This window comes from Rubellimicrobium aerolatum, from assembly GCF_017872975.1.
GTDB lineage: Bacteria > Pseudomonadota > Alphaproteobacteria > Rhodobacterales > Rhodobacteraceae > Rubellimicrobium > Rubellimicrobium aerolatum.
In genome coordinates, this window is record NZ_JAGGJP010000015.1 from 1 (window position 1) to 57,187 (window position 57,187).

General features: G+C 72.4%; 46 protein-coding genes and 1 pseudogene (1 of these 47 cut by a window edge). 26 read left to right on the top strand and 21 right to left on the bottom strand.

Annotation, left to right across the window (positions count from 1 at the left end):
• Positions 1 to 217: 217 nt before the first annotated feature.
• The 5 genes from J2Z33_RS14310 to ilvD form a co-directional block, all read right to left on the bottom strand.
• Positions 218 to 991: an L-iditol 2-dehydrogenase gene (locus tag J2Z33_RS14310; RefSeq protein ID WP_209842246.1), complete on the bottom strand. Its 774-nt coding sequence runs from the start codon at positions 989 to 991 to the stop codon at positions 218 to 220.
• Between the two features lie 95 nt (positions 992 to 1,086).
• Entirely contained in the window at positions 1,087 to 1,305 is a 219-nt protein-coding gene (locus J2Z33_RS14315; RefSeq protein ID WP_209842248.1) for a DUF1127 domain-containing protein, read from the bottom strand.
• 265 nt (positions 1,306 to 1,570) lie between these two features.
• Positions 1,571 to 2,317 carry an SDR family NAD(P)-dependent oxidoreductase gene (locus J2Z33_RS14320; protein ID WP_209842250.1) on the bottom strand — a complete coding sequence of 249 codons (747 nt, stop codon included), beginning with the start codon at positions 2,315 to 2,317 and terminating at the stop codon, positions 1,571 to 1,573.
• Positions 2,318 to 2,366: 49 nt separating this feature from the next.
• On the bottom strand, positions 2,367 to 3,665 hold the full coding sequence (locus J2Z33_RS14325; protein ID WP_209842252.1) for a DUF3422 family protein: 1,299 nt from the start codon (positions 3,663 to 3,665) through the stop codon (positions 2,367 to 2,369).
• Between the two features lie 206 nt (positions 3,666 to 3,871).
• The gene (gene ilvD, locus J2Z33_RS14330) at positions 3,872 to 5,710 is read right to left on the bottom strand and encodes a dihydroxy-acid dehydratase (RefSeq protein WP_209842254.1); all 1,839 of its coding nucleotides are present in this window, start codon (positions 5,708 to 5,710) and stop codon (positions 3,872 to 3,874) included.
• A 127-nt stretch (positions 5,711 to 5,837) separates the two neighbouring features.
• On the opposite strand from ilvD, the gene J2Z33_RS14335 reads away from it, so the two are divergent.
• The 6 genes from J2Z33_RS14335 to J2Z33_RS14360 all read left to right on the top strand — a co-directional run bounded on the left by J2Z33_RS14335 (position 5,838) and on the right by J2Z33_RS14360 (position 15,309).
• Positions 5,838 to 6,986 carry a zinc-dependent alcohol dehydrogenase gene (locus J2Z33_RS14335; protein ID WP_209842256.1) on the top strand — a complete coding sequence of 383 codons (1,149 nt, stop codon included), beginning with the start codon at positions 5,838 to 5,840 and terminating at the stop codon, positions 6,984 to 6,986.
• Positions 6,987 to 6,997: 11 nt separating this feature from the next.
• A complete protein-coding gene (locus J2Z33_RS14340; protein ID WP_209842258.1) occupies positions 6,998 to 7,522 on the top strand; it encodes a hypothetical protein in 525 nt (174 codons plus the stop codon).
• A 59-nt stretch (positions 7,523 to 7,581) separates the two neighbouring features.
• Complete coding sequence (locus J2Z33_RS14345; RefSeq protein WP_209842261.1) at positions 7,582 to 8,700, top strand: THUMP domain-containing class I SAM-dependent RNA methyltransferase; 1,119 nt, start codon at positions 7,582 to 7,584, stop codon at positions 8,698 to 8,700.
• A 220-nt stretch (positions 8,701 to 8,920) separates the two neighbouring features.
• Positions 8,921 to 10,606 carry a putative bifunctional diguanylate cyclase/phosphodiesterase gene (locus tag J2Z33_RS14350; protein WP_209842262.1) on the top strand — a complete coding sequence of 562 codons (1,686 nt, stop codon included), beginning with the start codon at positions 8,921 to 8,923 and terminating at the stop codon, positions 10,604 to 10,606.
• A complete protein-coding gene (locus J2Z33_RS14355) occupies positions 10,603 to 11,043 on the top strand; it encodes a BLUF domain-containing protein (protein ID WP_209842264.1) in 441 nt (146 codons plus the stop codon). Before J2Z33_RS14350 ends, J2Z33_RS14355 begins: the two co-directional genes overlap by 4 nt.
• Before the next feature lie 339 nt (positions 11,044 to 11,382).
• Positions 11,383 to 15,309, top strand: coding sequence for a PAS domain S-box protein (locus J2Z33_RS14360; RefSeq protein WP_209842266.1), 3,927 nt, complete (start codon positions 11,383 to 11,385; stop codon positions 15,307 to 15,309).
• A 43-nt stretch (positions 15,310 to 15,352) separates the two neighbouring features.
• Here J2Z33_RS14360 and J2Z33_RS14365 read toward each other — a convergent pair whose 3' ends face one another.
• From J2Z33_RS14365 to J2Z33_RS14380, 4 genes are read right to left on the bottom strand one after another with little or no spacing between them, the layout of a single operon-like run.
• Positions 15,353 to 15,760, bottom strand: a complete 408-nt coding sequence (locus J2Z33_RS14365; protein ID WP_209842268.1) for a (R)-mandelonitrile lyase — start codon at positions 15,758 to 15,760, stop codon at positions 15,353 to 15,355.
• Positions 15,761 to 15,818: 58 nt separating this feature from the next.
• Positions 15,819 to 16,853 (bottom strand): zinc-dependent alcohol dehydrogenase family protein, encoded by a 1,035-nt coding sequence (locus J2Z33_RS14370; RefSeq protein WP_209842270.1) that lies wholly within the window; start codon positions 16,851 to 16,853, stop codon positions 15,819 to 15,821.
• Positions 16,854 to 16,900: 47 nt separating this feature from the next.
• Positions 16,901 to 18,112: an MFS transporter gene (locus J2Z33_RS14375; protein ID WP_209842272.1), complete on the bottom strand. Its 1,212-nt coding sequence runs from the start codon at positions 18,110 to 18,112 to the stop codon at positions 16,901 to 16,903.
• Entirely contained in the window at positions 18,109 to 18,483 is a 375-nt protein-coding gene (locus J2Z33_RS14380) for a cyclophilin-like fold protein (RefSeq protein WP_209842274.1), read from the bottom strand. The genes J2Z33_RS14375 and J2Z33_RS14380 overlap by 4 nt, the downstream gene beginning before the upstream one ends.
• 118 nt (positions 18,484 to 18,601) lie before the next feature.
• Here J2Z33_RS14380 and J2Z33_RS14385 point away from each other — a divergent pair, with 118 nt between their 5' ends.
• The 7 genes and pseudogenes from J2Z33_RS14385 (at position 18,602) to J2Z33_RS18755 (ending at position 25,345) form a co-directional block, all read left to right on the top strand.
• Entirely contained in the window at positions 18,602 to 19,492 is an 891-nt protein-coding gene (locus J2Z33_RS14385) for a LysR family transcriptional regulator (RefSeq protein WP_209842293.1), read from the top strand.
• A 385-nt stretch (positions 19,493 to 19,877) separates the two neighbouring features.
• Positions 19,878 to 20,123 (top strand): annotated as a pseudogene (locus J2Z33_RS18500) (PAS domain-containing protein); the annotation flags it as partial.
• Between the two features lie 266 nt (positions 20,124 to 20,389).
• Entirely contained in the window at positions 20,390 to 21,133 is a 744-nt protein-coding gene (locus tag J2Z33_RS14390) for a response regulator (RefSeq protein WP_209842295.1), read from the top strand.
• A gap of 98 nt (positions 21,134 to 21,231) precedes the next feature.
• The gene (locus J2Z33_RS14395) at positions 21,232 to 23,049 is read left to right on the top strand and encodes a methyl-accepting chemotaxis protein (RefSeq protein ID WP_209842297.1); all 1,818 of its coding nucleotides are present in this window, start codon (positions 21,232 to 21,234) and stop codon (positions 23,047 to 23,049) included.
• A 202-nt stretch (positions 23,050 to 23,251) separates the two neighbouring features.
• On the top strand, positions 23,252 to 23,524 hold the full coding sequence (locus J2Z33_RS14400; RefSeq protein WP_209842301.1) for a hypothetical protein: 273 nt from the start codon (positions 23,252 to 23,254) through the stop codon (positions 23,522 to 23,524).
• A gap of 93 nt (positions 23,525 to 23,617) precedes the next feature.
• Positions 23,618 to 24,679, top strand: a complete 1,062-nt coding sequence (locus J2Z33_RS14405) for an ABC transporter ATP-binding protein (RefSeq protein WP_209842303.1) — start codon at positions 23,618 to 23,620, stop codon at positions 24,677 to 24,679.
• On the top strand, positions 24,680 to 25,345 hold the full coding sequence (locus tag J2Z33_RS18755) for a hypothetical protein (RefSeq protein ID WP_280922921.1): 666 nt from the start codon (positions 24,680 to 24,682) through the stop codon (positions 25,343 to 25,345). It begins immediately after the preceding gene.
• Here J2Z33_RS18755 and J2Z33_RS14415 read toward each other — a convergent pair.
• The 6 genes from J2Z33_RS14415 to J2Z33_RS14440 all read right to left on the bottom strand — a co-directional run bounded on the left by J2Z33_RS14415 (position 25,323) and on the right by J2Z33_RS14440 (position 32,469).
• Entirely contained in the window at positions 25,323 to 26,030 is a 708-nt protein-coding gene (locus J2Z33_RS14415; protein WP_209842305.1) for a polysaccharide deacetylase family protein, read from the bottom strand. The genes J2Z33_RS18755 and J2Z33_RS14415 overlap by 23 nt on opposite strands.
• Positions 26,030 to 26,386: a hypothetical protein gene (locus J2Z33_RS14420; RefSeq protein ID WP_209842307.1), complete on the bottom strand. Its 357-nt coding sequence runs from the start codon at positions 26,384 to 26,386 to the stop codon at positions 26,030 to 26,032. The genes J2Z33_RS14415 and J2Z33_RS14420 overlap by 1 nt, the downstream gene beginning before the upstream one ends.
• A 6-nt stretch (positions 26,387 to 26,392) precedes the next feature.
• Positions 26,393 to 27,349: a carbohydrate ABC transporter permease gene (locus J2Z33_RS14425; protein ID WP_245218882.1), complete on the bottom strand. Its 957-nt coding sequence runs from the start codon at positions 27,347 to 27,349 to the stop codon at positions 26,393 to 26,395.
• Positions 27,346 to 28,239, bottom strand: coding sequence for a carbohydrate ABC transporter permease (locus J2Z33_RS14430; protein ID WP_209842309.1), 894 nt, complete (start codon positions 28,237 to 28,239; stop codon positions 27,346 to 27,348). Before J2Z33_RS14430 ends, J2Z33_RS14425 begins: the two co-directional genes overlap by 4 nt.
• A 7-nt stretch (positions 28,240 to 28,246) precedes the next feature.
• Positions 28,247 to 29,503 carry an ABC transporter substrate-binding protein gene (locus tag J2Z33_RS14435; RefSeq protein ID WP_209842311.1) on the bottom strand — a complete coding sequence of 419 codons (1,257 nt, stop codon included), beginning with the start codon at positions 29,501 to 29,503 and terminating at the stop codon, positions 28,247 to 28,249.
• A gap of 74 nt (positions 29,504 to 29,577) precedes the next feature.
• The gene (locus J2Z33_RS14440) at positions 29,578 to 32,469 is read right to left on the bottom strand and encodes a PAS domain-containing protein (RefSeq protein ID WP_209842312.1); all 2,892 of its coding nucleotides are present in this window, start codon (positions 32,467 to 32,469) and stop codon (positions 29,578 to 29,580) included.
• Between the two features lie 259 nt (positions 32,470 to 32,728).
• On the opposite strand from J2Z33_RS14440, the gene J2Z33_RS14445 reads away from it, so the two are divergent.
• Entirely contained in the window at positions 32,729 to 33,664 is a 936-nt protein-coding gene (locus J2Z33_RS14445; RefSeq protein WP_209842313.1) for an NAD-dependent epimerase/dehydratase family protein, read from the top strand.
• On the opposite strand, the gene J2Z33_RS14450 is transcribed toward J2Z33_RS14445, so the two are convergent.
• A complete protein-coding gene (locus J2Z33_RS14450; protein WP_209842314.1) occupies positions 33,646 to 34,623 on the bottom strand; it encodes an NAD-dependent epimerase/dehydratase family protein in 978 nt (325 codons plus the stop codon). The genes J2Z33_RS14445 and J2Z33_RS14450 overlap by 19 nt on opposite strands.
• Positions 34,624 to 34,850: 227 nt before the next feature.
• On the opposite strand from J2Z33_RS14450, the gene J2Z33_RS14455 reads away from it, so the two are divergent.
• Positions 34,851 to 36,056, top strand: coding sequence for a PQQ-dependent sugar dehydrogenase (locus J2Z33_RS14455; protein ID WP_209842315.1), 1,206 nt, complete (start codon positions 34,851 to 34,853; stop codon positions 36,054 to 36,056).
• A gap of 4 nt (positions 36,057 to 36,060) precedes the next feature.
• Entirely contained in the window at positions 36,061 to 38,337 is a 2,277-nt protein-coding gene (locus J2Z33_RS14460) for an FdhF/YdeP family oxidoreductase (protein ID WP_209842316.1), read from the top strand.
• A gap of 79 nt (positions 38,338 to 38,416) precedes the next feature.
• On the opposite strand, the gene J2Z33_RS14465 is transcribed toward J2Z33_RS14460, so the two are convergent.
• Complete coding sequence (locus J2Z33_RS14465; RefSeq protein WP_209842317.1) at positions 38,417 to 39,406, bottom strand: serine hydrolase domain-containing protein; 990 nt, start codon at positions 39,404 to 39,406, stop codon at positions 38,417 to 38,419.
• Positions 39,407 to 39,628: 222 nt separating this feature from the next.
• Here J2Z33_RS14465 and J2Z33_RS14470 point away from each other — a divergent pair, with 222 nt between their 5' ends.
• Entirely contained in the window at positions 39,629 to 40,507 is an 879-nt protein-coding gene (locus J2Z33_RS14470) for an urea carboxylase-associated family protein (RefSeq protein WP_209842318.1), read from the top strand.
• Between the two features lie 181 nt (positions 40,508 to 40,688).
• Here the strand turns inward: J2Z33_RS14470 and J2Z33_RS14475 are convergent, their stop codons facing one another.
• Positions 40,689 to 41,651: a sugar-binding transcriptional regulator gene (locus J2Z33_RS14475; RefSeq protein ID WP_209842319.1), complete on the bottom strand. Its 963-nt coding sequence runs from the start codon at positions 41,649 to 41,651 to the stop codon at positions 40,689 to 40,691.
• A gap of 216 nt (positions 41,652 to 41,867) precedes the next feature.
• On the opposite strand from J2Z33_RS14475, the gene J2Z33_RS14480 reads away from it, so the two are divergent.
• The 9 genes from J2Z33_RS14480 to J2Z33_RS14520 all read left to right on the top strand — a co-directional run bounded on the left by J2Z33_RS14480 (position 41,868) and on the right by J2Z33_RS14520 (position 51,876).
• Positions 41,868 to 43,295: an extracellular solute-binding protein gene (locus J2Z33_RS14480; protein WP_209842321.1), complete on the top strand. Its 1,428-nt coding sequence runs from the start codon at positions 41,868 to 41,870 to the stop codon at positions 43,293 to 43,295.
• A 72-nt stretch (positions 43,296 to 43,367) separates the two neighbouring features.
• Complete coding sequence (locus J2Z33_RS14485; RefSeq protein ID WP_245218883.1) at positions 43,368 to 44,246, top strand: carbohydrate ABC transporter permease; 879 nt, start codon at positions 43,368 to 43,370, stop codon at positions 44,244 to 44,246.
• Positions 44,243 to 45,088, top strand: coding sequence for a carbohydrate ABC transporter permease (locus J2Z33_RS14490; protein ID WP_209842323.1), 846 nt, complete (start codon positions 44,243 to 44,245; stop codon positions 45,086 to 45,088). Before J2Z33_RS14485 ends, J2Z33_RS14490 begins: the two co-directional genes overlap by 4 nt.
• Positions 45,089 to 45,093: 5 nt before the next feature.
• Positions 45,094 to 45,276 (top strand): DUF2160 family membrane protein, encoded by a 183-nt coding sequence (locus J2Z33_RS14495; RefSeq protein ID WP_209842326.1) that lies wholly within the window; start codon positions 45,094 to 45,096, stop codon positions 45,274 to 45,276.
• Between the two features lie 4 nt (positions 45,277 to 45,280).
• Positions 45,281 to 46,354: an ABC transporter ATP-binding protein gene (locus J2Z33_RS18760; protein ID WP_209842328.1), complete on the top strand. Its 1,074-nt coding sequence runs from the start codon at positions 45,281 to 45,283 to the stop codon at positions 46,352 to 46,354.
• Positions 46,351 to 47,466 (top strand): alcohol dehydrogenase catalytic domain-containing protein, encoded by a 1,116-nt coding sequence (locus tag J2Z33_RS14505; protein WP_209842330.1) that lies wholly within the window; start codon positions 46,351 to 46,353, stop codon positions 47,464 to 47,466. Before J2Z33_RS18760 ends, J2Z33_RS14505 begins: the two co-directional genes overlap by 4 nt.
• Positions 47,467 to 47,493: 27 nt before the next feature.
• The gene (locus J2Z33_RS14510; RefSeq protein WP_209842332.1) at positions 47,494 to 48,255 is read left to right on the top strand and encodes an SDR family NAD(P)-dependent oxidoreductase; all 762 of its coding nucleotides are present in this window, start codon (positions 47,494 to 47,496) and stop codon (positions 48,253 to 48,255) included.
• Positions 48,256 to 48,393: 138 nt separating this feature from the next.
• A complete protein-coding gene (locus J2Z33_RS14515; protein WP_209842334.1) occupies positions 48,394 to 49,896 on the top strand; it encodes an ATPase domain-containing protein in 1,503 nt (500 codons plus the stop codon).
• On the top strand, positions 49,897 to 51,876 hold the full coding sequence (locus tag J2Z33_RS14520) for a hybrid sensor histidine kinase/response regulator (RefSeq protein ID WP_209842336.1): 1,980 nt from the start codon (positions 49,897 to 49,899) through the stop codon (positions 51,874 to 51,876).
• 8 nt (positions 51,877 to 51,884) lie between these two features.
• Here J2Z33_RS14520 and J2Z33_RS14525 read toward each other — a convergent pair whose 3' ends face one another.
• From J2Z33_RS14525 to J2Z33_RS14535, 3 genes are all read right to left on the bottom strand, one after another.
• The gene (locus J2Z33_RS14525; protein WP_209842338.1) at positions 51,885 to 54,644 is read right to left on the bottom strand and encodes a glycoside hydrolase family 2 protein; all 2,760 of its coding nucleotides are present in this window, start codon (positions 54,642 to 54,644) and stop codon (positions 51,885 to 51,887) included.
• Between the two features lie 224 nt (positions 54,645 to 54,868).
• Positions 54,869 to 56,389 carry an arabinosylfuranosidase ArfA gene (arfA, locus tag J2Z33_RS14530; protein ID WP_209842339.1) on the bottom strand — a complete coding sequence of 507 codons (1,521 nt, stop codon included), beginning with the start codon at positions 56,387 to 56,389 and terminating at the stop codon, positions 54,869 to 54,871.
• 91 nt (positions 56,390 to 56,480) lie between these two features.
• A protein-coding gene (locus J2Z33_RS14535) for an ArsR/SmtB family transcription factor (RefSeq protein ID WP_209842341.1) crosses the window boundary here: on the bottom strand, positions 56,481 to 57,187 show its 3' portion. Its footprint extends 220 nt past the window's final position; only the last 707 of its 927 coding nucleotides appear in the window; the start codon falls outside the window, past its right edge; its stop codon occupies positions 56,481 to 56,483.

A 57,187-nucleotide genomic window follows, 5' to 3' on the forward strand; every position in this document is an offset into this window, starting at 1 on the left:
CACCCCCACCGGGCGCTCGGATACAGATCACCCCGCGAGTTCATCGCGGATCAGACAACAACCTGATCCTGTCCGGTCATTCAGGGGCAACAACACCGAACGCCCGGACAGGCACGCGGGGCGTGCCTGTCCGTGAGGAAGGCCGCGAGCGCCTGCGAGCGGCAGGGCGCATAGGAAACGGGGGCAGCGCCCCCACCCGACGGCGGTCGCGAGAGCCTCAGCTCATCCAGTTGCCGCCATCGACGTTGAAGGTCTGGGCGACGATGTAGTCCGACTCGGGGGAGGCGAGCAGGACCGCCATGCCGGTCATGTCCTCGGGCACGCCCATCCGGCCCAGGGGGACCGCCGCGCCGACCTGGCGCTTCTTCTCGCCCGGGGCCAGCCCCTCGTGCCGGGCGAAGAGCGCGTCCACGTGGTCCCACATCTCGCTTTCCACCACGCCGGGGGCGATGGCGTTGACGTTGATGCGATGGCGGATGAGATCGAGCCCCGCCGACTGGGTCAGGCTGATGACGGCGGCCTTGGTGGCGCAGTAGACGGGGGACAGCGCCTCGCCCCGCCGGCCCGCCTGCGAGGCCATGTTGACGATCTTGCCGCCGCGCCCCTGCGCGATCATCGCGCGGGCGGCGGCCTGGAGGGTGAACAGCGTGCCGGCGACGTTGACCGCGAACAGGCGGTCGAAGCTGGCGCGCGTCATGGAGGGCACGGGGTCCATGTCGTAGACGCCCGCGTTGTTCACCAGGATGTCGATGCCGCCCGCCCGCTCGACCACCGTCGCCAGCGCGGCGTCGATGCTGTCCTGCCGCGTCACGTCGATGACGATGGGATAGGCAGCGGGGCCGATGCCCTCGGCGGTGGCGCGGCAGGCGTCGAGGCTCAGGTCGGCGACGGCGACCGTCGCGCCCTCGCGCGCGTAGGCCCGCGCGATGGCCGCCCCGATGCCGCGCGCCGCCCCCGTGACCAGGGCGGACCTGCCCTCCAGCCGTGCCATGCGTCCTGCCCCCCGAATGCGTTCGCGCCGGACAGGCCCCCGGGGGCCGGTCCGGCGCGACGATTGGAACGGCGCGGCAGGGCCGTCAAGCCGGTTCAGGCGCGGTAGGCGGACTCGGTCGCGATGTCGACGATCTGGCTGCGGTGGATGCCGAGGTCGGCGAGGTCGCGGTCGCTGAGCGACCCGAGCTCGTCCAGGGTCTGCCGGTAGAGGCGATACCGGGCGAGGCGCTGCGCCAGGGCGGCGCGAAGGCCGCCGAGGACCGGGCGGGCGGCATGATCGACGAAGCGGGCGTCTTGGGTGGTGGTGGCCATGGTGGGTCTCTCTCGGGCTGCGGCCCGCCGGGGCGGGCGATGTGGGGACGCGCGATGTTAGCGCTCTCGGGACCAGAGATAGACGTTCGCTGCACCTGCACAATGCACGGATGGGCAATGCTGCCATGCAGCGAGCTCATGCGCCCGTTCATGGATTCTTCATTATTTTGCCCAGATCGACGGCCCCGCCGCCCCGTCCGGGGCAGGGCGCCGCCGGCGTGGGCGGCCCGCCCGGACCTTGGGCGTCGGGCGGACGGATCGGGCCTCAGTAGGTCGCCCGGCCCCCCGACAGGTCGAAGACCGCGCCGGTGGTGAAGCTGTTCTCGGCGGTGCAGAGCCAGGTGACGAGGCTCGCGGCCTCCTCCAGCTCCAGGAAGCGGGCGCGGGGGATGCGGCTCAGCATGTAGTCGATGAACTGGGGCGTCAGGGTGTCGAGGATGCGGGTCTTGGCGGTGGCGGGGGTGACGCAGTTCACGGCGATGTCCTGGGCCGCGTGCTCCTTGCCGAGCGACTTCGTCAGGGCGATGACGCCGCCCTTGGAGGCCGAGTAGGCCCCGGCGCTGGGGTTGCCCTCCTTGCCGGCGATGGAGGCGATGGTGACGACGCGGCCGTAGCCCGTCTCGACCATCTGCGGCAGCACGGCGCGGCAGCAGTGGAAGGTGCCGGTGAGGTTCACGTCGAGGATGCGGTCCCATTCGGCGGGGTCGGTGTCCACCACCTTGGCGTTCGACCCGGCGATGCCCGCGCTGGTGACGAGGATGGCGATGGGGCCGAGGTCCGCGCGGGTGCGGGCGGCGGCGGCGATCACCCCCTCCCCGTCCGTCACGTCCAGCCCGTAGGCGCGGGCGGCGGGGCCGAGGTCGCGCGCCGCCCCCTGCGCCAGCACCTCGTCGCGGTCCCAGAGGGCGACGGTCGCGCCCGAGGCGACCATGCGCCGCGCCACCGCGAGGCCGATCCCCTGCGCGCCGCCGGTGACGACCGCGACGCGGCCCTGAAGGTCGTAGTGGTTCATCGCCGTCCCCCCTTGCGGGACAGGTGTAGGACGGAACGCCCCGAGGCTTCTAGTGGAGCGAGCGGCGGATGCGGCGCAGGCCCCACCAGACCGCCAGGATCACCACGGGGGCGACCAGCGCGGCGAGGAGCGGCTTGCCGATGGGCAGCGCGCCCTCCAGCGGCCCGAGCAGGTAGAGCGCGAGGCCCACGGCGTAGTAGCTGACGGCGACGACGCTCAGGCCCTCCACCGTATGCTGGAGCCGGAGCGCGAGGTCGGCGCGGCGGTCCATGCTTTCGAGGAGGCGCTGGTTCTGCGCCGACCGCTCCACGTCCACGCGGGTCCGCAGGAGGTTCCCGGCCCGCAGCGCGCGCGCGGACATGGAGCCGAGCCGCCGGTCGGTGCTGCCCGCCGTCCGCATGGCGGGGTCGAAGCGGCGCTGCATGAACTCCCCCAGCGTGGGCCGCCCGCCGAAGCGCAGCTCGCGCAGGGCGGCGACGCGCTGGAGCACGATGGTCTCGTAGGCGACGGTGGCGGAGAGGCGGTAGCCGGAGCGGGCGGAGAGGTGCTCCAGCTCCGCGGAGATGCCGAGGAGGTCGTGCAGCGTCTCGGCGTGGCGGGCCGCGTCCGAGGCCATGGATTCGATCAGCGCCGACAGGCGGCGGTCGAGGTCGGCCATGGCGGGGGCGAGGTCGCGGGCGGTCGCGAAGCCCAGCATCGCCATGGCGCGGTAGGTCTCGATCTCGCAGAGCTGCTGGACGACGCGGCCGGTGCGGCGGTCGCCCAGGCCCTCGCGGGCGAAGACGGCGAAGCGCATGTGCCCGGCGGCGTCGAGGCGGAAGTCGCCGGCGACCACCGCCTTGTCGTCGAGCACGCGGGACAGGGTCAGGCTCTCGGGGACGAACCACTCGGCGGCGCGGGCGACGATCGTCTCGTCGGCGGGCGCGGGCTCCACGCGGATCAGGGCGGAGGCGATGCGGGCGCCGGGCGCGGCGGCGAGCCAGTCGGCGGGGAACTTGCGCAGCAGGTCGGGGTGGAAGGCGGGGCCGGTCGCGCCCTCCTCCCAGAGGAGGTAGGTCACGAACTCGGTGTGGCTTTCCCACTTGAGCTCGCAGCGGCCCAGGCGGCCGGACCAGTGGGTGGCCCCCGGCGGCGGGTGCGCCGCGCCATGGCGGTCGAGAAGGTCGAGGAGATGCGCCCGCTCGGCCTCGCGGTCGCGGGCGGCGTCGTCGAGCGGCTTGAGCGCGAGGTGGATCGCGTCGCCGGGCGCGCGCAGCGAGGGGAAGGGCCGCGCGTGCAGCTCGTTGGCGAGGGGGACGCGCTGGGGATGGTCGGGCAGCGCGACGGCGACGGGCTGGGCGAAGGTCATGGGGCGGGGCCTTCAGCGGAGGCGAGGGGGCTGCTCGCCCCGCCAGCATAGCCGCGATCCCGCGCCGGCCGGAAGCCGGATCGCGCCGGCGCGGCCGGGACCTTGGTCGGACCCGGCGCCCTTCCCCCTGGACGTGCGCCGCCAGCGGCGGAGCCCGCGCGGAGGCCGTCACGGCATCGCGCCGCGCCTGGCCCCGCCGGAGGTCGTCAGGCCTCGGGCAGCTTCCGCACCGCGCCGGTCGCGGCGGAGGTGGCGAAGAGCGCATAGGCCTTGAGGGCCGTGCTGACCTTGCGGGCGCGGGGGGCAGCGGGTTTCCAGCCCTTCGCGTCCTGCTCGGCGCGGCGGCTCGCCAGCTCCGCCTCGGGGACGGCGAGGGTGATGCTGCGGGACGGAATGTCGATCTCCACCCGGTCGCCCTCGCGCACGAGGCCGATGGTGCCGCCCGAGGCCGCCTCGGGCGAGACGTGGCCGATGGACAGCCCCGAGGTGCCGCCCGAGAAGCGTCCATCGGTGATGAGGGCGCAGGATTTGCCCAGGCCCTTCGACTTCAGGTAGCTCGTGGGATACAGCATCTCCTGCATCCCCGGGCCGCCCTTGGGGCCTTCGTAGCGGATCACCAGCACGTCGCCGGCCTTGATGCGGTTGGACAGGATCGCCTCGACGGCGGCGTTCTGGGACTCGAAGACGCGGGCGGGGCCGGAGAAGACGAGGATCGACTCGTCCACCCCCGCCGTTTTCACGATGCAGCCCTCGGGCGCGAGGTTCCCCGCGAGGACCGCGAGGCCGCCGTCCTGGCTGAAGGCATGGGCGGCGTCGCGGATCGCCCCCGTCTCGCGGTCGAGGTCGAGCTCGGTCCAGCGGCGGTCCTGGCTGAAGGCGGTCTGCGTCGGCACGCCGCCGGGCGCGGCGCGGAAGAAGGTGCGGACCGAGTCCTGGTTGGTGCGGGAGATGTCCCACTGGTCGATCGCCGCGCCCAAGGTCCGCGCGTGGACCGTCGGCACCTCGCGGTGCAGGAGCCCCGCCGCGTCGAGCCGGCCGAGGATCGCCGGGATGCCGCCGGCGCGGTGCACGTCCTCCATGTGCACGTCGGCCTTGGCGGGCGCGACCTTGCAGAGGCAGGGGACGCGGCGGGACAGCCGGTCGATGTCCTCCATGCCGAAGTCCACGCCGCCCTCGTGCGCCGCCGCCAGGATGTGCAGCACGGTGTTCGTGGAACCGCCCATGGCGATGTCGAGCGCCATGGCGTTCTCGAACGCCTCCTTGGTCGCGATGGAGCGGGGCAGCACCGTCTCGTCGTCCTGCTCGTAATGGCGCCGCGCGAGGTCCACGACGAGGTGCCCCGCCTCCACGAACAGCCGCTTGCGGTCGGCGTGGGTGGCGAGCGTGGAGCCGTTCCCCGGCAGCGACAGGCCCAGCGCCTCGGTCAGGCAGTTCATCGAGTTCGCCGTGAACATCCCCGAGCACGACCCGCAGGTCGGGCAGGCCGCCTGCTCGATCTGCTTCACTTCTTCGTCCGTCACCGCGTCGTCGGCGGCGGCGACCATGGCGTCCACGAGGTCGAGCGCGACCTCCTTGCCCCGCAGGACGACCTTCCCGGCCTCCATCGGCCCGCCCGACACGAAGACGGCGGGGATGTTCAGGCGCATCGCCGCCATCAGCATCCCCGGCGTGATCTTGTCGCAGTTGGAGATGCACACCATCGCGTCGGCGCAATGGGCGTTCACCATGTATTCGACCGAATCCGCGATCAGCTCGCGCGAGGGGAGCGAGTAGAGCATCCCGTCGTGGCCCATGGCGATGCCGTCGTCCACGGCGATGGTGTTGAACTCCTTGGCGACGCCGCCCGCCGCCTCGATCTCGCGCGCGACCAGTTGCCCGAGGTCCTTGAGGTGGACGTGGCCGGGGACGAACTGCGTGAAGGAGTTGACGACGGCGATGATCGGCTTGCCGAAGTCCGAGTCCTTCATCCCCGTCGCGCGCCACAGGCCGCGCGCGCCCGCCATGTTGCGGCCGTGGGTGGTGGTGCGGGAACGGTAGGCGGGCATGGCGGGGCCTTTGGGCTTGCGTCAGGGGAATCGCCCTGTCCCTTGGACCGGGACGCGGGCGCATGCAAGGGCCGGAACCGGGACGGGCCGAGGCGGGTTGCACCCGGCCAACCGCCGGAGGAGCCCCATGCTTGCCGCCGACTACCGAGGCCCGCGCCGCATCCGGGCCGACCAGAAGCCCCCGCCCCGCATCTTGCACCCCCGCGACGCCATCGTGCGCGTCACGCGGTCCTGCATCTGCGGGTCGGACCTGCACCTCTACAACGGCCTCGTCCCCGACACCCGCGTCGGCATGACCTTCGGGCACGAGTTCACCGGCATCGTCGAGGAGGTCGGCCCCGCCGTCGAGAACCTGCGGCCCGGCGACCACGTGATCGTGCCCTTCAACATCGCCTGCGGGCAATGCCACTTCTGCAAGCAGGGCCTTTACGGCAACTGCCACGAATCCAACGCCCAAGCGACGGCGGTGGGCGGCATCTTCGGGTATTCCCACACGGCGGGCGGCTATGACGGCGGGCAGGCGCAATACGTCCGCGTGCCCTACGCCGACGTGGGGCCGACGCCGATCCCCGAGGGGATGGACGTGGAGGACGCCGTTCTCCTGACCGACGTGGTGCCCACCGGCTACCAGGCGGCCGAGATGGCGGGCATCCAGAAGGGCGACACCGTGGTCGTCTTCGGCGCCGGTCCCGTCGGCATCATGGCGGCGCGCTGCGCCTGGCTCTTTGGCGCGGGCCGGGTCATCGTCATCGACTGGGTGCACTACCGGCTGGAGTTCGCCCGCGACTACGCCCCCGCCGAGGTCCACGACTTCCGCGAGATCGACGACATGGCGGTGTTCATCAAGAAGCAGACGGACTCGCTCGGCGCGGACGTGTGCATCGACGCCGTGGGCGCGGACGCCTCGGGCAACATCCTCCACACCCTCTTCGGCAAGAAGATCCCGCTGGAGGCCGGGTCGGCCCTGCCGCTCCACTGGGCGATCAACTCGGTCAAGAAGGGCGGGATCGTGTCGGTCGTGGGGGTCTACGGCCCCACCGGCAACATGATCCCCATCGGCAACGTCGTGAACAAGGGCATCACGATCCGGGCCAACCAGGCGTCCGTGAAGCGGCTGCTGCCCCGGATGATCGAGCACGTGCAGGCCGGGCGGATCGACCCCAAGGCGCTCATCACCCACCGGGTGCCCCTGGAGGATATCTCGGACGCCTACCACCTGTTCTCGAACAAGCTCGACGGCTGCATCAAGCCGGTCCTGCTGCCCAACGGCTACTGAGGAGGACGGACATGACCTCGACGGCCCTTTCGACGCCCCGGAGGATCGACCCCGCCACGGTGAACGGCTGGGGCGTGGACGCCGATCCCCGCAACGATCCGACCTATCCGTTGCGCGAGCGCGACGGCGACTCCGGCCCCGCCAAGACCTGGGAGCGCCCGGTCCAGCAGCGCCCGGACGTGGAGGTGCTCATGTCCATCGAGCACAACCGCCTGCCGGCCGTCGTCGGCACCTCCACCCCGCCCAGCGGCCTGAGCGGCGCGATGCGGCGCGCGGCCTTCCGCTACAGCGAATCCGACTGGACGCACTGGCTGATCCTGCTCGGGGCCGACCGGGTGAACATGGTCGAGGGGGTGCTGTCGGACCTCGCGCAGGGGCGGGTGCCGAACATCCCGGCCGAGATGGGCGTCCGCGCGGCGTGGCGGCACGACCGGGCCGGGCTGGTGACGCGCACGGCGGCGGCCGTCGCGGTCGGGGCCGTGGCCTATGCGCTCCTGCGGCGGCGGCGCGACGACGACCGGCCCCGCCGCGCCTAGGCCGGCGCTTCGGGATTTAGCGGTCGCGGGCGGCGCGGGCTTGCGCTATCGGGCGGTCCATGCCCGATCACGCCCCCTTCGACATCTACCTCGTCGCCCCGCCGGGGCTGGAGCCCGCCCTCGCCGCCGAGGCGGCCGAGAAGGGCTTCGCCGATCCCGTCCCGTCCATGGGCGGCGTGACGCTGCGCGGCGGCTGGCCCGAGGTCTGGCGCGCGAACCTGGAGTTGCGCGGCGCGACGAAGGTGCTGGCACGGATCGGGTCCTTTCGCGCCCTGCACCTCGCCCAGCTCGACAAGCGCGCCCGCAAGTTCCCCTGGGGGGACATCCTGCGCCCCGACCAGCCGGTGAAGGTCGAGGCGACGTGCAAGGGCTCGCGCATCTACCACGCCGGCGCGGCGGCGCAGCGGATCGAGACGGCCCTGCGCGAGGAGCTGGGCGTGCCCATCGCGGACGACGCCGGGATCCGCCTCCTCGCGCGGATCGAGGACGACCTCTGCACCTTCAGCGTCGATGCCTCGGGCGAGCTTCTCCACAAGCGCGGCCACAAGGAGGCTGTGAACAAGGCCCCGATGCGCGAGACGCTGGCCGCGCTGGTCCTGCGCGAATGCGGCTACACGGGCGCGGAGCCGGTGCTCGACCCGATGTGCGGCTCGGGCACCTTCGTCATCGAGGCGGCCGAGATCGCCCTGGGCCTGCCGCCCGGCCGCTCGCGGTCCTTCGCCTTCGAGAGGCTGGCGACCTTCGACCCCGCCGCCTGGGACCGCCTGCGCCGGCCCCCCGCCCCGCGCCCCGTGCCCTTCCGCTTCCTGGGCTCCGACCGCGATTCGGGCGCGGTCGCCATGAGCCGCGCCAACGCCGGGCGCGCGGGCGTGGCCGGCGTGGCCGAGTTCCTCTGCCAGCCCATCTCGGACCTGCGACGGCCCGAGGGGCCGCCGGGCCTCGTGATCGTGAATCCGCCCTACGGGACGCGGATCGGCAACAAGAAGCCGCTCTTCGGCCTCTACGCGGCCTTGGGCGAGGTGCTGCGCGAGAGGTTCGCCGGCTGGCGCGTGGGCCTCGTGACGAGCGAGCCGTCGCTCGCCCGCGCCACGGGCCTGCCCTTCGCGCCGCTCGGCCCGGCGGTGGCGCATGGCGGGCTGTCGGTCCACCTCCACCGCACGCCCGGCCCGCTGCGCTAGGCCCGGCACGCGAGGCCCGGCACGCGAGGCCCGTTGCGCTGAACCCGCCGCGCCACGCCTGGCACCCTCAACCTGCCGCGCCAGACCCGCCGCGCCAGACCTGCCGCGCCAGACCCGCCGTGCGGGCCTCGCGCGAAATCCGTCGAAATCGACCGGCTGTTCATCATTTGTTTGCTTCTCTCTGGCAGACTGGCCCCGAGTCAGACAGGGAGGGTTCCGCGTGCTTCATTCCACGCCCCAGATGGCGACGCCTCCCGACCTCGCGGAGGTGCTCGACCACGTGTCCGGCGGCGTGATCGTCGTCGATGCGCGGGGCGAGGTCGCCCACGCCAACGCCGAGGCGCGGACCCTGCTCGCGCCCGGTCGGCCGGACGCCGCCGCCGTGCGGGATCTTCTCGCCCGGCTCGATGCGCGGGCGCGCCAGGGACGCGCCGCCTCCCAGTCCGACCCCCGATCCGGCCCCCAATTCGGCCCCCGATCCGGCCCCGATTCCCCCACCCTGGTCGAGCTGGCCTCGGGCCGCGTCGTGGGCGGCGCCTGGAAGGCCCGGGCCACGGGCGGCGGCGTCCTCACCCTGGTCGAGATGGGCGCGCACCTCCGCACGCTGGAGCTGGCGCACACAGACCCGCTCACCGGCCTGTCCAACCGGGCCGAGCTTCGCCGGCGGCTGGGGGACCTGCTGGCCCCCCCGCAGCCCCGGGCGCTGAGCGTGCTGTTCATCGACCTCGACCGCTTCAAGGCGGTGAACGACACGCTGGGCCACCCGATGGGCGACGCCCTGCTCGGCAAGGTGGCCGACCGCCTGCGGAGCGTGACGCGCCAGGACGACGTGGTGGCGCGCATGGGCGGCGACGAGTTCGCGATCATCCAGCCCGGCAGCTCCGGCCCCGAGGCGAGCGAGGCCCTGGCCCAGAGGCTCGTGGAGGTCGCGGGCCGCGCCTACGCCATCGAGGGGCACGTCCTCAACATCGGCGCCAGCATCGGCATCAGCATGGCCCCCGCCGACGGCACCGATCCCGACGACCTCCTCAAGAAGGCCGACCTCGCGCTCTACGGGGCCAAGGCGGCGGGGCGGAACACCTTCCGCTTCTTCGACGCCGGCATGGAGGCGCGGCTCCAGGCCCGCCGCGCGCTGGAGCTGGAGCTGCGGAAGGCCCTGGCGCTGCGGCAGTTCCGGCTGATGTACCAGCCGCAGGTGAACCTCGCGACCGGGCAGGTCAGCGGCTTCGAGGCGCTGCTGCGCTGGGTCCACCCCGAGCGCGGCGTGGTCCCGCCCGCCGACTTCGTGCCCTTGGCCGAGGAGCTGGGCGTCATCGTGCCCGTGGGTGAATGGGTCCTGCGCGAAGCCTGCCGCGAGGCCGCCTCCTGGCCCGAGGGGATCGGCGTCGCCGTCAACATCTCACCCGTGCAGTTCCGCAGCCCGCGCCTCTTCGACAGCGTGGCGGCCGCGCTCACCCAGTCGCGGATCGACCCCGCCCGGCTGGAGCTGGAGATCACCGAGGGCGCGCTCCTCCACGACACGGACGTGGTGCTCGAGGTGCTGAACCGCGTCCGCTCGCTGGGCGTGCGGGTGTCGATGGACGACTTCGGCACGGGTTATTCGTCCCTCAGCTATCTCCAGCGATTCCCCTTCGACAGGATCAAGATCGACCAGTCCTTCGTGCGCGGCCCCGGCGCGCTCGACGACAAGACGGCCATCGTCCGCGCCATCGCGTCGCTGGGCGCCAGCATGGGGATGCGGACCACCGCCGAGGGCGTCGAGACCGCCGAGCAGATGGAGCGGATGCGCGCCGAGGGCTGCACCGAGGTCCAGGGCTACCTGACGGGCCGTCCCCTCTCGCCCGAGGACGTGGCCCGGCGGCTGGCCCAGCCCCCCCTTCCCCCCGGCACCGGAACGATCCCATGAGCGACCCCCTCTCCCGCCTGGTCTATGTCAGCCGCAACCTGATGGGCGGCCCGCCGGAACGGACGCGGGACGGCCTCCGCGACATCCTGGAGGTCAGCCGCCGCAACAACGCCGCGCAGGGCGTGACCGGGGCGCTCCTGTTCAACCGGGGCTGCTTCGCGCAGGTGCTCGAAGGCCCCCGCGCCGCCGTGGAGCGCACCTTCGAGCGGATCCAGCGCGACCTCCGCCACGGCGACATGGCGCTCCTGAGCTTCGGCCCCGTCGCGGAGAGGGGGTTCCCGGCCTGGTCCATGGGCTTCGTCGGCACCGATGCCGGGGATCGCCGGCACTGGGACGGCCTGACGGCGGAAAGCGGCTTCGACCCGGCCCTGCTGCGGGCCGAGGAGATCTACGGCACGCTGCTCCGGGGGATGGTCGAGGACGAGGCGATCCCCTGATCGCCCCGCGCCCGCCGGACCAGGGGCCGCCGCGCCGCCCGGCCCCGGTCCGGGCAGGGCAACCCTGCCAGGCCCGGCTCCGCGCGCCGTCCCTTGAGGAGGCTTCGGGCCCCTGGTCCGCGTCGGGGCCGTCCGCCGCCCCCCTGGGCGACGCCCCCGCCCGCGGGCCCGGCCAGAACGGACGAGGCCGGGCGCGGTCCGCGCCGGCCGGGGGCTCGGAACGGTCGGGGGGTCGGAACGGTCGGGGGGTCGGGACGTTCGTCCTTTGCCCGTTCGGGCCGGCCGACGCCCTCGCCCCGGACCCCGACGACCCGGCCAGATGATCCGGAGAGCCGTCCGATGACCACCCGCGACGACGCCCCAGGCTGGCCTCCCGGCGAGGGCGAGATGGCCCGCCTCATCCGCGCGCGCGACTGGGCGGCGACGCCACTCGGGCCAGTCGAGGGCTGGCCGCGGAGCCTGCGGGCGACGGTGGACCTCCTGCTGCCCGCGGGCTTCCCCATGGCGGCGCTCTGGGGGCCCGACCTCGTGCAGGTCTACAACGACGGCTTCCGCCGGATCATGGGCCACGAGCACCCCGAGGGCCTGGGCCGGCCGGCGCGGGAGGGCTGGCCCATCGACGCCCCCCTCCAGGCGCGCGTCCGGGCCGGCGAGAGCGTCACCCTCGAGGAAGCGCGCCTCCCCCTCGACGGGTCCGACGAGGGGGAGGCGGCTTGGTTCACCCTGTCCTGCAGCCCGCTCCGGGACGAGGGCGGCGCGGTCGCGGGCGTGCTGGTGACGGCGATGGAGGTTTCCGGGCGCGTCCGGGCCGAGGAGGCGCTGCGCGCGGGCGAGGCACGCCACCGGGCCTTCGTGACGGCCTGCTCGGACGTGGCCTACCGCATGGGGCCGGACTGGGCGGAGATGCGCGAGCTCGACGGGCGGGGGCTCCTGGCCGACGCCCCCGAGCCCGATCCCGACTGGTTGGAGCGCCACGTCGCCCCCGAGGACCGGCCCCTGGTGCGGGCCGCCATCGCGGAGGCCATCGGCGCCCGGGCGCCCTTCGACCTCGAGCACCGGGTGCGGCGCGCGGACGGCCGCCTGGGCTGGGTCCATTCCCGCGCGGTGCCGGTGCCCGACGAACGGGGCGGGATCGCGGAATGGCTGGGCGCTGCCCGGGACGTCACCGCCCGACGCGAGGCGGAGGACCGGCTCCGCCGGAGCGAGGCGCGGCTCCGCGGCGTGCTGGACGGCATGGACGAGGCCTTCGGGCTCATGGACCAGGACTTCCGCATCCTGGCCCTCAACGACGCGGCGCTGCGCCTCGAACCGATGCCCCTGGAGGAGATCCTCGGGCGCAGCCATTGGGAGGTCCATCCCGGAAGCGAGGGGAGCGAGGTTGGCCGCCTCCTCCGGCGCGCCCAAGCCGAGCGGTCGCCGGTCTCGCTCGAGCACCCCTGCACCTCGCAGGACGGGTCGGCGCGCTGGCTGGAGATGCGGGCCTTCCCGATGCCCGAGGGGCTCGCGGTGTTCTGGCGCGACATCACCGGGCGCAAGGAGGCCGAGGCGCGGCTGCGCGAGAGCGAGGCGAGGTATCGCACGCTCTTCGAATCGATGGACGAGGGCTTCTACCTCGCCGAGGCGATCCTCGACGGAGAGGGCCGCTGCGTGGACCTCCTCTACCACGACGAGAATCCCGCCGCGGTGCGCATCACGGGGCGGTCGCGCAAGGGGCGCAGGCTCAGCGGGCTCGGGGCCCACGAGCCCCACTGGCTCGAGATCCTCGGGCGCACGGCCAGGACCGGGGAAGCCCAGCGGCTCGAAGGGTTCGCCGGGCCCGACGGCATCCTCTACGACCTGCACGTGTTCAGGCCCACGGACGCGAAGGGGACCGAGGTCGCGGTCGTGCTCCACGACGTGACGGCGCGGCGCCGGGCGGAGGAGGCGCTGCGCGGGAACGCGGCGCGGCAGGCCTTCCTGCTCCGGCTCGGCGACTCCCTGCGCGCCGAAACCGGCGTGGACCGGCTGATCGAGGTCGCGGCCCGCCTCCTGGGCGAGCACCTGGGCGCCTCGCGGGTCCTGTTCGCGGAACTCGACGAGGCCAGGGGTGTGGCCGACATCTTCAACGGCTGGTCCGCCGACGGCGTGGAGCCCTTTCCGACGGTGATGCGGCTGGAGGACTGCGAGGGACCCATCCTGGACGACCTCCGGGCCGGCCGGACCGTGCGGGTCGAGGACGCGCGCGATCCCGCGCCCGCGCGTCCCGACCTCGCCGCCATCGCGGCGGTGGGGGTGGCGGCGCTGCTGAGCGTGCCCCTCGTCGCCGGCGGCCGGCTGGTGGTGAACCTTTCCGTTCACCAGCACGCCCCGCGTCGCTGGACCGACGGGGAGGTCGAGCTGGCGCGGGAGGTGGCCGAACGGCTCTGGGCCGACCTCGTGCGCGCGCGGGCCGAGGCGGCGCTGCGGGAGATCGAGGCGCGGTTCCGGGTGCTCGTCTCGGCCATCGCCGACGTGTTCTACATCACCGACCTCGCGCGGGGGCGGCTCGACTACCTGAGCCCCTCCTACGAGACGGTCTGGGGCCGGCCGGCGGCCGAGCTCCTGGCGGATCTCGGGCGCTTCGACGACACGCTGCACCCCGACGACCGCGAGGCCTTCCGGGCGGGCCTGGCCCGGCAGGCGAGGGGCGAGCCCGTGACCATCGAATACCGCATCCGCCGCCCCGACGGGGAGGAGCGCTGGATCCTCGACCGCAGCTTCCCCGTGCCGGGCCACGGCACGACCCGCGCCGCCGGCATGGCCTCGGACATCACCGCGCGCAAGGCGGCCGAGGCGGCGCTCCGCGCGGGCGAGGAGCGCTTCCGCGCCATCGTGGAGACGGCCACCGACTACGCCATCCTCACCATCGACGCCGAGGGACGGATCGAGACCTGGTCGCCGGGCGCCCGGGCGGTGTTCGGCTGGACGGCCGAGGAGGTGGCGGGCCGGCCCGTGGACATCACCTTCACGCCCGAGGATCGGCTGAGGGGCGAGCCCGCGAAGGAGCGGCGGGTGGCCCGCGCCACGGGCGAGGCGCCCGACGTGCGCTGGCACCGGCGCCGCGACGGCACGCGGGTCTTCATCGAGGGCATGGTGAGGCCGCTGCTCGGCCCCGACGGCGCCGTCGCGGGCTTCCTCAAGGTCGGCCAGGACGTGACCGCGCGGCGGGCCACCGAGGCGGCGCTCCAGGAGAGCGAGGCGCGCTTCCGGCAGTTCGGCGACGCCTCGGCCGACGTGCTCTGGATCCGCGACGCCGGGACGCTCGCGTTCGAGTATGTCAGCCCCGCCTTCGAGGAGATCTACGGCGCCCGGATCGAGCACGTCCTGGGTGGCAACCACGTGCGCCGCTGGGCCGAGCTGATCCTGCCGGAGGACCGCGAGAGGGCGCTGGCCGCCATCCGGCGGGTGCGCGAGGGCGAGCACGTCCTGCACAGCTTCCGCATCCGCCGCGCCGACGGGCAGGTGCGCTGGATCCGCGACACCGACTTCCCCCTCCACGACGGATCCGGCCGCGTGCAGCGCATCGCCGGCATCGGGCACGACGCCACCGAGGAGGTGGAGCTCCAGGATCGCCTGCGCGTGCTGGTGGCCGAGCTCCAGCACCGCTCGCGCAACCTCGTCACCGTCGTGCGCGCCGTGACCGAGCGCACGCTGGCGACCTCCGCGACCCTGGACGAGTTCCGCACCCGCATCCGCGACCGCCTCGGGGCGCTCGGGCGGGTCAACTCGCTCCTGTCCCGCCTCGATGAGGGCGACCGCATCGCCTTCGACGAGCTCCTCGGGGCCGAGCTCACCGCGCATGGCGTCCTCGACGAGGCCGGGCACGGCCCGCAGGTCGCGCTGCGGGGGCCCAAGGGCATCCGGCTGCGTTCGGCCACCGTGCAGACCTTCGCGCTCGCCCTCCACGAGCTGACGACCAACGCCCTCAAGCACGGCGCCCTGTCGCGGCCCGAGGGCCACCTCGCGGTGACCTGGAACCTGCTCCCCGGCCACGGGGAGGACAGGCGGCTGCGGGTGGACTGGCGGGAGACGGGCGTCGCGGCCGGGCCGCGCGACGCCGCCCCGGGGGGCGGGCCCCCCGAACGCCGGGGCTACGGGCGCGAGCTGATCGAGAGGGCCCTGCCCTACCAGCTCAAGGCCGAGACGGACTACAGGATCACCCCGGAGGGCGTGCGCTGCACCATCGTCGTCCCCGTGTCCTCCACGCTCGACCTGGCCTTCTCCAGCCATGGCGGGGAGGAGGGCTGACCTCGCCGCCCCGCCGTCCCGGCGGCCGCGCCGGACCCCGGGCTCAGGGGGCGTCGGCCCGATACCGCTCCTCCGTGACCTGCTCCATCCAGGTCACCGTCGAGCCGCCGTCATCGGCTTCCTGGACGGCGAGGTGGGTCATGGCGGTGGTCGCCGTTGCGCCGTGCCAGTGCCTCTCCCCGGGCGCGAAGCGCGCCACGTCGCCGGGACGCACCTCCTCGCGCGGGCCGCCCTCGCGCTGGACCCAGCCCATCCCCTGCACGACGATCAGCGTCTGCCCGAGAGGATGCGTGTGCCAGGCCGTCCGCGCCCCGGGCTCGAAGGTGACGAGGTTGCCCGCCATGCGCGAGGGGGGCTCGACGGGGAACAGCGGGTCGATGCGGACGCGGCCCGCGAACCACTCGGCGGGGCCTTGGCGGGACGGCTGCGAGCCGGCGGGCTGGATCTTCATGTCCTATGCTCCTCGGATGGGGATGGGCGACCGGCTCCGGGCCGGCCGCCGCTGGTCGTCACGGCTTGACCATGACCTTGATGCTCTCACGCTCGTTCATCGCGCGATAGCCGTCGGGCACCCCGTCGAGGCCCACGGTGCGGTCGAAGACGCGGCCGGGCTGGATGCGCCCCTCCAGCATGTCGGGCAGCAGGTCCGCGATGTAGGCCCGCGCCGGCGCGGGGCCGCCGCCCACCACGACGTTCTTGAAGAACGAGGGCTGGGCAAGAGGGATCGCGTCGTAGTGCGGCACGCCCACCCGGCCCACCGCGCCGCCGGGCCGGGCGATGGCGATGGCGGTGTCGGTGGCCGCCCCGGTCCCCACGCATTCGAGGACGGAGTGGGCGCCCTCGCCGCGCGTCAGCTCCATGACGCGGGCCACGGCCTCCTCGCCCCGATCGCTCACCACGTCCGTCGCGCCGAACTCGCGCGCCAGCGCGATGCGGTCGGCGTGGCGGCCCAGGAGGATGATGCGCTCGGCCCCGAGGCGCCTGGCGGCGATGACGCCGCACAGGCCCACCGCGCCGTCGCCCACCACGGCCGCCGTCCGGCCGGGGGCGACGCGGGCGACCACCGCCGCATGGTGCCCCGTCGCCATCACGTCCGAGAGCGTCAGCAGCGAGGGCATGAGCGCGTCGTCCTCGCCCACCGGGATCGGGTAGAGCGTGCCGTCGGCCTGGGGCACGCGCAGCGCCTCGGCCTGCGCGCCGTCGTAGCCTTCGTCGTTGCCCATGAAGTGGACGCTGACGCAGGCGGTGGGCAGCGCCTCGCGGCAGAAGGGGCAGGTGCCGTCCGAGGAGGCGAAGGGCATGATGACCAGGTCGCCCTTCTTCAGGGTCCGCACCTCGGACCCGACCGCCTCGACCATCCCGATGGCCTCGTGGCCCATGCGCTGGCCGGCGTAGTTCGGGCCGCCGTTGTAGGGCCAAAGGTCGGACCCGCAGATGCAGGCGCGGGTGACGCGGACGAGGGCGTCGGTGGGCTCCTTCAGGGTGGCGTCGGGGACGGACTCGACCCGGACATCGTGGCGGCCGTGCATCAGGGTGGCTTTCATCGGGAAACTCCTTGGGGGATGGGCAGGGCTCGTGGATCGGGTCCGGGTCAGGCTCCGCGCGGGAGGGCGCGGCCGGCGAGGAGGGCCGCGCCGGCGGCAAGCGCAAGGATCGCGGCGGCGCCGACGGCGTTGGCGATGGGACCGGCGGCGTCGAACGCGATGCCCCCGGCCGTCGCGCCGAGCGTGATGGCAAGCTGGATCACCGCCACCTGCAATCCGCCGCCCGCCTCGGCGTCCTCGGGCAGGCTCCGCGCGAGCCACGTGCCCCAGGCCACCGGCCCGCCGGTGCCGACCAGCCCCCAGAGCGCCAGGAGGCCGGCCATCGCCCAGGTGGACGCCCCCGCCAGCGCCATGGCGAGCGCGAGGGCGGCCATGAGGAGCGGGATCGCCACCAGCATGGCGCGCAGGCTCATGCGGATAGCCGGGCCGATGAGCAGGCTGCCCAGGAGGCTCGCCGCCCCGTTGGCGAGGAGGAGGGCCGAGAGGGTCGGCACGTCCGCGCCCGTCACCCGTTCCAGGAACGGGCGCAGGTAGGTGAACAGCGCGAACTGCCCCGTGAAGAACAGCAGGATCGCCGCCATGCCAAGCCGGACCGGCCCCTGCCCGAGCAGGCGCAGGACGCCGCCCGCCCGGGACGGCCCGTCCGCTGACCCATTCGCTGGCCCGTTCGCCGGCAGGCGCGGCAGGGCCATGGCCTGCCAGAGCGCGGCCGCCAGCGCCAGAGGCACGACCGCGAAAAAGGTTCCCCGCCAGCCGATGACCTCGCCTAGGGCGCTGCCCAGCGGCGCCGAGACGGTCGAGGCGAAGGCCACCCCGCCGTTGCTGACCGCCAGCCCCACTGGCACCAGCGCCGTGGGCAGCAGCCGCATGAGGATGGCGGTGTTCAGCGACCAGAACCCGCCAATGGCCACGCCCAGGAGCGCCCGCCCGGTCATCAGCACGAGGTGGCTGGGCGCGAGGGCCACCAGCGTCCCCGAGACGGCCAGCAGCAGCGCCATGCCGATCACGACGAGCCGCCGGTCGAGGTCGCCCGCCACCGTCGTGACGAGCAGGCTCGTGACCACGGCGAAGAGGCCCGAGATGGAGATGGCCTGCCCCGCCTGACCCTCGGTCAGCCCGAGATCCCGCGCGATGGGCGTGAGCAGGCTCACCGGCATGAACTCCGAGGCGATGAGCACCACGATGCAGAGCGTCATGGCGAGCACCGCGCCCCAGGCGGGGCGGGGGGCATCGAAGGCGACGGGCGCGGCGACGGTCATCCGGGGACGGCTCCTGTGTCAGGCTCGGAGGGCGCGGCCCGGCCGAGGCGCTCGACCCGCGGGGGGAACCCGCCCCGGGCCGGGAGCGGCCCGGGCCCGCCGCCGGGGCGAACCAGCCGGACGGGCCCGCGCGACCATCGGGAGCCCGAGCGGAGGAGCGCGAGGTTGCGCCAGGGGGCATGATGGCAGAGATCGCCCGGAGCCTCGCCCCCGAAGGGGCCGCTGCCCTCGGTCGTCAGGAGGCGCGGCAGGTCGGCGATCTTCTCGTTGGGGGCGTGGTCCTCGATCCGCAGGTCGACCGCCAGCAGGTCGCGCCGGCCAGCGTCCACGCCGGTCGGCCGTTCGGGGTCGATGATGTCGTGCTCGGTCATGCCGGAGGCTCCGTCGGCGGACGGGTCTCCACGACCCGCCTTCGGGAGCCAGTCTAGCCATGTGCAGCTCAGCGATTAGAGGCTATGGATCGCTTGAGGCTATGAACGAGGGCCATGAATGCGCCGCGAGGACCTGACCGACCTCCACGTGTTCCTGGCCGTGGCCGAGGAGCGCAGCTTCACCCGCGCCGCCGCGCGCCTCGGGCTGACGCAATCCACCCTCAGCCACGCGATGCGCGGCTTCGAGGACCGCCTCGGGGTGCGGCTCCTCACGCGCACCACCCGCAGCGTCGCCCCCACCGAGGCCGGCGAACGGCTCCTGCGCGCCGCCCGGCCCGGCCTCGACGCCATCGACGCCGAGCTCGCCGCCCTGACCGAGCTGCGCGACAGGCCCGCCGGCACGGTGCGGATCACCACCAGCACCCACGCCCACCAGACGATCCTCTGGCCCGTGCTGGCGCGGCTCCTACCCGACCACCCCGACATCCAGGTCGAGGCCATCATCGAGAACGGCTTCGTGGACATCGTGGCCGGGCGCTACGACGCCGGCCTCCGCCTGGGCGAGCAGGTCGAGCGCGACATGATCGCCGTCCGCGTCGGCCCGGACCTGCGCTGGATCGTGGTGGGGGCGCCCGGCTACCTCGCGGGCCGGCCGGCCCCCGGGACGCCGCAGGACCTCACGGCGCACCGCTGCGTCGGCTACCGCCAGAGCACCTCGGGCGCCCTCTACGCCTGGGAGTTCGCGAAGGACGGCCGCGCCCTGAACGTCCGCGTCGAAGGCCCCCTGGTCGTCAACGACGTCGGTCCCGCCCTGGAGGCCGCCCTCGCGGGCCTGGGCCTCGCCTACGTGCCCGAGGACATTGCCACGGCCCCCCTGCGGGACGGGCGGCTGACCGAGGTGCTGGCCGACTGGTGCCCGCCCGCCCCCGGCTACCACCTCTACTACCCCAGCCGCCGGCAGATGACGCCGGCCTTCGCGCTCCTGATCAGGGCGCTCCGCCACGGATGAGACGACCATCCCCGGCCCGGTCGAAGCGAGCCTTGCCAGCCCCGCCGCTCCGAACCAGATGAGGACGACGCGGAGGATCGGGAGTCAGGACGGCGTGGGCATCGGCGACCGGGAGCGCCCGGCGGAGCAGGGACCGGAGGCCCCCGTCGAGCGGGAGCGCGGCGGCCCCGAGGCGGGCAGGTCCGAGGCGGGCAGGTCCGAGACGGGCGGCTCCGAGGCGGGCGGGCCCGGGGGCCAGCCGAACGGCGACCTCGTCCCGGACGGCTCCCTCGCCCTGACCGGCCACCACCAGGGCCGCCACTGGCGCGAGAGCACCATCACCGACGACGACCTGTCGGACCGGGGCGGCGTCTTCTTCGCCGCCGTCGAGATGACGCGGATGCCGATGATCCTCACCGACCCGCGTCGGCCCGACAACCCCATCGCCTTCGCCAACAAGGCCGTCCTCGACCTCGCCGGCTACGAGGAGGCCGAGGTCCTGGGCCGGAACTGCCGCTTCCTCCAGGGCCCGCGCACCGACCGCGACACCGTGCGCCAGGCCCACCAGCCCGTCAGCCTCGAGATCCTGAACTGCAAGCGGGACGGCACCCCCTTCTGGAACGCCGTCTTCATCGGGCCGGTCTCCAGCCCCGACGGGGAGCTGCTCTGCGCCACCACGGCCGGGCCCCGCGTGGACCTCCAGCTCAACCTGCGCCACCGGCTGCCGCCCTGCTTCATGGACGTCACGCACCTCGAGACGGCGCTCCTGAACATCGCCCTCAACGCGCGGGACGCCATGCCCGACGGCGGCACCGTGACGGTCGCGACCTCGCGCGCCCATTGGACGGCGATCCGCCCGCGCGCGACCTGCCGCCCGGGGACCACGTGGTCCTCTCCGTCTCCGACGAGGGGACGGGGATGCCGCCCTCCGTCGCCGCGCAGGCGGTGGAGCCCTTCTTCACCACCAAGGGCCAGGGCAAGGGGACGGGCCTCGGCCTCGCCATGGTGCATGGCTTCCTCCAGCAGTCGCGGGGCCGGCTGGAGATCGACAGCGAGGTCGGGCGCGGGACCACCGTGCGGATGATCCTGCCCGTCCACGCGGCCGAGGCCGCCGACGCGCCGCCGCCCCCGCCGACGACGAGGGCCGAGCCGGACCCGCCCGCCGCCGAGGCTCGGGACGGGGCTCGGGGCGGGGCTCGGGGCGGGGCTCGGGGCGGGGCGGGGCCCGTCGTCCTGGTCGTGGAGGACAGCGACGAGGTGCTGGCCCTCGCGCGCGAGCATCCCACGGAGCTGGGCTACCACGTGATGGCCGCCTCCGACGGCGAGGAGGCGCTGGCCCTCCTGCGGGGCGTCGATTACCGGATCGACCTGCTGTTCACCGACCTCATCATGCCGGGCTCCCTCAACGGCCTCGCCCTGGCCGAGGAGCTCGGGCGTCGGGCGCCGCACGTGCCCGTGCTGGTGACGACGGGCTACAACGAGGATCTGGTGCAGGGCGGACGCGCGCCGGGGCTCGACGTGCTGGCCAAGCCCTACCGGCGCTCCGAGCTGGCCGACCGGGTGCGCGCGGCGGAGCGCCGCGAGGGGCCGGGCCGCCGGCGAAAGGATCGGGCGATCGCGATGAATCCGGCGCGGGGCGGCCTGCCGTCAACCGAAGCTTAACCCTCCCGGTGGTAGGGTGGATTCGGAGGGGTCCGAAGGGGTCCGTCCGCCCCGCCCGTTCCCCATCCCGCCCGCCGTCCCGCAGGAGACCCTTGTTGATGACCTATCGCTCCATCGGCCGACGCGTCGTCGCGGCCATCGCCGTCCTGCTCGTCGCCGTCGGCGCGATGGGGGCCTGGAACCTGAGCCTCATGTTCCGCAGCAACGCCGTCGGCAAGGAGATCGACCACCATCAGGCCACCCTGGAGGAGGCGATGGCCGCGCGCTTCGCCTTGGCCCGGCAGGAGAATTCGATGCGCGGCTTCATGATCACCCGCGATCCCTACTTCTCCGACCGGGTCGGCGTCCACCTCGCGACCTTCGAGGGCGCCCTCGACACCATCGAATCGATGCTCCAGGACCCGGACCCCCAGGCCCGGATCGGCGCGATCCGCGACGGCGTCGCGACCTGGCACCAGGAGATCGTGCAGCCGGTCCTCCGCCTCGCGGTCGGCGAATCGACCTTCGCCGAGGCGCGGTCGCTGATGCTCAGCGGTCGCGCCGACGATCTCATCGCCCCCATCGAGGACGCGCTGGACCTCATCGGCGACGATCAGGTCGCCGCCATCGCGGAGCATCGGGCCGAGGAGGAGACGATCGACCGGCGGTTCCTGCAAGTGCTGGTGCTGGGCTTCGCGGGGACGATCGGCCTCGCCATCGTGGTCGGCTGGGGGCTCATCCGCTCCATCGCGGCGCCGATCCGGGCGATGACCGACTCCATGCACGCCCTGTCCCAGGGCGACTTCGACGTGACCGTCCCGGGGGCCGAGCGCGCAGACGAGATCGGGCGCATGGCCGCCGCCGTCGAGGTCTTCCGCGCCGCCTCGCGCGAACGGGTCCGCCTTCAGTCCGAGGTCGAGGCGCAGGGCCGCGAGGCGGAGGCCCGGGCCGAGCGCGTCCAGCGGGACTCCGAGGCGGCGGCACGGGTGTTCAGCGAGGCGCTGACGCGCTTCAAGTCGGGCGACCTGACAGCCGAGATCGCGACCGAGGTGCCGGCGTCCTACGAGCCGATCAAGCGCGACCTCAACGCCGGCCTCGCCCAGGTCCGCGAGGCGCTCGACGCCGCCAAGGCCGGCACATCCGGCATCCGCCTCATGTCCGGCGAGATCGCCTCGGCGGCCGAGGACCTCTCGCGCCGCACCGAGAGCCAGGCCGCCTCGCTCGAGGAGACGGCGGCGGCGGTCGAGGAGATCACGGCAACGGTGAAGGCCGCCGCCGAGAGCGCGGCGCGCGCCCGCGTGGTGGTGTCGGACGCCCGGCAGGACGCCGGGCAGGCCGGCCAGGTCGTCCGCGAGGCGGTGGGGGCGATGACCGCCATCAAGGCCTCCTCCCAGGAGATCGAGCAGATCATCGGCGTCATCGACGAGATCGCCTTCCAGACCAACCTTCTGGCGCTCAACGCCGGCGTGGAGGCGGCGCGGGCGGGGGAGGCGGGGCGGGGCTTTGCGGTGGTGGCGACCGAGGTGCGGGCGCTGGCGCAGCGCTCGGCCGAGGCGGCGCGGCAGATCAAGGACCTGATCGGCACCTCCGCGACGAACGTGACGCAGGGGGTGGGGCTCGTGGGCCGGACCGTCGAGGCGCTGGCCCGCATCGTGGAGGGGGTCACGCGGGTGAGCGAGCTCGTGGACGGCATCGCCGCCAGTGCGTCCGAGCAGTCGGACGGCCTGACCCAGGTCAACGTCGCCGTCGCCCAGATGGACCGGATCACCCAGCAGAACGCCGCCATGGTCGAGGAAAGCACCGCCGCCGCCCGCGACCTCGCCCACCAGATCGAGCAGGTCGCCTCCCAGATCGAACGCTTCCGCACCATCTCCGACGAGGGCGGCCGCGGACCACGTTCCCGCGCGACCCCGCGAAGCGCGGCCTACGCGGCATGAGGATCGTCATCTCGGATGCGCCCGAGGGCTCGAGGCCGCGACCACCCGCGTCGGGGGCGCCATCTGGCAGCGCCCCCGCGTCCCCGTCACCAAGGAACGCCCTCGCGCCTCGCGCACGCATCCGATTCGCTGCTCGCCGCCCGGGTCGGGGCCGAGATCGCGACCTGGCTCGCCCGGCGCTTCGGCGGCACGTCGACTGGACGTGCCCACGGGTGGCGCGACGCTGGCCGAGGACCGGGGCAACCTCTTGCGGGCCGCCCTTCTGGAGGCGGGGCTGGACGAGCCCACCCGCAGCGGCACCGACATCGCCGCCGAGTTCGGCGTGAGCAGCATATGGGTCCGCAAGCTCCGCGCCCGGCTCAAGGTCGAACGCGACGGCGAGCCGGACCTCCCGCGCCGGAGGAGCAATCGAAGGATGTCGGCGGCCATCGCCTGGTCCCACGATTCGGGCCGCCCTTCCAGCCGTCATGGCTAAATTGGTGCCGTCCTGGGGGAGAAGGTGACGGCACAGCAGTTGTTGCCCGGCGCGCTGGGCCCGCTACCCTTCGGGGCGCAGCGGGGGGCAGGCATGGCACGGGTGACTCTGACGGACGTTCGCAAGGCCTATGGCGAGCTGGAGGTCGTCCGGGGCATCTCGGCCGAGATCGCGGACGGCGAGTTCGTGGTGCTGGTCGGACCGTCGGGCTGCGGCAAGAGCACGCTCCTGCGGATGATCGCCGGGCTGGAGGAGATCAGCGGCGGCACGGTCGCCATCGACGGGCAGGTGGTGAACGACGTGGCGTCCAAGGACCGGGACATCGCCATGGTGTTCCAGAACTACGCGCTTTATCCGCACATGACGGTGGCCGAGAACATGGGCTTCTCGCTGCGGCTGCGGGGGGCGGATCGCCGGAGCATCGGCGAGGCAGTGGCGAAGGCGGCGGCCTCGCTCGACGTGGCGCATCTTTTGGACCGCTACCCGCGCGCCCTGTCGGGCGGGCAGCGGCAGCGGGTGGCGATGGGGCGGGCCATCGTGCGCAACCCGCGCCTGTTCCTGTTCGACGAGCCCCTGTCCAACCTCGACGCCAAGCTGCGGGTGCAGATGCGGGCCGAGCTGCGCGAGCTGCACCAGCGGCTGGGCGTGACCTCGGTCTACGTCACGCACGACCAGATCGAGGCGATGACCATGGCCGACCGCATCCTCGTGCTGCGCGACGGGCGGGTGGAGCAGCAGGGGCGGCCGCTGGACCTGTATGACCGGCCCGCCAACACCTTCGTTGCTGGGTTCATCGGGTCACCCGCCATGAACCTGCTCGACTGCGTGCCGGGGCCGGGGGGGCTGTCGCTGGCCGACGGAACGCCGCTCGGGCTCGCGCCGCGCCGGGGGGAGGCGCGGCTGACGCTGGGGCTGCGGCCCGAGCATCTGCGGCTCCTGCCCGCCGACGCGGGCCAGGGGTTCCCGGCGCGGCTGCGGGTGGTGGAGCCCACGGGGTCCGAGACGATGCTGGTGGCCCAGATGGGCGACCGTCCGGTGACGGTGCTGGCGCGCGAGAGGGTCACGGCCCGGCCCGGCGACCTCGTGCGGCTGCTGCCCGATCCGGGGCAGGCGCACTGGTTCGACGGCGACGGGCTGCGGATCGAGGCGGCCTGAGTGCGGGTGATCCCGCCCGACTTCGACCGCCGGGCCGAGCTTCCGGGCGCAGGGGCGACGCCCTGCCCGGTGGACATCGGCCCCGAGGCGACGGGATTCGCGGACCTGCTGTCGCTGCGGGTCCACGAGGTCGAGGAGGGCGCGGTCATCCAGGGCGGCTCGGGCGGGGACGACCTGCTGATCGTGCTGCTGGCCGGGGCGGTGGCGATCGGGGTGGAGGGGCCGCACGAGGCCACGGTGCGGCTCGACGCCGATGGCGACTGGGCGCTGCACCTGCCACCGCGCCACCTCTATCGGCTGGAGCCGCTGGTCCCCGCCACGCTGGCCTGCGCGCGGGCGCGGCCGGTGGCGGAGGGGGGCGTGCCACGCGCCTACCGACCCTTGGGCGGGCTCCTGTCGGTGGAAGGCGAGGGGCTTGGGCTGCGGCTGCGGGTGCTGGAGCTGGAGGGGGCGACGGACGCCTCGGCGGGGCTGGACCCCGACACGGAGCGGCTGGTGCACCTGACCGGCCCGGCGCGGGTGCGGTCGGGCGGCGAGGCGCGGGAGTTGCCCCCCGCCCATACGCTCGCCCTGAGCCCCGGCGAGACGGCGCAGGTGACGGGCGAGGGCGAGGCGCTGGTGCTGGCGGCGGTCAGGACGGGCGTCAGGCCAGCCGCTGCACCTTGAAGTTCGAGAACAGGTAGCGGAAGCCCGCGTCCTTCAGCATGGCGTCGGCGCGGGGGTTCACGCCCGCCTCGGCCCCGTGGAGCCAGCAGAAGATCTCGGCTGGCTGGCCGAGGCCCGCCCGCATCTCGGCCGCGGCGGTGTGGATCTCCTCGCGCAGCACGTCGTCGGGGGTGTCGGGCTGGAGGTCGAAGTGGCTGCGGGAATGGCAGGCGAAGCCGTGGCCCCGGCTCGCGGCGTCGCCAGCCTCGTCCCAGGTCAGGGCGACCCGCTGGCCGGGGTATTCGTCGCGCCGGGGCAGGCGCAGGGTGTGGGCGTCGGCATAGGCGCGCTGGTCCTGCGCGCCGATGCCGGGGAAGGCGGAGGGGACGAAGAACCAGCCCTTGAAGCCGAACTCCTCCAAGATGGGGAGCATCACGTCCACGTTGTCGCGCCAGCCCTCGAACAGGACCGGCATCAGGCCGGGGCGCGGGTCGGCCCAGGTGCCGTCGAAGGCCGCGTCGAAGTTCGCGGGCGTGACGGGGGCGAAGCGGTCGGCGTAGGCGGCGACTTGGCGGCGGTATTCCTCGCGCCGGTAGGCGGGGGTGGCGTGGAAGTTGACCACGCGCAGCATCCGGCCGGCCGAGAGGCCCCGCAGGATCGACGCCAGCGCGTCGTCGAAGGGGCCGGGCAGCAGAAGCTCTCCCATCACGCGGCCTCGGCTGGATGCAGGTCGGGCGCGCGGCTGAAGGCGGGGACGGCGAGCGCGAGGAGGTGGCGGTCGGCCAGCGCCTCGATCAGCCGGGCGAGGTCGTCGGCGGTCAGGTCGGGGGTGCAGGTCCGCAGGGCCTCGACGCCCTCGGCCAGCAGGGTCGCCAGGATGCGGCCCGTTCCATCAAGCGTGCCGTCGCTGGGCCGGGACGGGGCGTTGCCGGTGAGGTCCTCGGTGGCGAGGAACATCGGCACGCCGATCTCGGCGTAGTCGCGGCGGCCCAGCCGGTCCATGTCGGCCAGCCGCGCGAGGGCCTCCTCCTCGGAGAGGGGAGGCAGGACGATTCGTAGCATGGAGGCTCAGCCCTTGACGCTGCCCGAGGTGATCCCGGTCACGTAGAAGCGCTGAAGGGCTAAAAAGAGGACGATTATTGGCAAAACCGAGACAAGGATCGCCGCCTGCTGGAGCGACTTGGTGGCTTCCTGCTCGAAGGCCCCGCGCAGCAGGTAGATGCCGACGGGGAGGGTCTGGAGATCCGGCGCGGTGCGCGTGACCGTCATGGTCCACAGCACCTCGTTCCAGTGATACAGGAACACGAAGATCGCCAGCGTCGCCAGTCCCCCGCCGACCAGCGGCAGGGCGATGCGGAAGAAGATGAAGAACTCGCCCGCGCCGTCCATGCGGGCGGCGTCGAGCAGTTCGTCCGGGACGGCGAGGAAGAACTGCCGCATCAAGAAGATGCCGTACCACGACACCGCGAAGGGCAGGACCAGCGCGGCATAGGAGCCGAGGAGCCCGAAGCCCCCCTGCCCCGTCCAGTCGTTGCCGCCCATCAGCGGCGCGTAGCGGAGGATGAAGAACCAGGGGATCAGGAAGATGAAGAAGGGGAACATCTGCGCCCCCACCGCGAAGCGGAACATCCCCGTCCGCCCCGGGAAACGGAACTTGGCCAGCGCATAGCCCGCCATGGCCGAGGTAAGGAGCTGGAGCGCGGTGATCGCCAGCGTCACGCCCAGGGAGTTCGCCATCCAGCGCCAGAGCGGCAGCTCCTCGAAGACGCGGACGAAGTTGCCCCATTGCGGGTCACGCGGCCAGTAGACGGGGGGGCGGGCCAGCCGTTCCGCCGGGGTGCGGAGCGCGCCGAGGATCATGTCGAGGAACGGCAGCACCATGATCAGCGCGCCCAACGTCAAGAGGGCATACTTCAGCGCCGTCCAGGCGGTGCGCCGCGCCGCCGAGCGGGGCCGTCCGGGCGGCATGGTCTCGGCCATGGCGGCGAGGCCGGGCGCAGTGGCGGGGAGCGAGGTCTCGGTCATCCCCGCGCCTCCACGCCGCCGCGCCGCAGGAGGCGGAGCTGCACCAGCGTCGCCACGAGGACCAGCGCGAACAGGACGTAGGACACCGCCGAGGCGCGGCCCATCCGCAGATCCTCGAACGCCATCTGATACATGTATTGGCCGGTGGTCAGCGCCGCGCGGCCCGGCCCCCCTTGGGTGCCGGGGAACAGCACCAGCATGAGGGTGAAGTAGCTCATCCCCGAGATGAAGCCGGTCACGATCACGAACAGCACCGTGGGCTTGAGCAGCGGCAGCGTCACGAAGCGGAACAGTTGCCAGCGCCCCGCGCCGTCGAGCCGCGCGGCCTCGTAGTAGCTTTCGTCGATGCTGGCGAGGCCGGCGGCGAAGAGGAGCATGTTGCGGCCCAGCTCCATCCACACGAACACGAGGATCGCCGACAGCATGGCGAGCGACGGGTCGGTGAGCCAGCCGGGGCCGGGCAGACCGAACAGCCCGAGCAGGCGGTTCAGGAGCCCGTCCGTCTGGCGGAACACGAACCAGAAGATGAAGCCGATGGCGACGATGTTCGTCACCATCGGCAGGGTGTAGAGCACCCGCCACGCCCCCTGGTGCCGCGAGCGGCCGAAGACGGTGGCGAGCCCCAGCGCCAGCGGCACGCCGAGGGCCAGCGTGCCCAGCGCGAAATAGACCGTCTGCCACAGGGTCCGCAGGAAGATCGGGTCGGTGGCGAACAGGTATTGGTAATTCGCCAGCCCCACCCAGCGCGGCGGGGTGAGCGAGTCCCAGGTGGTCAGGCTGACATAGGCGGCGAAGACGACCGGCAGCACGAAGAACACGGCGGCGAAGACGACGACCGGGCCCAGGAACAGCCAGGGCACCGCCGCCTTGGAGGACAGGAGGCCCCGCACGCCGGTCTCAGGGCTGCTCGGAAAGGATCGCCTGGATCTCGGCGTCGGCGGCGGCCAGGGCGTCGGCGGGGGCCATGCCGCCCGACCACGCCTGGTCGATGTAGCCGCGCAGGATGCGGTCGACCTCGGAGGCCTGCCAGACGTTGGGCTGCGTCACCGCGCGCCCCTCGGTCACCTCAGCGATGAAGGCGCGGTCGAAGTCATCGGCGGTGGCCGTCATCGCGGCGAGGTCGGCGTCGCTCCCCGCGAAGGCGCCCATCGCCGCCATCGCCTCGCCGGTGCAGGACAGCCCCCCCTCGCGCGGCTCGCTCAGGAAGCGCAGGAGCGCCCAGGCGTCGTCCTTGACATCCGAGGCGGCGTCCACCGTCCACAGGAAGCTGTAGAGCATCGTCCCCCCCGGCCCGTCGGTCGGGATGGGCGCCACGCCCACGGTATCGGCGAAGGCCTCGCCGTAGGCCTCCTGATACCCGAACTTGTTCCAGTTGGCGGCGATCTGCATCCCCACCGCGTTCGAGACGAAGTTGTCCACGACGATCTCGTTGCCGGTGATGCCGTCCGCGAACAGCGCCGCCTGGTCCGACAGGATGCGGACGGCCTCGGGCGAGGTGAGGTTGGTGGAGCGGCCATCCTCCGCGAAGGGCGGCACGCCGGCGGCGAACATCTGGGCGTAGAAGGGATGCACCCCTTCGGCGACCGTGGTGCCGTAGGCGTAGCCGCCCACGTCGATGTTGCCCTGGTCGTTCACGCGGGTGATCTTCTGCGCGATCTCGCGCAGCTCGGCCCAGGTCTTCGGGGGCTCGGTGTAGCCGGCCTCGGCCAGCAGCGCCTTGTTGTAGACCAGCGCATAGACCGACAGCTCGGTCGGGATGCCCCAGAGCTGGCCGCCGATGGTCACGGCCCCCTGCGTGGCGGGCGCGTAGTTGGCGGCGACGAACTCGGCGATGTCCGCGGGCGGCGGCTCCAGCACGCCGGCGCTGGCCAGTTGCGGGACCCAGACGGAATAGACGTTGTAGATGTCGGGCGAGGTGCCGCCCACGCGGCTGGTGAGGATCGTCTGGAGGAAGTCGCCATAGGCTGTCTGCTGGTGCTCGACCGTGACGCCGGGGTTGGCGGCCTCGAAGGCGTCGAAGCAAGCCTCCAGCGGCGCGGCCTGCTCGGGCGTGTAGTGTGTCGCGACCTGGATGGTCCGCGCCTCCTGCGCCGCCCCCGCGCCGCCCATCAGCGCCAGGCAGGCCCCCCCGAGCCCCGCGATCCCTCGTGCCATCCGCCCGTCCCCCTTGGTCTGTCCAGAGAGGAAGCTAGGAGGGCCGGTGTCGAAGTCCAACCGCCCGCTGCGGTTCAGCCGCCCATCCCGTCCAGCACCTCGCGCAGCTTGGCGGCCAGCTCCTCCAGCGTGAAGGGCTTGCCGATCAGGTGCACGCCCGCGTCGAGCACGCCGTTGTGCACGACCGCGTTGCGCGTGTAGCCGGTGGTGAACAGCACCTTGAGGCCGGGCCGGCGCCGCAGCGCCTCGTCGGCCAGCTTGCGGCCGTTGGTCTCGGGCATCACGATGTCGGTGAACAGCAGCGTCACCTCCGGATGCGCGTCGAGAAGGCGCAGCGCCGCCTCGGCCCCCTCGGCCTCCAGGACGCCGTAGCCCAGCTCGCCCAGCGCATCGACGGTGAACTGGCGGACAACGGGCTCGTCCTCGACGACCAGCACCACCTCCTGCGATTCGCCGCGCGGGACCTGCGCGTTGGCGGCCTCGGGCGCGGCCTCGGCCTCGGGGCCTGACAGGCGGGGGAGGTAGATCTTGACGGTCGTGCCCTGCCCGGCCTCGGAGTAGATCTTCACGTGCCCGCCGGTCTGCTTGACGAAACCGTAGACCATCGACAGACCAAGGCCGGTCCCCTGCCCCACGGGCTTCGTCGTGAAGAACGGGTCGAAGGCGCGCGCCGCCACGTCGGGGGGCATCCCCGTGCCCGTGTCGCTCACGCTGATCTGGACATATTGCCCCGCGGGGATGCCCATGTGCTCGCTGGCGTAGCGCGAATCGAGCCAGGCGTTCGCCGTCTCGATGGTCAGCCGCCCGCCCTCGGGCATGGCGTCCCGCGCGTTGACGGCGAGGTTGAGGATCACGTTCTCCAACTGGTTCGGGTCGGCGCTGGCCTTCCAGAGCCCGCCCGACAGGACCGTCTCCAGCCGGATGCCCGCGCCGAGCGACCGGCGCAGCAGGTCCGACATCCCCTGCACCAGCCGGTTCGGGTCCACCGGCTCGGGCCGGAGCGGCTGCTGGCGCGAGAAGGCGAGGAGCCGCTGCGTCAGCACCGCCGCCCGGCGCGAGCCCTCCATCGCGGCCTCGACGTAGCGGCGCGCGCGGGGGTCGCCGTCGCCGATGCGCCGGCGGAGGAGGTCGAGCGAGCCCACCACGGCCGCCAGCATGTTGTTGAAGTCGTGCGCGATCCCGCCGGTGAGCTGGCCCACCGCCTCCATCTTCTGGCTTTGCCGAAGCGCCTCCTCCACGCGCTCCCGCTCGGCGATGGCCTCGGCGACGCGGCGCTCCAGCGTTCCGTTCAACTCGCGCAGGGCGGCCTCGGCGGCGCGGCGCTCGGTGATGTCGAAGGTCACGCCGGGGAATCGGACGGGCCGGGCCTGGGCGTCCAGCAGACAGCGCCCCCGCGCGATGACCCAGCGCACGTCGCCGTCTCGGGTCTGGACGCGGTATTCCATCTGGTAGTCGCCACCCGTCGTCACCGCCTCGGCGATCCGCCGCGCGGCCTCGGGGCGGTCGTCGGGGTGGATGCCGGCGACATACTCCTCGACCGGCAGCCCCGCCCGCGCGCGGTCGGGGTCGAGCCCATACATCCGCGCGAACTGCTCGCTCGTGAACACCCGGTCGCCCGTCACGTCCCAGTCCCAGGTGCCGATGCCCCCCGCCGCGTCCAGCGCGAAGCGGAACCGCTGCTCGCTCTCGGCCAGCGCGGCCTCGGCGGCCTTGCGGGCGGTGATGTCCACCGACGATCCGATGAGCCCCACCACCGCGCCGTCCGCGTCGCGGAGCGGCGCCTTGGTGGACAGCCACCAGGCGGGGGTGCCGTCGGGGAGCCGCACCTCCTCCTCGACCTGCTCGGCCTCGCCGCTCTCCATGATGCGCCGGTCGTTCGCCATCACGGCCAGGCCCTGCGCCGGGTCGTCCAGGAACTCGGCGTCGGTCCGGCCGAGATACTGCTCGGGCGGCTTGCCGATCAGCTCGGTGGTGCCGCGGTTGCCGATCAGCATCCGCCCGTCGCGGTCCTTGGCATAGACCACGCCCGGCACCGCCTCGGCGAAGACCTCCAGCAGCCGCAGGACCCTGTCGCGCTCGGTCTCGATGGCGCGGCGGGCCTCCACGTCGAGAAGGACGCCCGGAAAGCGCACGGCCCGGCCGTCGCCATCCATCTCCACGCGGCCGTTGGCCTCGATCCAGTAATACCGCCCGTCCTGCCGCTTCACGCGGTACTGGTGCGCGTAGGGGCCGCCGCGCCCGATGACCTCGGCGATGGCGGCCATCAGGCCGGGCTTGTCCTCGGGGTGGACGGTTTCCACCACCTTCTCGATGGGCAGGCCCTGGCGGCAAAGCTCGGCGTCCAGGCCGAACGCGGCGGCGAAGCGGTCGTCGGCGTTGAAGCGGTCGGCCACGAGATCCCAGTTCCACGTCCCCAGGATCGCGCCCGCGTCGAGCGCGAGGCGCACCCGCTCCGCGTCCTCGCGCGCGCGGGCCTCGCTTTCGCGCAGGCGGCGCTCGGCGAGGATCTGGCCCGTGGTCTCCTGGCAGGCGCAGAAGAAGCCCGCCACCTCGACGACGCCGTCGCGGATCGGGGTGTAGGAGAAGGCAAAGTGCGTCTCCTCCGGGTAGCCCTTCCGCATCATCGTCAGGGTGATGTCGTCCATCTGCACCGGCTCGCCGCGCAGGGCGCGGGCGACGATGGGCCGCAGGTCGTCCCGGATCTCGCCCCAGACCTCCAGGAACCCGCGCCCGAGCGCGCCGGGGTGCTTGGACGCCAGCACCTCGGCATAGGCGTCGTTGTAGATGAGCGTGTGGCCGGGTCCCCAGGCCACGAACATCGGCTGGTTCGACCCCATCATCACGCCGACCAGCGTCCGCAGGGGCACGGGCCAGCCCGAGGGCGGCCCCAGCGGCGTCGCCGCCCAGTCCAGCGCGCGGGCGAGGCGGGTCACGGGGCTCTCCTCGCGGCCCGGGATCTGCGGCACGAGGCGCTCCATCAGGCCGACCGCGCGGCGGACTGCGCTGCGTCCCCGTTCCCCCGGACCCCTCTCGCCGCCATGCCCGCTCCCCTCGCCGAGACAGGCCAAGCGCCTGCGCCCCCTTCCATAAAACCACTCCGCCCCCGACGGCCACCCGTGATCTGCGCCGCGTCGCCACGTCGGCGCATTTTCCGGGCCCGCGCGGCTTGACCCGCCCCGGCGCGGAGGCCAACAGGGGCGCAGGGCAACCCAGGGACGGCAGCCGATGGCGCATTGGCTCGTGACAGGCGGGGCGGGCTTCGTCGGGGGCCACCTCCTGCGGGCGCTGCGGGCGCGCGGCGACACGGCCGCCGTGATCGACGACCTGTCCACCGGCCGCGCCGACGCCCTGCCGCCGGGCCTCCACCTCCTGCGGGGCAGCATCCTCGACCCCGACCTGCTGGCGCGGGGGATGGAGGGGGCGGCCGGCGTCTTCCACCTCGCCGCCGTCGTCTCGGTCGAGGCCTGCACCCGCGACCTCCTGGGCGCGAGCCGGGTGAACCTCGGCGGCACGCTCGCCGTGCTCGACGCGGCGCGGCGGGCGGGGAACCGGCCCGTGGTGCTGGCCTCCTCGGCCGCCGTCTACGGCGACGCGGGCGAGAGCCCCTGCGACGAGGACATGGCGCCCCTCCCCCTGTCGCCCTACGGCGCCGACAAGCTCGGGGCCGAGCATCACGCCCGCGCCCAATGGGGCCTCCACGGCCTGCCCACCGCGTCCCTGCGGTTCTTCAACGTCTACGGGCCGGGGCAGGACGCCCGCTCGCCCTACGCCGGGGTGATCGCGCGCTTCCTGTCGAACCTGCGCGAGGGACGGCCCCACGCGATCAACGGCGACGGCCTCCAGACCCGCGACTTCGTGGAGGTGGGCGACGTGGCGGCGGCGCTGCTGGCGGCGCAGGACGTGCTCGCCCGCGCGCCGCGGGCGCTGGTGGCGAACGTCTGCACGGGGCGGTCGATCCCGCTGCTCGACCTCGCGCGGGGGCTCGACCGGATCGCGGGCACCGTCACCCCCATCCAGCACGGCCCCGCCCGCGCGGGCGACATCCGCCATTCGCGGGGCTCGCCCGCGCGGATGGAGGCGGTCCTCGGCGTCGCCGCCCGCACCCCCATCGAGGAGGGCCTCGCCCGCCTCCTCGCCTCGGTTCAGGCCAGCCCGGTGTAGCGGCGGAACCACTCGGCGAAGCGGGGGACGCCCTCCTCGATGGGCGTGACCGGCTCGAAGCCGTGGTCGCGCCGGATGGCCGAGATGTCGGCATAGGTCGCGGGCACGTCGCCGGGCTGCATCGGCTCCAGCCGCAGCTCCGCCTTGCGCCCCAACGCCTCCTCCAGCACGGCGATGACGCGCAGCAGCGGCTCGGGCCGGCTGTTGCCGATGTTGTAGACGCGGTGCGGCGCCTCCCCGCCCGTGTCGGCGGGCGGCGAGTCCGACACCGCGACCACCCCCGCCACGATGTCGTCGATGAAGGTGAAGTCCCGCGCCATGTCGCCGCCGTTGAACACCGGCAGCGGCCGCCCCGCCAGGATCGCCTCGGCGAAGACCCACATGGCCATGTCGGGCCGCCCCCAGGGGCCGTAGACGGTGAAGAACCGCAAGCCCGTCAGCGGCAGCCGATACAGATGCGCGTAGGCGTGGCCCATCAGCTCGTCCGCCTTCTTGGTCGCGGCATAGAGCGACACCGGCCGGTCCACCGGATCGGCCTCGGAGAAGGGCAGCTTCGTGCTCCCCCCATAGACCGAGGAGGACGAGGCGTAGACCATCCCCTCCAGCCCCTCCAGATGCCGTGCATACTCCAGCACGTTCACCTGCCCCACGAGGTTCGCCTGCACGTAGGCGTGGGGGTTCTCGATCGAATGGCGCACCCCCGCCTGCGCGGCGAGGTGGATGATCCGCCGGACGCCCCGCCCCTGCAGCGCCTCGGCCAGCGCGCCCGCGTCGGCGATGTCCACCTGCCGGAAGTCGAACCCCGGCCCCTGCAACGCCTGGAGCCGGTCGCGCTTCAACTGGGGGTCATAGTAGGCGTCGAGGCTGTCGATCCCCAGCACCCGCTCCCCCCGGTCCAGCAGCCGCCGGGCGACGTGGAAGCCGATGAACCCGGCCGCGCCGGTGACGAGGGTGGTCATCGCCCGCGGGCCGGGGTCGTCGGGATCGGGGTCGTCGGGGATGTCACGCTCATGCCGGTCTCCTGCTCCCTCGCCCCTTGGGGCACGGGGGCGTTCCCGTCCCCCTTCGCCGCCCGCCACGGAGCCGTCAAGCCATCCGGCCCCGGAACCGTCCCGAACCGCCGCCCGTTGGGCGGGGAGCCGCACGGCCCCGCCCGGGCCGCCCCGCCCCCGTAGGAGCCCCCTCCATGCGCCGCCTGCCCCTCCTTGCCCTCGTCCTCGCCACCCCCGCGACCGCGCAGGTCGAAGGGACGGTCGGCGAATACTCCGACGCCACCGTGACCGGCAGCATCCTCGAACCCGAGCCCGTCACCGTCACCGACGACGCGGAACTCGCCTCGCTCGTCACCGTCCCCGAGGGCTTCACGGTCAGCGTGGCGGGCCGAGACCTCGGCGGCATCCGCATCCTCGCGACCCATGGCGATCACGTCTATGCCACCCGCCGGCAGGAGGGCGACGTGATCCGCCTCATCGACGCCGACGGCGACGGCGACGGGGTGTTCGAGGACCACGCGACCGTCGCCACCGCCGACCAGATGCACGGCATCTGGATCGACGGCGACACGGCGTATCTCGCCACCGTCAAGGAGGTGTTCACCGCCCCCATTCAGGAGGACGGCTCCTTCGGCGACCTCACCCCGCTGGTGGACGACCTCCCCGATGGCGGCCAGCACCCCAACCGGACGCTGGCGCTGGGACCGGACGGGCTCCTCTACGTCTCGGTCGGCTCCACCTGCAACGCCTGCGCCGAGACCTCGGAGGAGAGCGCCACGATCCTGCGGATGCGCCCCGACGGCTCGGGCCGGACGATCTTCGCCGAAGGCTTGCGGAACACCATCGGCTTCGGGTGGGAGCCCGGCACCGGCGCGCTCTGGGGCGCGGACCACGGCATCGACTGGCTGGGCGACGAGGAGCAGATCGAGGAGCTGAACCTCATCGCCGAGGGCACCCACTACGGCTGGCCCTACATCTACGGCGACGACGAGTTCAACCCGCAGGACAATCCGCCCCCCGGCGAGGGCACGCTGGCCGACTGGGCGGAACGGAGCGAGGAGCCGGTGCAGGGCTACACCCCCCACGCCGCGCCGATGCAGATGGTGTTCTACACCGGCGACGCCTTCCCCGAGGCGTATCGCGGCGACGCCTTCATCGCCATGCGCGGCTCGTGGAACCGCCGCCCGCCCTCGGGCTACGAACTGGCCCGCATCGACTTCGAGAACGGCCAGCCGGTGTCGTGGGAGCCCTTCGCGACCGGCTTCCTGATCGAATACGACGGCCCCCGCTACGGCTTCCTCGGCCGCCTCGTCGGCGCCGCGCAGACCGCCGAGGGCGACCTCCTCCTCGGCGACGACACGCAGGGCATCCTTTACCGCATCAGCGCAACGGGGAACTAGAGCCATGGCCGACCGGGCGGACGAGCAGCGCGAGGACACGCCGTATTACCGCGAGGGCGCGGGCGGCTGGGGCTCGGTCGAGGGGATGGCCAAGGTGCTTCTGGGCGAGACGCCCTCGGCGGGCGTGCTCGACACCCTGCGCGTCCAGAACAAGCCGGGGGGCCATATGTGCACCTCCTGCGCCTGGACCAAGCCCAAGGACCCCCACCCCTTCGAGTTCTGCGAGAACGGCGCCAAGGCCACCATCTGGGACCTGACCACCGCCCGCTGCGGCCCGGACTTCTTCGCGAAGCACACGGTCACGGAGCTGCTCGACTGGACCGACCACGACCTGGAGGCCGAGGGCCGCCTGACCCACCCCCTCCGCTTCAACCCCGCGACCGACCGCTACGAGGAGACCACCTGGGACGAGGCCTTCGCCGCCATAGGCGCGGGCCTCCGCGCGCTCGACCCGAAATCGACCGTGTTCTACACCTCCGGCCGCGCCAGCCTGGAGACCTCCTACCTCTGGCAACTGTTCGCCCGCGCCTACGGGCACAACAACCTGCCCGACAGCTCCAACATGTGCCACGAGACGACCAGCGTCGGCCTCAAGCGCGTGATCGGCTCCTCCGTGGGCACCTGCGTGCTGGAGGACTTCGACCAGTGCGACATGATCCTGTTCTTCGGGCAGAACACCGGCACCAACTCCCCCCGCTTCCTGCACCCGCTCCAGCAGGCCGCCCAGCGCGGCTGCCGCATCGTCACCTTCAACCCGATCCGCGAGGCCGGGCTGGTCAAGTTCAGGAACCCCCAGAACCCCGTGCAGATGGCCCTGGGCACGGCGACGCAGATCTCCGAGACCTACCTCCAGGTCCGCCCCGGCGGCGACATCGCCGCGCTGATCGGCCTCATCAAGCGCGTGCTGGAGCTGGAGGACGAGGACGGCGGCATCCTCGACCACGCCTTCCTGCGCGAGCACACGCAAGGTTTGGACGACCTCCGCGCCTTCGCGAGGCAAACCACCTGGGCGCAGATCGAATCCGCGAGCGGCCTCACCCGCGCCCAGCTCGTCCCGGTGGCCGAGGCCTACGCCCGCGCCCGCGCGGTGATCGGCGTCTACGGCATGGGCCTCACCCAGCACGTCCACGGCTCGCACAGCATCGCCATGCTGGTGAACCTGCTGCTGCTGCGCGGCAACATCGGCCGCCCCGGCACCGGCATCTCCCCCGTGCGCGGCCACTCCAACGTGCAGGGCCAGCGCACCGTCGGCATCACCGAGAAGCCCGAGCTGGCCCCCATCGAGCAGCTTCGGACGATGTTCGGCCTCAATCCGCCAAAGGAGACCGGCCACACCACCGTCGAGGTGGCGCAAGGCCTCCTCGACGGCACCGTGCGCGCCTTCCTCTCGCTCGGCGGCAACTTCGCCCACGCCATCTCCGACACCGCCCGCGTCCAGCCCGCCTGGCGCGACCTCGCGCTCAACGTCCAGATCGCGACCAAGCTCAACCGCTCGCACCTCCTGACCTGCGAGAACCAGTGGCTCCTGCCCTGCCTCGTCCGCGCCGAGGAGGACATCCAGGCCACCGGCCCGCAGGCGGTGTCGATGGAGGACTCCCTCAGCCACATTCACGGCTCCCTCGGCCGCCGCACCCCCGCCTCGGGGATGCTCCGCTCCGAGCCCGCCATCGTCGCCGGCATCGCCAAGGCGACGCTCGACCCCAACCCGCGCCTCCTCTGGGACGACTGGGTGGGCGACTATTCCAAGGTCCGCGACCTGATCGAGCAGACCTGGCCCGACACGTTCGGCGACTTCAACGCCCGCCTCACCACCCCCGGCGGCTTCTACCGGGGCAACGCGGCCCGCGACCGCCAGTGGAAGACCGAATCCGGCCGCGCCGAGATCACCGTCCCCCCCGCCCTCACCTCCCTGATCGGCGAGCTGGGGAGCGGCGAATACACCCTCGTCACCCTCCGCTCCAACGACCAGTTCAACACCACGGTCTACGGCTACAGCGACCGCCTGCGCGGCCTCAAGACCGACCGCATGATCGTCCTGATGAACCCCGAGGAGATCGCCCGCGCCGGCCTGCGCGAGGGGCAGGAGGTCCGCCTCGTCTGCGCCCACGACGACGGCCACCGCCGCGAGGTCGCGGGCCTCAAGGTCACCGCCTACGACCTCCCCGACCGCTGCCTCGCCGCTTACTACCCCGAGGCGAACCCGCTCGTCCCCGTCTCCCTCCACGACGGCCTGTCCAAGACCCCCGCCTACAAGGGCACCCCCGTCCGCATCGAGGCCTAAAACGGCACGACCTCCGTAGGGCGGGCTTCAGCCCGCCACGCGGCCCCGGCCAGCAGGGCATGGCGGGCCGAAGACCCCCTCACGCCCGCGCCAGCACCTCCCGCCCCAGCAGCGCCATGAGGTCCCCGAAATACCCCTCGCTCCGCGCCGGCTGGTTGGGGTCCGAGGTGACGACGCAGGTCACCCCCACCCCCGGCGCCACCGCGATCACCTGCCCGCCGTATCCGCGCGCGATGGCCACCCGCCCGCGCGGCGCGTCCCCCAGGAACCACCCCCGCCCGTAATCCAGCCCCGAGAACGGCGACCGCGTCACCGGCCGCAGGCTCGCCTCAATCCAGTCCTCCGACAGCACCCGCGTCCCGTCCCAGGTGCCCCTCTGCCGCACCATCTCGCCCACCCGCAGCATCGCGCGGGGCGACAGCGCCATCTCGTTGCCGCCCAGGTAGAACCCCTGCGGATCGCGCGTCCACGGCGCGACCTCGATCCCCAGCGGCTCGCCCAGCCACCCCCGCGCCAGCGCCAGCAGGCTCTCCCCCGACGCCTCCGCCAGCGCCGCGCCCAGCACGTGGAAGCTCCCCGTCGAATAGAGCATCCGCCCGCCCGGCTCCGCCACGAAGGGCCGCGACAACTGGTTCGCCACCCAGTTCCCCGACGACACCCATTCCCCGTAATTCCCGCCCGAGGTCCGCTCCAGCCCCGCCCGCAGCGTCACGAGGTCCTCCAGCGTGATCCCCGCCACGCGCGGATCGGCCCCGTCCGGGATCAGCCGCGGCGCGACCTCGCCCAGCGTCGCCCCCACGCCCGGCACCACGCCCCGGTCCACCGCCCCGCCCAGCACCAGCGCGACGATGGACTTGGACACCGACTTGACGTTCGCCGGCCGGTCCAGCCCCGGCCCCCGCACCGCCTCGGCCACCACCTCCTCCCCATCCTTCGCGATCAGGATGGAGCGAAGCTGCGGCAGCGCCCGCGCCGCCTCCAGCGCCCCCGCCCAGGGATCGGCCTGTGCGAGCGCGGGCGCGGCGAGCGAAGCGGCAAGGCCGGACAGGACAAGGCGGCGCGTGGGCATGAGGCTCTCCGTAAAGGTTCCCCGCCCATCTTGGGCGCGGGCCGGGCCGCGTCCAGTCAAGGCCCCGCGAGCCCCCCGCGAGGCCCAGCCCCAGGCCCATCAACTTGGCCCAAATACGCCTCCCACGCCTCCCCCACGCGCGACGCTCGGCCGGTCCTCCCCAACTCCTGGACCGCGCCGCGCGGCCCTGTAGGCTGGCCCCGCCACCCGAAAGGACCGCCCATGAAGCCCGCCGACCCCGAACACCCCATCCCCATCGACGCCCCGACCCGCGCCGCGAGGCCGCCCGTCGTCTGCTACCCCGTCGCCCACCTCCCCGACCCCAGCCTCGCCGCCCTCCGCGCCGCCCGCGCCGGCTGGACCAAGGTCTCCGAGACCCTCGTCCCCCCGCGCGACGCCCGCTGCTTCGAGGTCCCCGCCGGCCACTTCGTCCGCATCATCAGCGTGGACGGCCCGCAGGTCGGCGACCTCAACCTCTGGTCCGCCCACGACCTGACGGAACGGTTCTTCTCCGGCAAGACCCGCGCCCTCCACGGCACGCACCTGAGCACCGGCGACCGCCTCTGGTCCTGCCTCCCCCATCTGCGTCCCATGGCGACGATCACCGAGGACACGCTCGACTGGTATGGCTTCGACGCCGATGGCGGCTCGGTCCACGACGTGATCGGCACCCGCTGCGACCCCTACACCCACGCGCTGCTGTCCCATGGCGGCCAGTATCACCACTGCTGCCACTCGAACCTCACCCGCGCGCTCGCCGACCGCACCGGCTTGGCCGTCCCCGAGGCCGAACCGCACGTCCACGACGTGCTCAACGTCTTCATGTGCACCGGCTTCCTCAAGGGGACCGGCCAGTACTTCATGAAAGCCTCCCCCGTGCGCCCCGGCGACTTCCTCGAACTCTTCGCCGAGATCGACCTCCTCGGCGCGCTCTCCGCCTGCCCCGGCGGCGACTGCTCGTCGGAACATTCCTCCGACGCCGCCGCCTGCCACCCGTTGCGCGTCGAGGTCTTCCGCCCGGCCGATTCGCCCGCTGGCTGGGAGCCAAGCCCCCGAAATTCCTACGACAAAAGCCACGGACGCCCGTTAACTCCCCGTTAAACCGAGCGTTCGTTGCTGTCGGGGTCCGTTAAGGCCCGGCTGCTAATCTCCTCGCACAGGCAAGAAAACCGGGGCGAACCCGGTCGGGCGGGCCGCCGATCCCCGGCGGCCCGCCAGCCCGGAGGAGAAAGGAGCAGACGCCATGACCGACCACGATTCGACCGATCCCGAAGCCGGGGCCTCAGCGCCCCTCCGCCAGCAGCAACTCCGCCGTCATGTCGTCGGTGACGAGCCCATGCACCAGCCCGGCGCGCAACTGCGCGGCGATCACGGGGACCTTGTGCGCCCCCGCCGCCGCCAGCACGACCTCGCGCATCGCGCGCAGGCGCTCCACCGGCACGCCCACGACGCGGCGGTTGATGGGATGGTCGATCACGCGCCCCTCGCGGTCGAGGAACTGCCCCAGCACGTCGCCCACCGCGCCGTGCCCGGCCAGCTCCCCGAGCGTCACGTCCACTGGCAGCCCGTCGCGCACGAGGTAGGAGCGCGGCGACAGGTCGCCGGTGACAAGGATGGCGAGGTCCACGCGCCCCGCCTTCTCCAGTTGCTCGCGGAAGGGCCGGCTCGCCAGCACGGCCTCGGTCATGCCTTGCGTCTCGAAGTAGATGGGCGCGGCCAGCACGGAATGCCGCGCGCCCAGCCGCGCGGCGAGGTTCGCCGCCACCCCGAAGGTGTTGAAGCTGACCCCCGACATGGTGCCGCCGATCATCGACACGACCTCCAGCCCCGGAAGGTGGCGCGGCCGCAGGCTGCGGATCGCGTTCTCGATGGTGCTGCCCCAGGACACGCCGATGCTGCTCCAGGCCCCGCGCCCCAGCCCGTCCTCCAGGAAATAGGCCAACGCCGCCGCCACCGCCTGATGCCCGTCGTCCGTCCGGCGGTCGGCGAGGCCCACGCGCGCGAAGCGCAAGCCCCAGCGCTCCACCAGCCGCGCCTGAAGGTCCAGCGCGGCGGCGAAGGGGCTCGCCATCTCGACCCGCACGAGGCCGCGCCCCTTCGCCAGCCCGATGCCCCGGTTCACCCGCAGCCGCGTGACGCCCAGCCGCTCCGCGATCTCGGACTGCGTGAGGCCGTCCACGAAATACATCCAGGCCAGCCGCACGAGGAACTCCTCGCTCTCCTCCAGCACCGGCCCGGACGCCATTCCCCTGCCCTCCCCCCGGACCGGACCCCTCCGGCCCGCCCCACTTCGCATCATCTCGCCCAAGGGTCATACATCTGTAAATATCTCTTTACATCTATCTCGGTCGCGGTAGCGTCGCGTCATCCCGGATCGGTCCCGCAAGACGGACCGGCGGGCGTCCGGACGGGGCCGTTGCCGGGGCTCCCTTCGGGGGGAGGTCCGGCACGGAGGAAACCCATGTTCCATCGCCATCTCGCCACGTCTCTCGTGGCGCTGACCATCGCCACGCCCGCGCTGGCCGACTTCTGGTCCGATGCCGCCGCGCCCTACCAGGGCGTGACCATCCGGGGCGTATCCGAAAGCACGCCGCCCTCGAACTACGTCCGCGACGTGATCGCCCCCGCCTTCACCGAGGCGACGGGCATCGCCGTGGAGTTCGAGACGACCTCCTGGGACCAGATGTACGACAAGGCCATCAAGGACATGGAGGCCGGGTCGGGCATCTACGATTTCGTCTACATCGAGCAGGACGCGATCTATTCGTATCTCTCGCGCGACTTCCTCGTGAACCTGACGCAGACCATGGCCGACAACCCGGCCCTGGTGAACCCGGCCTTCAACTGGGACGAGTTCACGACCTTCATCGATTCGTTCAAGGACCCGAACAAGAACGACGACGTCTTCGGCGTGCCGATGGAGGCCTTCATCAAGGTCTACCTCTACCGCAAGGACCTGTTCGAGAACCCCGAGATCAAGGCCGCCTTCCAGGCGCAATACGGCTACGAGCTGACCCCCGCGACCACCTTCCAGCAGTGGCGCGACAGCGCCGAGTTCTTCACCGCCTATGGCCAGGAGCAGGGCGAGGAGCTGTATGGCACCACCGTGCAGGCCGCCTCGGGCCACCCGGCGTCGTTCTACGAGTTCTTCGAGTCCATCGCGCCGCTCTACGGCGTCTATGACTGGGGCATCAATCAGGAGACCTGGACCGCCTCCGTCGCCAACGGCGGCCGCATGAACTCGCCCGAGGCCGTCGAGGCGCTGACCTTCTGGCTGGGCCTGCTGCAATACGCCCCGCCCGAGGCGACCGCCTCCACCTGGGACGAGGTCGCATCCTCCTTCGCCGCCGGCCGCGCGGCGCAAGGGCTGGTCTACGGCGAGAACGCCACCTGGATCGCCACCAACGCCGAGAAGTCGTCGGTCGTCGGCAACGTCGGCGTGGCCCTGCCGCCGACCGCCGAGGGCGTAATGGCGCAGGCCGAGGCGGGCGAGGGCTACATCGGCTACTACGACGGCGGCGCCTTCGGCATCCCGCACTCCTCGGCCAACAAGGAGGCCGCGGTCCTGTTCCTGCAATATATCGCCCAGCCCGAGCTTCAGGCCGACTGGGCCGAGGCCGGGGGCCGGATCGTCCTGAACAGCACCTACGACGAACCCAAGGTTCAGGAGATCGACGCGAAAACCGACAGCTACTTCACGCTGATGCGCGACAGCGGCGCCCTGTTCGCCGGCGCGCCCCCCTACCCGTTCCACAACCAGGTGCGCGAGGCCGCCGCGCCCTTCATCTACGAGGCGATCATCGGCAACCTTTCCCCGCAGGAAGCCCTCGACCAGATGGCCGCCGCCGCCGAGGCCGAACTCAAGAACCTCGGCTACACGTCGAACTGACCCCCACGCCGGGGCGCGCGACCCGCGCGCCCCGGTCCCCCTCACCCGCTGGACAAGGACCCGTTGCCCACCATGATGCGCTCCCCGACCACAGGCTGGCTGCTCCTCGCGCCGACGATCGCCGTGCTCGTGCTCACGGGCGTGCTGCCGTTCCTCTATGTCCTCGTCATCTCGTTCTTCGACTGGAACCTGTTCGCCCTGAACCCCGAGCCGCGCTGGACCGCCGCCAACAACTTCCGCCGCCTCGTCCACGACGCCGAGTTCCTGAAGTCCATCTGGCTCACGCTCCTGTTCACCTTCTGGGTGGTCCTGAGCCAGATCGTCCTGGGCTTCGCGCTGGCGCGGCTGATGATGCGCGACTTCCCGTTCAAGAAGCTGTTCCGCGCCGTCCACACGCTGCCGCTGATGATCGCCCCCATCGCCGTGGGCGCGACCTGGCGGCTGATGACGGTGCCGGGCCTCGGCCCGATCCCCTATTACCTCAAGGACTGGTTCGGCCTCGACTACCGCCTGTCCATGTTCCCCGACCAGGCCTTCGCCTCCGTGGTCCTCATGGACATCTGGCACTGGACGCCCTTCGTCACGCTGACCATGCTGGCGGGCCTCTCGAACCTCCCGCAGGAGCCGGTGGAGCAGGCCCGCATCGACGGCGCGCAGGAATGGCAGATCTTCCGCGACATCATCCTGCCCTTCATGAAGCCGGTGCTGCTGACCACCATCTTCATCCGCATCATGGACGCCCTGCGCGTCGTCGATGAGGTCTGGATGCTGACGCAAGGGGGACCGGGGGCCGAGACCCGCTTCATCGGCCTGCACATCTGGAAGATCGTCTTTCCCAAGACCGACTACGGCTATGGCTCGGCCATGTCGCTGCTGACGCTCTACATGACCATCGTCATCTGCTGGCTGCTGTATGCCGCGATGACCGCCCGCCGGGGGAACGCCTCATGACCCGCCCCGGCGTGAAATGGACCACCTTCGCGCTCTGGGTGCTGTTCTCGCTCCTGACTCTGCTGCCGATCTGGTGGATGTTCCTCGTCTCCGTGAAAAGCCGCACCGACCTGTTCGGCCGGCCGAGCTTCCTCTTGGACATCAGCCGGATCACCTGGGACAACTACGCGACCGTCATCGCGAACCCGGCATTCCAGAGATACATGCTGAACTCGCTGATCGTCTCGACGGCGAACGCGGCGCTGGTCTGCGCGCTGGGGCTCCTCGCGGCCTACGCGATGTCGCGCTACCGGATGCGCGGCAAGGACAACATCTTCTTCTGGGTGCTGACCAACCGCATGGCCCCTCCGGCGGCCTTCCTGCTGCCGCTCTACCTCCTCTACACGGGGGTGTTCCAGGTCGGGGACTGGTCGCTCTTCGACACGCGGATCGGGCTGATCCTGCTCTATTGCGTGCTGAACCTGCCCTTCGCCTTCTGGCTGCTGCAAGGCATCATCGACGGCATCCCGGCCGAGCTGGACGAGGCCGCCTATGTCGATGGCGCGTCCACCTGGCAGGTCCTGCGGACGATCATCGTGCCGCTCGCCGGGCCGGGGATCGCGGTGACGGGCATCCTCACCTGGGTCTTCGCCTGGAACGAATACCTGTTCGCCTCGACGCTGACCTCGGTGAACGCCCGCACGATCACGACGGGCCTCGCCGAGTTCGTGACCGTCACGGGCACCAACTGGGGCCAGATGGCCGCCGTCGCCATGCTGACGCTGCTGCCCGCCGCTCTCGTGCTGGCGGTGGTGCAGAAGCACATCGTCGCGGGCCTCACCTTCGGGGCGGTGAAGGGATGACCACCATGCCGGGCCGCCGGGGCTTCCTGCCTATCCGCACCAACGCCTTCGACCGGGTGTTCATCTCGGTCGTGCTGTTCGTCGCCGTCCATCTCCTGTGGATGCGCTTCCTCGAACCCGCCCTGCCGCTCTGGGTGGCGACGGTCCTTTCCGTCGCCCTGGGCGCGCTGATCGTCAGAAAGGGATAACCCGGTGTCCTCCGTCACGCTGCAAGCGGTCCGCAAGACCTGGGGGGCCTTCGAGGCGCTGAAGTCCCTCGACCTCCACATCCCCGACGGGGAGTTCCTGGTGCTGCTCGGCCCCTCGGGCTGCGGCAAGTCCACCACCATGCGGATCGTCGCGGGCCTGGAGGAGGTCTCCTCCGGCACCCTCCTCTTCGACCGGGAGGACGTGACCCGCGTCCACCCCCGCCGCCGCAACGTGGCGATGGTGTTCCAGAACTACGCGCTCTACCCCCACATGACGGTAGCCGAGAACATCGGCTATCCGCTCAAGGTGACGGGCGTGGACAAGGCCAAGGCCCGCGAGAAGATGCTCGACGCCGCGCGCAAGGTGGACCTGACGGACTACCTGTCCCGCCTGCCCCGCGACCTGTCGGGCGGGCAGCGGCAGCGGGTGGCGCTGGCCCGCGCGCTGGTCCGCGACCCGCGCGTGTTCCTGCTCGACGAGCCGCTGTCGAACCTCGACGCCAAGCTGCGCGTGGCGATGCGGGCCGAGATCAAGCACCTCCAGCGCTCCATCGGCGTGACGATGATCTACGTGACCCACGACCAGATCGAGGCGATGACGCTCGCCGATCGGATCGTGCTGATGAACAAGGGGCAGATCCAGCAGATCGGCACGCCCGACGAGATCTACGACGACCCGGCGAACCTCTTCGTCGCGGGCTTCATCGGCTCGCCGCCCATGAACGTGGTGACGGGCGAGGTCGCGGACGGCGTGTTCCGCGCGCCCGGCGTCACCGTCCCCGGCGCGCCCGGACGCGGCCCCGTCACCCTGGGCTTCCGGGCCGAGGACGTGACGCTCTCGCCCACCGGCGCCTTCCAGGGCACCGTCTTCGAGGTCGAGCCCACGGGCGAGTCCACCTTCCTCGTGGTCGAGGTTGGCGGCGGCCGGGCGATGCTGCGCGCCGACAAGAAGCACCGCCCCGCCCTGGGCTCGCCCGTGGCCTTCGACGTGCCCGCGTCGCAATGTCTCTTCTTCAACCCTGGGGACGGCCTGCGCCTGCGCCGCACCGTCCCGCATCTCCAGCAGGTGACCGCATGAACATCCAGACCCAGACCGCGACCGAGGCCCCGGTCATTCCCGACACCATGAAGGCCGTCGTCTGCCACGGCCCCCGCGACTACCGGCTGGAGGAGGTGCCCGTCCCGGCGCCCGGCCCTGGCGAGGTGCTGGTCCGCGTCCATCTCGCGGGCGTTTGTGCCTCGGACGGCAAGGCCTACGAAGGCGCGCCGAAGATCTGGGGCACCAACGACGGCCAGGGCCGCTACATCGAGCCGCCGGTCATCGTGGGGCACGAGTTCGTGGCGCAGGTGGTGGCCTTCGGCGAGGGGGCCGAGGGCCGCGACGGCCTGAAGGTCGGCGATTACGTCTGCTCCGAGCAGATCGTCCCGTGCCAGGAGTGCCTGTATTGCAAGGAAGGGCTCTACTGGCTCTGCGAGCCGCACGACATCTACGGCTTCCACCAGCGGACGCCGGGCTCCTGGGCCGAATACATGGTGTTCCCGCGCAAGGCGCTGAACTACAGGCTGCCCGAGGGCATGGACCCCGATCACGGCGTCTTCGTGGAGCCCCTGGGCTGCGCCGTCCACACGATCAACCGCGCGGAGATCCGGTTCAACGACGTGGTGGTGATTGCCGGGTGCGGGAGCCTCGGCCTCGGCATGGTGGCCGCCGCGCGGATGAAGAGCCCGAAGATGATCGTCGCGCTCGACCTCCACCCCGCCCGGCTGGAGCTGGCGCGGAAGTGCGGCGCGGACCTGACCATCAACCCGCGCGACGAGGACGCGGTGTCGAAGGTCAAGGAGCTGACCGGCGGCTACGGCTGCGACGTCTACATCGAGGCCACAGGCGCGCCGCGGGCGGTGACGCAGGGGCTCGACATGATCCGCAAGCGTGGGCGCTTCATCGAGTTCAGCGTGTTCCGCGAGCTGGTGACGGCCGACTGGTCCATCATCGGCGACACCAAGGAGCTGGACATCAAGGGCGTCCACCTGAGCCCCCACGCCTACGACACCGCCATCCGCATGATCGCCGAGGGGCGGCTGCCTATGGAGGAGATCATCACCCACAAGCTGCCCCTGGAGGAGTTCGAGCAGGGCATCCAGATGGTGATCGACGGCTCGGCTTCGCTCAAGGTGACGCTGCGCCCCTGAGAGGGCGCGGCCAAGGGAGGGACAGGAATGATCATCGACCGATTCCGCGCCGACGGGAAGGTGGCGCTGGTGACGGGCGGGACGCGGGGCATCGGCCTCGCCATCGCCCGCGCGCTGGCCGAGGCGGGCGCGCGCGTCGTCATATCCGCCCGGACCGATCCGGGCGGGACGGAAAGCCTCCGCGCCGACGGCCACGAGGTCGAGTATCGAGCGGCGGACCTGCTGGAGCCCGGCGCGGCGGATGCTCTGGTGGCGGGCGTCGTCCGCGATCACGGACGACTCGACATCCTCGTGAACAACGCCGGCGTCGCCGACCACGGCGCGACCGAGGACTTCGACGACGACCGGCTGGCGCGGCTGATGGGCCTCAACTTCGACGCGGTGTTCCGCGCCTGCCGCGCCGCGATCCGGCCCATGCGGGCGCAGGGCGGGGGCGTGATGCTGAATATCGGCTCCATCTCGGGGCACATCAGCAACATCCCGCAGAAGCAGTCGGCCTACAACGCCTCCAAGGCCGCCGTGCACATGCTGTCCAAGAGCCTCGCGTCGGACCTCGCCGAGGACAACATCCGCGTGAACGCCATCGCGCCGGGCTACATCACCACGGCGATGACCGAGGGCGGATTCGCCAACCCCGAATGGGCCCCGGTCTGGACCGACATGACGCCGATGCGCCGCCCCGGCACCCCGGAGGAGGTCGCGGCTCTGGCGCTGCTGCTGTGCACCGACGCTTCCAGCTACATGACCGGCAGCGTCGTCACCATCGACGGCGGTTACACGCTGCGCTGACAGGGCCCTTCCCCGGCGCCCCTGGACGGGGCCGGGCCGCCTCGACGCCGGCGCGGAACGGTGTAGATCACTCGTCGCGGCGCGGTCCCGGCTCGCTTGGGCGGGTCGGCGCGCGACGGTGAGGAGAAGGGCCGACCCATGCAGGAGCAGGACGACATCCCCCCGCTGGCCTCCACGGGGGTCGGGGGACTCGATGACGTGCTGGGCGGGGGCCTGACGGCCGAGCGTCTCTACCTGGTCGAGGGCACGCCCGGCACCGGCAAGACCACCCTTGGGCTGGGCTTCCTGCGGGCCGGGGCCGCCGGGGGCGAGCCCTGCCTTTACGTCACCCTGTCCGAGACCGAGGCCGAGCTGCGCGCCGTGGCGGTCACCCATGGCTGGACGCTGGACGGCATCGACCTCTTCGAGATGGTGCCCGAGATCGGCCTCGGGCAGGAGCAGGAGCAGACGCTCCTCCATCCGAGCGAGGTCGAGCTAGGCGAGACGGTGCGCGGCGTCATGGCCAAGGTCGAGGAGACGCGGCCCCGGCGCGTGGTGCTCGACAGCCTGTCGGAGTTGCGGCTGCTGGCGCAGAGCCCGCTGCGCTACCGGCGGCAGATCCTCGCTCTCAAGCACTTCTTCTCGACGCGGCGCTGCACGGTGCTGGTGCTCGACGACCGCACCTCCGAGCCGGGCGACCTCCAGCTCCACAGCATCGCGCATGGCGTGATCTCGCTGGAGCAGTCGGTGACCGGCTTCGGCGCCGAGCGGCGGCGGCTTCAGATCGTGAAGATGCGGGGCATGAAGTATCGCGGCGGCTTCCACGATTTCGCGATCCTGCGCGGCGGGCTCTGCGTGCATCCCCGGCTCTCGGCGTCGGAGCCTCCGAAGGAGTTCGAGGCCGAGCCGCGTTCGACCGGCAACTCGGCTCTGGACCGGCTGCTGGGGGGCGGCCTCGTGCCCGGCACGGCCACGCTGCTGACCGGGCCGGCGGGCGTCGGCAAGACCACCACCGTCGTGCAGTGCATGACCGAGGCGCTGCGCCGGGGCGAGCCCGCTGCCTACTTCCTGTTCGACGAACGCGCGCCGACGCTGCTCGGTCGGTCGGCGGCTCTCGGCATGGACCTGCGGCCCTTCCTCGACGGCGGCCGGCTCGACCTGCGGCGCATCGACCCGGCCGAGCTGTCGCCCGGCGAGTTCTCGGGCCTCGTGCGGCAGGCGGTGGAGGAACGCGGGGCCAGGGTCGTCGTGGTGGACAGCCTCAACGCCTACCTCCAGTCCATGCCGGACGAGCAATACCTCGTGCTCCAGATGCACGAGCTGCTGGGTTACCTCGCGCAGCATGGGGTCGTGTCGCTCCTGGTGCTGGGGCAGCATGGGGTGATGGGCGACATCCGCGCCGACGTGGACCTGAGCTACCTCGCCGACACGGTGATGCAGCTTCGGTTCTTCGAGGCGGAGGGCGAGGTGCGGCAGGCGATCTCGGTCATCAAGACGCGGACCACCGACCACGAGCGCACCATCCGCGAGTTCCGCATCGGCGCGGGCGGGCTGATCGTGGGCGAGCCCCTGCGCGACTTCCAGGGCGTGCTGACCGGCGTGCCGGTCTATCGCGGCTCGGAGCGGGCGCTGCTGGAGCCGCCCGCCGACGCGGCGTCCTGAGTGGAGCGCCGCGTCCTCATCCTCGCGCCGCGCGGCCGGGACGCGGCGGTCGCCAGCCACCTGCTGGGCCAGCACGGCCTTGCGAGCCACGTGAGCGCGGATTTGGGCGACCTCGTGGACCGGCTGGAGGAGGGCGCGGGGGCGGCCCTCGTCACCGAGGAGGCGCTGGCGGTCGGGGATCGGACGCGGCTGATGGCCTGGATCGCGGGCCAGCCGCGCTGGTCCGACTTCCCGTTCGTGGTCCTCGCCAACGGCACGCGGGGGCCGCGCCCCGCCTCGGCCACCGCGACGCTCGACCGGCTCGGCAACGTGGTGCTGCTCGAACGGCCGCTCCATGGCGACGCCATGATGGGGGCGCTGCGGTCGGCGCTCAAGGCGCGGCAACGGCAATACGAGATCCGGGCCTTCGCCGACACGCTGGAGCGGTCGGTCGCCGAGCGGACGGCCGAGCTGGAGCAGGCGCGCGAAAGCCTCCAGATCGCGCTGGACGCGGCGGGGATGGGAAGCTGGGACCTCGACCTGCGGAGCGGCACCGCCCGGCGCGGCGGGCGGCACGACGAGATCTTCGGCTACGCGGAGCCCGAGCCCCACTGGAGCCAGGAGACCTTCATGCGCCACGTCGCCCCCGAGGAGCGGGCCGCCGTGGCGGCGGCCTTCGACGAGGCGCTGGCGACGGGCGTGCTGGACATCGAGTGCCGGATCGAGGCGGCGGGCGGCGGGCGGCGCTGGATCGCGGTCAAGGGCCGCGTCCATCGCGACGCGGAGGGCCGCCCGGCCCGCATGACCGGGGTCGTGTCCGACGTGACCGCGAGGAAGGACGCCGACGCCCGGCTCGCGCAGGCGGCGAAGATGGACAGCATCGGGCAGTTGACCGGCGGCGTGGCCCACGACTTCAACAACCTCCTCACGCCGATCCTGGGCAGCCTCGACCTGCTGCGGCGGCGCATCCCGAACGACCCGCGCGCCGAGCGCCTGCTGGATGGCGCGTTGCAGGCGGCCGAGCGGGCGGCGACGCTGACCCAGCGCCTCCTCGCCTTCGCGCGGCGGCAGACCCTCGCGCCGCAGGCGGTGGACCTGGGGGCGCTGATCGAGGGACTGGTGGAACTGGTGCGCCGCTCGCTCGGCCCGACGATCAAGGTGGGGGTCGAGGTCGCGCCGGACCTGCCCGCCGCGCGGGTCGATCCGAACCAGCTGGAGCTCGCGCTCCTCAACCTCGCGATCAACGCGCGGGACGCCATGCCGCAGGGCGGGCGGCTGTCGATCCGGGCCGAGGAGGCGAGCGCGGGCGAGCGCGGCGGGCTCGCGCCCGGCCGCTACGTCCGCGTCGTGGTGGCGGACACCGGCATCGGCATGGACAAGGCCACGCTCGCCAAGGCGGTCGAGCCCTTCTTCAGCACCAAGGGCGTCGGGCGCGGCACCGGGCTCGGGCTGTCCATGGTGCATGGGCTGGCCGCCCAGTCGGGGGGCACGCTGCATCTGGCCAGCGAGCCGGGGCGCGGCACGAGCGTCGAGCTCTGGCTTCCGGCGACCGATCGCGAGGAGGCGGGCGCAAGCGGCCCCGAGGCCCAGGCCATGCCGGTGCGGCCGGGGGCCACGATCCTTCTCGTCGATGACGAGCAGCTGGTCCGCGAGGCGACGGCCGACATGCTGCGCGACCTGGGTTATGGCGTGGTCGAGGCCAGCTCGGGCCTGCGGGCGCTGGCGCTGCTGCGGTCCCATCCGGGGGTCGAGGCGGTCGTGACCGACTACCTCATGCCGGGGATGTCCGGGGCGGCGCTGATCCGGGAGCTGCGGCAGGGCGGATATGCCCTGCCGGTGCTGCTTGTCACCGGCTACGCCAACGCCGGGGTGGACGTGCCCGAGGACGTGGCGCGGTTGGCCAAGCCCTTCCGGCAGGCGGACCTCGCCACGCGGCTGGCCGCGCTGCTGGGCGCGGAGTGCAAGGGGCGGCCGGGCACGGCGCTGCGGGTCGTGGAGTAGCATCGCGGTCAGTCCCGCGTCGCGAGGTCGAGGAGCCCGTCCCAGAGCGCGGTCGCGGTCGGGTCGGCGTCGAAGGGGTCGCGCAGGAGGCGGAAGGTGCAGATGGTCAGCTTGCCGCGCCCGAGCCGCTTTTCCACGATGAAGGCGGCGGGGCGGTGGACCCAGCCGACCACGGTGCCCGAATGGACGCGGCCCCGGAACTCCCAGGAGCGCAGGTGCGACAGGACCTGGTGCGGGATGACGCGGGCGAAGGCGAGGTCGAGCATCGGCCCGCCGGGCAGGTGCGCGAAGGCGCCGTCGCGGCGCAGCCACGGGAAGTTGCCCACCCAGTCGCCGCGCCAGATGGTGCCGTGGCGGTTGTGCAGGCCGTAGCCGGGGAAGCTGAAATAGGGCTCGGACCGCATCCCGCCGGGCGCGTCCTCGATCTGGAGCGTCATCGGCCCGTCGCGGGGGGCGGTGTCGTCGCGGAGGCGGCGCTGGCCGGGCTCGGGCAGCAGGAGGTAGTGGGCGCCGGCGTGGATCGCCTCGACGCGCGGGCCGTCGAGCACGTCGGTCACGAAAAGGGCGGCGTCCTCGGCCTCGACCTCGCGGTGGCCGAGGACCAGCAGGCGCTCTCCGATCAGGGGGCGGTCGGTGCGGAAGGCGATGCGGCGCTCGGGCGAGGGACGATCGGGGTGGAGGGCGATGCTTTCGCGCGTCTCGGCCAGGAGGCGGCCGTCGGCGGTGCGGAGGGCGAGGTCGAGCGTCGCCATGCGGGGGCCGTCGCCCGAGGGGGCGCGGAGCGGCAGGGGGGTGTCGGCGACCGTCATGGGGGTTTGGGGGCCGAGGGGGACGGAGCCGCCCTCGCCTTCCAGATGCCATTCGAGCCGCGCGCCTTCGGGCAGGGTGGCGCCGCCGGTCGCGACGCGGGTGGCCGCATGGATCGGCTGGCCGGCGCGGGCGGCGTGGTGGGCGAGGCCGGGGGCGATCACGAGGTCCGTGTTCACCGGGGCGAGGGCCTGGGCGAAGACGCGGGGGTTGCGGGCCATGTCCATCAGGCCGTTGCCTTCCCAGTGCACGTCCGTCAGCTCGGTGATGACGTAGCCGGTGATGGGGGCGTGGGCGCGGATGTCCTCGATCTCCCACTTGAGGCTGGTGAACTGGTGCCACTGGGCGGCTTCGATGAACTGCGTGAAGCCGCCGAACACCTGTTCGAGGCCGATCTCGTGGAAGCGCTGCTCGATCCCCGTGGGGAGCGCGACGCCGAGAGCCCAGGTCGCGCCGTAAGGCATCCACCAGGGGTCGCGGTCGTCCTCGTCCCGAAGTTTTGCCGGGTCGGGGAGGCCCCAGACGCCGAACTCGGACAGGATCAGGGGTTCGTCGCCGGTGCGCTGGGTCTCGGGGCTGGGGATGAAGGTCCAGTCGGCGTTGGCCGCGAATTCGCGGTTCAGGGCCTCCCACTCCTCGCGGCGGTCGAGCGCGGTGCGGTAGTAGTGGTAGTCGTTGAGGTCGGTCTTGACGTGGGCGTTGGGGAAGCAGGCGGAGTTGTCCACGACGAGGCGGAGGGGGTCCTCGGCCTTGAGCCAGTCGAACATCTCCACGATCCAGCGGCGCTGGTCGGCGACCTCGCGCAGGCGGGTGCCCCAGTCCTCGTTGATGAGGGTCCAGATGACGATGGACGGGTGGTTGCGGTCGCGCAGCAGGATGCCTTCCATCGTCGCGCGCAGGCGGGCGGCGGAAGCGGGGGTGAAGCTCTCGATGTTGGGGATCTCGGACCAGACGAGCAGGCCGAGGCGGTCGGCGACGTCGTAGTAGCGGGGGTCGGGAATCTTGATGTGGACGCGCAGGCAGTTGAGGCCGAGGGCCTTGGCCTTGCGGGCCTGGTCTTCCAGCATCTCCAAGGACGGCGGCGTGCCGAAGCCGTCGGGGTAGTAGTCCTGATCGAGCGCGCCGCGCAGGTAGAGCGGCTGGCCGTTGAGGTGGATCGCGCCGTCGCGGGTCTCGATGTGGCGGAAGCCGAACGTGTCCTCGCGGCGGTCGATGTCGTGGCCGCCTTCGTCGCGCAGGGTGGCGCGGAAGGTGTAGAGGGCCGGGTGATCGGGGGACCACGGGGCCACGTCGGTCAGGGTGACGGCGTGGGAAAGGTGGTCGGCCGCGATGTGCAGCGTCTCGGTGTGGACGGTGGCGCCGGCGGGGTCGAGGACTTCGAGCGCGACCGCGCCGTGAAGGGGGCGCGAGAGCGACAGGCGCAGCGCGAGGCGCCCCTCGGGCCAATGGGGGTCGAGGCGGATCGCGGCGATGTGGGTCGGGTGGCGGGCTTCGAGCGTGACGGACTGCCAGATGCCGCCCTGGGGGCCATACCAGCTCTGCTTGCCGTGGGGGATCTCGGCGAAGTCGTGGGCCTCGGCGTTGCGGTGGGCGTCGGGGAGGGTGGCCTCGACCTCCAGCAGGTCGTCGCCGGTGAGGAGGTCGGCGGGGATCACCGCCTCGAAGGGGAGGTAGCCGCCTTCGTGGCGGGCGATCTCCTGACCGTTGACGCGGACGATGGCGAGTTCGCTCACCGCGCCGAAGTGGAGGGCGAGTTCGCGGCCTTGCCAGTCGGCGGGGACCGTGAAGCGGCGGCGGTAGAGGCCGGTCCCGAAGGCCCAGGCCAGGTCGGGGAACTGCTGCCAGACGCCGGGCACCCACGCCTCGCGCCAGCGCTGGTCGGAGTCGTGGCGGAACTCCCAGATCCCATCCAGGGAGAGCCGGGCGCGGGCGGCGGTGTCGGTGGTCGTTTCGGTCGTCATCGGCGGCACTCCTTTCATGGGCATGACTCGGGTTCATGCGAGCATCATGCCGGACGGATGTTAACGGTCTCCGAGAGTAACGAGCGCTCAGCACCCACTTCGCGCAACACCCCCGCGCAACACCCCCCGGCGGGTGGGGGGGTCGTAGGGCGGGGTTCACCCCGCCATGTTCCGGTGGCCGGGGGCGCTTGGCGGGCTGAAGCCCGCCCTACGGGGTCCGGTCGTCAGGCGCCGCCCACCGCGACCCGCAGCATGGACCAGGAATGGGGCGGCAGGGCGAGGTGGAGCGTGCCGTCCTCCAGCCCCGCGCCGGGGCCGGGGCGGGGAGCGATGCGGTCGGGGGCGTCGATGGCGTTGACGGCGCGCAGGTCCGGGTGGGTCATCACCTGATGGTCGATGACGCGCGCCGGGCCGAAGCCCTGGAGCGAGATCGCGGTGGACAACTGGTCGGTCGGGTGGCGGTTGACGGCGAAGAAGGTGACGGTGCGCGCGTCCTCGTCATGGACGCCCGCGATGTCGAGATAGGGCACGTCGTCGGCCACGTCGCAGTCGTAGGTCGGCACGCGCACCGCCAGTTGCAGCGCCGTGCCGCGCCCGTAGAGGGAGGCCAGCAGGAAGGGCCAGTAGGTCGTCTGCCGCCATGCCGGGCCGCCCGGTTCCGTCATGATGGGGGCGATGACGTTGACGATCTGGGCGATGCAGGCGATCCGCACCACGTCCGAGCGGCGGATGAAGGCGTTGAGCGTCAGGCCGACCTGAAGCACGTCCTCGAAGTTGTAGATGTCCTCCAGCAGGCGCGGCGCGTGGGGCCAGCCGTGCATCCCCTTGAGGATGGCCTGGTCCTGTTCGTGGCTGTGATACCAGACGTTCCATTCGTCGAAGCAGATGTGGACGTCGTGCTTGGAGCGCTTGTTCGCCTTCACGACGTTGATGACGGACTGGATGGTGCCGATGTAGCGGTCCAGCGTCTCGCTGAGCGCGAGGTATCCGGCCGTGTTCCGGGCCTTGTTCTGCGAATACATATGGAGCGAGAGGTAATCGACCGTCTCGTAGGTGTGTTCGAGCACCACGCGCTCCCATTCGGGGTAGGTGGGCATCTTGGGGTTGGAGGAGCCGCAGACGACGAGTTCGAGGCCCTTGTCGAAGGCGCGCAGGGCCTTGCCGACCTCGGAGGCGAGGCGGCCGTATTCGGTCGAGGTCTTCTGGCCGATCTGCCAGGGGCCGTCCATCTCGTTGCCCAGGCACCAGAGGCGGCAGTCCCAGGGCTCGGCCCGGCCGTTCCTGCGGCGCAGGTCGCCCCAATAGGCGCCGGTCGGGCCGTTGACGTATTCGACGAAGTTGCGCGCCTCGTCCAAGCCGCGCGAGCCGAGGTTGAGGGCGAGCATGGGCTTGGTGCCCACGAGGTCGCACCAGTCCATGAACTCGTGGATGCCGACCTGGTTGGATTCGGAGGTGTGCCAGGCGAGGTCGAGGCGGGTCGGGCGCTGGTCGCGCGGGCCGATGCCGTCCTCCCAGTTGTAGGCGGAGACGAAGTTGCCGCCGGGGTAGCGGACGTACGGCATCCGCAGGGCGCGCACGAGGTCGGCCACGTCGCGGCGGAAGCCCTGCGCGTCGGCGGTGGGGTGGCCGGGCTCGTGGATGCCCGTGTAGATGGCGCGGCCGAGGTGTTCGAGGAACCCCGAATAGAGCCGGTCGTCGATGCGCGCGACCGCGTAGTCCCGATGGGCCGTGACCCTCGCTTCCATTGTCTCTCCTCCCGCCGGCCTGGGGCCGTTCATATCCGTTTGGTCGATACGTATCAGGTTCGTCCCCGGTCGCGTCAAGCGCGAATCGGGGTCAGCCGGCGCGGAGGAGGCGCAGGACGATGTCCTGGTCGTAGTTGCCGAAGCCCCGCCCGAAGATGTTGACGCCGCCGGGGTGGCGAGCGTCCTCGCGCACGGCGATGGTCAGGCGGATGGAGCGGTGGTCGGCGAGGCGGAGGTCGGCGACCGTGGTGGCCGAGGCGCGCATCCCGTCCACGAAGGAGCCGTCGGGCGTGACGCGGAAGGTCTTGAGAAGGCCATACTGGCTGCCCTTGAGCTTCCACCATTCGGGGGTGTGGACGCCCCGCCGGTCGCCGAAGTCGGCGGGCGAGGTCCAGGTGGCGACATCCACGCCGTTGACCGACACGGTGATGTCGGAGGGCCAGTCGGCGGCGGTGCCGGGGACCTCGGAGGAGAGCTCCATGGAGATTTCGAGGCCCGCCACCTCGTCGCCGCGCAGCTTGGCGTTGTTGGGGAACTGGTATTCGACGTAGCCGCGCGTGAACCAGATCAGGCCCGCGCCCATGCGGCCGGGGTCGAGGAAGCTGTCGGGCACGTCGAGAAGGCCCACGATGCCGTCGCGGGTGCACAGGCCGCAGGGGGCGCTGACCTCGCAGCGGGTGTAGAGGCCGAGGGGCATCGCCGTCTCGATCACGCGGTCGTCGAGGGCGGGGGCGGCGTCCTTGAAGGTGACGAGCACCTCGTCGAAGAGGCTGCGGCAGAGCTTCTGGCTGCCCTTGC

Bases quoted from the DNA above. Each gene is read 5' to 3' on its own strand.
- J2Z33_RS14310 (WP_209842246.1), bottom strand. From the start codon at position 991: ATGGCACGGCTGGAGGGCAGGTCCGCCCTGGTCACGGGGGCGGCGCGC.
- J2Z33_RS14315 (WP_209842248.1), bottom strand. From the start codon at position 1,305: ATGGCCACCACCACCCAAGACGCCCGCTTCGTCGATCATGCCGCCCGC.
- J2Z33_RS14320 (WP_209842250.1), bottom strand. From the start codon at position 2,317: ATGAACCACTACGACCTTCAGGGCCGCGTCGCGGTCGTCACCGGCGGC.
- J2Z33_RS14325 (WP_209842252.1), bottom strand. From the start codon at position 3,665: ATGACCTTCGCCCAGCCCGTCGCCGTCGCGCTGCCCGACCATCCCCAG.
- ilvD (WP_209842254.1), bottom strand. From the start codon at position 5,710: ATGCCCGCCTACCGTTCCCGCACCACCACCCACGGCCGCAACATGGCG.
- J2Z33_RS14335 (WP_209842256.1), top strand. From the start codon at position 5,838: ATGCTTGCCGCCGACTACCGAGGCCCGCGCCGCATCCGGGCCGACCAG.
- J2Z33_RS14340 (WP_209842258.1), top strand. From the start codon at position 6,998: ATGACCTCGACGGCCCTTTCGACGCCCCGGAGGATCGACCCCGCCACG.
- J2Z33_RS14345 (WP_209842261.1), top strand. From the start codon at position 7,582: ATGCCCGATCACGCCCCCTTCGACATCTACCTCGTCGCCCCGCCGGGG.
- J2Z33_RS14355 (WP_209842264.1), top strand. From the start codon at position 10,603: ATGAGCGACCCCCTCTCCCGCCTGGTCTATGTCAGCCGCAACCTGATG.
- J2Z33_RS14360 (WP_209842266.1), top strand. From the start codon at position 11,383: ATGACCACCCGCGACGACGCCCCAGGCTGGCCTCCCGGCGAGGGCGAG.
- J2Z33_RS14365 (WP_209842268.1), bottom strand. From the start codon at position 15,760: ATGAAGATCCAGCCCGCCGGCTCGCAGCCGTCCCGCCAAGGCCCCGCC.
- J2Z33_RS14370 (WP_209842270.1), bottom strand. From the start codon at position 16,853: ATGAAAGCCACCCTGATGCACGGCCGCCACGATGTCCGGGTCGAGTCC.
- J2Z33_RS14375 (WP_209842272.1), bottom strand. From the start codon at position 18,112: ATGACCGTCGCCGCGCCCGTCGCCTTCGATGCCCCCCGCCCCGCCTGG.
- J2Z33_RS14380 (WP_209842274.1), bottom strand. From the start codon at position 18,483: ATGACCGAGCACGACATCATCGACCCCGAACGGCCGACCGGCGTGGAC.
- J2Z33_RS14385 (WP_209842293.1), top strand. From the start codon at position 18,602: ATGCGCCGCGAGGACCTGACCGACCTCCACGTGTTCCTGGCCGTGGCC.
- J2Z33_RS14390 (WP_209842295.1), top strand. From the start codon at position 20,390: ATGCCGCCCTCCGTCGCCGCGCAGGCGGTGGAGCCCTTCTTCACCACC.
- J2Z33_RS14395 (WP_209842297.1), top strand. From the start codon at position 21,232: ATGACCTATCGCTCCATCGGCCGACGCGTCGTCGCGGCCATCGCCGTC.
- J2Z33_RS14405 (WP_209842303.1), top strand. From the start codon at position 23,618: ATGGCACGGGTGACTCTGACGGACGTTCGCAAGGCCTATGGCGAGCTG.
- J2Z33_RS14415 (WP_209842305.1), bottom strand. From the start codon at position 26,030: ATGGGAGAGCTTCTGCTGCCCGGCCCCTTCGACGACGCGCTGGCGTCG.
- J2Z33_RS14420 (WP_209842307.1), bottom strand. From the start codon at position 26,386: ATGCTACGAATCGTCCTGCCTCCCCTCTCCGAGGAGGAGGCCCTCGCG.
- J2Z33_RS14425 (WP_245218882.1), bottom strand. From the start codon at position 27,349: ATGACCGAGACCTCGCTCCCCGCCACTGCGCCCGGCCTCGCCGCCATG.
- J2Z33_RS14435 (WP_209842311.1), bottom strand. From the start codon at position 29,503: ATGGCACGAGGGATCGCGGGGCTCGGGGGGGCCTGCCTGGCGCTGATG.
- J2Z33_RS14445 (WP_209842313.1), top strand. From the start codon at position 32,729: ATGGCGCATTGGCTCGTGACAGGCGGGGCGGGCTTCGTCGGGGGCCAC.
- J2Z33_RS14450 (WP_209842314.1), bottom strand. From the start codon at position 34,623: ATGACCACCCTCGTCACCGGCGCGGCCGGGTTCATCGGCTTCCACGTC.
- J2Z33_RS14455 (WP_209842315.1), top strand. From the start codon at position 34,851: ATGCGCCGCCTGCCCCTCCTTGCCCTCGTCCTCGCCACCCCCGCGACC.
- J2Z33_RS14460 (WP_209842316.1), top strand. From the start codon at position 36,061: ATGGCCGACCGGGCGGACGAGCAGCGCGAGGACACGCCGTATTACCGC.
- J2Z33_RS14465 (WP_209842317.1), bottom strand. From the start codon at position 39,406: ATGCCCACGCGCCGCCTTGTCCTGTCCGGCCTTGCCGCTTCGCTCGCC.
- J2Z33_RS14470 (WP_209842318.1), top strand. From the start codon at position 39,629: ATGAAGCCCGCCGACCCCGAACACCCCATCCCCATCGACGCCCCGACC.
- J2Z33_RS14475 (WP_209842319.1), bottom strand. From the start codon at position 41,651: ATGGCGTCCGGGCCGGTGCTGGAGGAGAGCGAGGAGTTCCTCGTGCGG.
- J2Z33_RS14480 (WP_209842321.1), top strand. From the start codon at position 41,868: ATGTTCCATCGCCATCTCGCCACGTCTCTCGTGGCGCTGACCATCGCC.
- J2Z33_RS14485 (WP_245218883.1), top strand. From the start codon at position 43,368: ATGATGCGCTCCCCGACCACAGGCTGGCTGCTCCTCGCGCCGACGATC.
- J2Z33_RS14490 (WP_209842323.1), top strand. From the start codon at position 44,243: ATGACCCGCCCCGGCGTGAAATGGACCACCTTCGCGCTCTGGGTGCTG.
- J2Z33_RS14495 (WP_209842326.1), top strand. From the start codon at position 45,094: ATGCCGGGCCGCCGGGGCTTCCTGCCTATCCGCACCAACGCCTTCGAC.
- J2Z33_RS14505 (WP_209842330.1), top strand. From the start codon at position 46,351: ATGAACATCCAGACCCAGACCGCGACCGAGGCCCCGGTCATTCCCGAC.
- J2Z33_RS14510 (WP_209842332.1), top strand. From the start codon at position 47,494: ATGATCATCGACCGATTCCGCGCCGACGGGAAGGTGGCGCTGGTGACG.
- J2Z33_RS14515 (WP_209842334.1), top strand. From the start codon at position 48,394: ATGCAGGAGCAGGACGACATCCCCCCGCTGGCCTCCACGGGGGTCGGG.
- J2Z33_RS14525 (WP_209842338.1), bottom strand. From the start codon at position 54,644: ATGACGACCGAAACGACCACCGACACCGCCGCCCGCGCCCGGCTCTCC.
- arfA (WP_209842339.1), bottom strand. From the start codon at position 56,389: ATGGAAGCGAGGGTCACGGCCCATCGGGACTACGCGGTCGCGCGCATC.